This window comes from Kluyvera ascorbata (assembly GCF_023195735.1).
Taxonomy (GTDB): domain Bacteria; phylum Pseudomonadota; class Gammaproteobacteria; order Enterobacterales; family Enterobacteriaceae; genus Kluyvera; species Kluyvera ascorbata.
The window spans coordinates 1,898,690-1,956,360 of the sequence record NZ_CP096201.1; the positions used below are offsets into that span (position 1 = coordinate 1,898,690).

At 53.5% G+C, this 57,671-nt stretch carries 53 protein-coding genes and 3 tRNA genes (1 of these 56 cut by a window edge); 22 read left to right on the forward strand and 34 right to left on the reverse strand.

Translation table 11 applies throughout. The features are described from left to right. Window positions 1-4 precede the first annotated feature (4 nt). Window positions 5-80, reverse strand: a tRNA-Asn gene (locus MY052_RS08895). Between the two features lie 307 nt (window positions 81-387). Between MY052_RS08895 and nac the strand changes: the two genes are divergently transcribed. From nac to MY052_RS08910, 3 genes are all read left to right on the forward strand, one after another. After that, window positions 388-1,305: a nitrogen assimilation transcriptional regulator NAC gene (nac, locus tag MY052_RS08900; protein ID WP_035897643.1), complete on the forward strand. Its 918-nt coding sequence runs from the start codon at window positions 388-390 to the stop codon at window positions 1,303-1,305. A 102-nt stretch (window positions 1,306-1,407) separates the two neighbouring features. Then, complete coding sequence (cbl, locus tag MY052_RS08905) at window positions 1,408-2,358, forward strand: HTH-type transcriptional regulator Cbl (protein ID WP_123652772.1); 951 nt, start codon at window positions 1,408-1,410, stop codon at window positions 2,356-2,358. Window positions 2,359-2,543: 185 nt separating this feature from the next. Further along, a complete protein-coding gene (locus MY052_RS08910) occupies window positions 2,544-4,070 on the forward strand; it encodes an alpha/beta hydrolase (RefSeq protein WP_420828633.1) in 1,527 nt (508 codons plus the stop codon). Here the strand turns inward: MY052_RS08910 and MY052_RS08915 are convergent. The 4 genes from MY052_RS08915 to MY052_RS08930 all read right to left on the reverse strand — a co-directional run bounded on the left by MY052_RS08915 (window position 4,062) and on the right by MY052_RS08930 (window position 10,236). Further along, window positions 4,062-4,994, reverse strand: a complete 933-nt coding sequence (locus MY052_RS08915) for a nucleoside recognition domain-containing protein (RefSeq protein ID WP_115073910.1) — start codon at window positions 4,992-4,994, stop codon at window positions 4,062-4,064. The genes MY052_RS08910 and MY052_RS08915 overlap by 9 nt on opposite strands. Window positions 4,995-5,126: 132 nt before the next feature. Then, complete coding sequence (locus MY052_RS08920) at window positions 5,127-6,050, reverse strand: acyltransferase (protein ID WP_248538622.1); 924 nt, start codon at window positions 6,048-6,050, stop codon at window positions 5,127-5,129. 38 nt (window positions 6,051-6,088) lie between these two features. After that, window positions 6,089-9,151 (reverse strand): efflux RND transporter permease subunit, encoded by a 3,063-nt coding sequence (locus tag MY052_RS08925; protein ID WP_248538624.1) that lies wholly within the window; start codon window positions 9,149-9,151, stop codon window positions 6,089-6,091. Then, on the reverse strand, window positions 9,151-10,236 hold the full coding sequence (locus MY052_RS08930) for an efflux RND transporter periplasmic adaptor subunit (protein WP_248538626.1): 1,086 nt from the start codon (window positions 10,234-10,236) through the stop codon (window positions 9,151-9,153). The genes MY052_RS08925 and MY052_RS08930 overlap by 1 nt, the downstream gene beginning before the upstream one ends. Before the next feature lie 521 nt (window positions 10,237-10,757). Between MY052_RS08930 and MY052_RS08935 the strand changes: the two genes are divergently transcribed. Both MY052_RS08935 and MY052_RS08940 read left to right on the forward strand, forming a co-directional pair. Next, window positions 10,758-11,189 carry a universal stress protein gene (locus MY052_RS08935; protein WP_035895065.1) on the forward strand — a complete coding sequence of 144 codons (432 nt, stop codon included), beginning with the start codon at window positions 10,758-10,760 and terminating at the stop codon, window positions 11,187-11,189. Between the two features lie 50 nt (window positions 11,190-11,239). Next, entirely contained in the window at window positions 11,240-13,927 is a 2,688-nt protein-coding gene (locus MY052_RS08940) for a cation-transporting P-type ATPase (protein WP_248538628.1), read from the forward strand. Between the two features lie 67 nt (window positions 13,928-13,994). Here MY052_RS08940 and MY052_RS08945 read toward each other — a convergent pair. Beyond that, window positions 13,995-14,070: transfer RNA gene (locus MY052_RS08945), tRNA-Asn, on the reverse strand. A 100-nt stretch (window positions 14,071-14,170) separates the two neighbouring features. Continuing rightward, the gene (mtfA, locus tag MY052_RS08950) at window positions 14,171-14,965 is read right to left on the reverse strand and encodes a DgsA anti-repressor MtfA (protein ID WP_248538630.1); all 795 of its coding nucleotides are present in this window, start codon (window positions 14,963-14,965) and stop codon (window positions 14,171-14,173) included. Between the two features lie 93 nt (window positions 14,966-15,058). Here mtfA and MY052_RS08955 point away from each other — a divergent pair. After that, a tRNA-Ser gene (locus MY052_RS08955) sits at window positions 15,059-15,148 on the forward strand. 145 nt (window positions 15,149-15,293) lie between these two features. Here MY052_RS08955 and MY052_RS08960 read toward each other — a convergent pair. The 5 genes from MY052_RS08960 to MY052_RS08980 all read right to left on the reverse strand — a co-directional run bounded on the left by MY052_RS08960 (window position 15,294) and on the right by MY052_RS08980 (window position 21,739). Further along, a complete protein-coding gene (locus tag MY052_RS08960; RefSeq protein ID WP_248538921.1) occupies window positions 15,294-16,037 on the reverse strand; it encodes a molybdate ABC transporter permease subunit in 744 nt (247 codons plus the stop codon). A 14-nt stretch (window positions 16,038-16,051) separates the two neighbouring features. Continuing rightward, the gene (locus MY052_RS08965) at window positions 16,052-16,960 is read right to left on the reverse strand and encodes an extracellular solute-binding protein (RefSeq protein ID WP_248538632.1); all 909 of its coding nucleotides are present in this window, start codon (window positions 16,958-16,960) and stop codon (window positions 16,052-16,054) included. A 334-nt stretch (window positions 16,961-17,294) separates the two neighbouring features. Further along, entirely contained in the window at window positions 17,295-17,855 is a 561-nt protein-coding gene (locus MY052_RS08970) for an Ail/Lom family outer membrane beta-barrel protein (RefSeq protein WP_035895060.1), read from the reverse strand. A 663-nt stretch (window positions 17,856-18,518) separates the two neighbouring features. After that, entirely contained in the window at window positions 18,519-20,168 is a 1,650-nt protein-coding gene (fumA, locus tag MY052_RS08975) for a class I fumarate hydratase FumA (RefSeq protein ID WP_248538634.1), read from the reverse strand. Between the two features lie 56 nt (window positions 20,169-20,224). Further along, entirely contained in the window at window positions 20,225-21,739 is a 1,515-nt protein-coding gene (locus tag MY052_RS08980; RefSeq protein ID WP_202209216.1) for a DASS family sodium-coupled anion symporter, read from the reverse strand. Between the two features lie 632 nt (window positions 21,740-22,371). Here MY052_RS08980 and MY052_RS08985 point away from each other — a divergent pair. Both MY052_RS08985 and MY052_RS08990 read left to right on the forward strand, forming a co-directional pair. Continuing rightward, window positions 22,372-25,176 (forward strand): flavocytochrome c, encoded by a 2,805-nt coding sequence (locus MY052_RS08985; RefSeq protein WP_202217695.1) that lies wholly within the window; start codon window positions 22,372-22,374, stop codon window positions 25,174-25,176. A 116-nt stretch (window positions 25,177-25,292) separates the two neighbouring features. Beyond that, window positions 25,293-26,258 carry an FAD:protein FMN transferase gene (locus tag MY052_RS08990; RefSeq protein ID WP_202217696.1) on the forward strand — a complete coding sequence of 322 codons (966 nt, stop codon included), beginning with the start codon at window positions 25,293-25,295 and terminating at the stop codon, window positions 26,256-26,258. Here MY052_RS08990 and dcuR read toward each other — a convergent pair. After that, window positions 26,239-26,958, reverse strand: a complete 720-nt coding sequence (gene dcuR, locus MY052_RS08995; protein ID WP_035895057.1) for a two-component system response regulator DcuR — start codon at window positions 26,956-26,958, stop codon at window positions 26,239-26,241. The genes MY052_RS08990 and dcuR overlap by 20 nt on opposite strands. Further along, window positions 26,955-28,565: a sensor histidine kinase gene (locus MY052_RS09000; protein WP_248538635.1), complete on the reverse strand. Its 1,611-nt coding sequence runs from the start codon at window positions 28,563-28,565 to the stop codon at window positions 26,955-26,957. The genes dcuR and MY052_RS09000 overlap by 4 nt, the downstream gene beginning before the upstream one ends. A gap of 176 nt (window positions 28,566-28,741) precedes the next feature. On the opposite strand from MY052_RS09000, the gene MY052_RS09005 reads away from it, so the two are divergent. Continuing rightward, complete coding sequence (locus tag MY052_RS09005) at window positions 28,742-29,638, forward strand: N-acetylmuramic acid 6-phosphate etherase (RefSeq protein ID WP_123652178.1); 897 nt, start codon at window positions 28,742-28,744, stop codon at window positions 29,636-29,638. Window positions 29,639-29,690: 52 nt separating this feature from the next. Here MY052_RS09005 and ompC read toward each other — a convergent pair whose 3' ends face one another. Continuing rightward, complete coding sequence (gene ompC / locus MY052_RS09010) at window positions 29,691-30,875, reverse strand: porin OmpC (RefSeq protein WP_248538636.1); 1,185 nt, start codon at window positions 30,873-30,875, stop codon at window positions 29,691-29,693. Between the two features lie 706 nt (window positions 30,876-31,581). Between ompC and drpB the strand changes: the two genes are divergently transcribed. The 4 genes from drpB to MY052_RS09030 are packed head-to-tail and all read left to right on the forward strand — an operon-like array spanning window position 31,582 to window position 34,550. Continuing rightward, the gene (gene drpB, locus MY052_RS09015; protein ID WP_202217700.1) at window positions 31,582-31,863 is read left to right on the forward strand and encodes a cell division protein DrpB; all 282 of its coding nucleotides are present in this window, start codon (window positions 31,582-31,584) and stop codon (window positions 31,861-31,863) included. A gap of 45 nt (window positions 31,864-31,908) precedes the next feature. After that, window positions 31,909-32,619, forward strand: coding sequence for a phosphohydrolase (locus MY052_RS09020; protein ID WP_248538637.1), 711 nt, complete (start codon window positions 31,909-31,911; stop codon window positions 32,617-32,619). A 34-nt stretch (window positions 32,620-32,653) separates the two neighbouring features. After that, window positions 32,654-34,075 carry a DNA cytosine methyltransferase gene (locus tag MY052_RS09025; protein ID WP_248538638.1) on the forward strand — a complete coding sequence of 474 codons (1,422 nt, stop codon included), beginning with the start codon at window positions 32,654-32,656 and terminating at the stop codon, window positions 34,073-34,075. Next, entirely contained in the window at window positions 34,056-34,550 is a 495-nt protein-coding gene (locus MY052_RS09030) for a very short patch repair endonuclease (protein ID WP_248538922.1), read from the forward strand. The genes MY052_RS09025 and MY052_RS09030 overlap by 20 nt, the downstream gene beginning before the upstream one ends. Here the strand turns inward: MY052_RS09030 and yedA are convergent. After that, the gene (yedA, locus tag MY052_RS09035) at window positions 34,525-35,436 is read right to left on the reverse strand and encodes a drug/metabolite exporter YedA (RefSeq protein ID WP_202217703.1); all 912 of its coding nucleotides are present in this window, start codon (window positions 35,434-35,436) and stop codon (window positions 34,525-34,527) included. The genes MY052_RS09030 and yedA overlap by 26 nt on opposite strands. Before the next feature lie 176 nt (window positions 35,437-35,612). On the opposite strand from yedA, the gene MY052_RS09040 reads away from it, so the two are divergent. From MY052_RS09040 to dgcQ, 3 genes are all read left to right on the forward strand, one after another. Next, window positions 35,613-36,524 (forward strand): DUF808 family protein, encoded by a 912-nt coding sequence (locus MY052_RS09040; protein WP_035897001.1) that lies wholly within the window; start codon window positions 35,613-35,615, stop codon window positions 36,522-36,524. Window positions 36,525-36,601: 77 nt separating this feature from the next. After that, window positions 36,602-36,781, forward strand: coding sequence for a YodC family protein (locus MY052_RS09045; protein WP_035896999.1), 180 nt, complete (start codon window positions 36,602-36,604; stop codon window positions 36,779-36,781). A 159-nt stretch (window positions 36,782-36,940) separates the two neighbouring features. Continuing rightward, window positions 36,941-38,662 carry a cellulose biosynthesis regulator diguanylate cyclase DgcQ gene (gene dgcQ / locus MY052_RS09050; RefSeq protein ID WP_248538639.1) on the forward strand — a complete coding sequence of 574 codons (1,722 nt, stop codon included), beginning with the start codon at window positions 36,941-36,943 and terminating at the stop codon, window positions 38,660-38,662. 303 nt (window positions 38,663-38,965) lie between these two features. Here dgcQ and MY052_RS09055 read toward each other — a convergent pair whose 3' ends face one another. After that, window positions 38,966-39,172 carry a DUF2525 domain-containing protein gene (locus tag MY052_RS09055; protein WP_035896996.1) on the reverse strand — a complete coding sequence of 69 codons (207 nt, stop codon included), beginning with the start codon at window positions 39,170-39,172 and terminating at the stop codon, window positions 38,966-38,968. Between the two features lie 173 nt (window positions 39,173-39,345). Between MY052_RS09055 and dsrB the strand changes: the two genes are divergently transcribed. Further along, on the forward strand, window positions 39,346-39,537 hold the full coding sequence (gene dsrB / locus MY052_RS09060; protein ID WP_035896994.1) for a protein DsrB: 192 nt from the start codon (window positions 39,346-39,348) through the stop codon (window positions 39,535-39,537). Between the two features lie 50 nt (window positions 39,538-39,587). On the opposite strand, the gene rcsA is transcribed toward dsrB, so the two are convergent. The 14 genes from rcsA to fliF form a co-directional block, all read right to left on the reverse strand. Next, window positions 39,588-40,211 carry a transcriptional regulator RcsA gene (rcsA, locus tag MY052_RS09065; protein WP_035896993.1) on the reverse strand — a complete coding sequence of 208 codons (624 nt, stop codon included), beginning with the start codon at window positions 40,209-40,211 and terminating at the stop codon, window positions 39,588-39,590. A 277-nt stretch (window positions 40,212-40,488) separates the two neighbouring features. Continuing rightward, a complete protein-coding gene (fliR, locus tag MY052_RS09070) occupies window positions 40,489-41,283 on the reverse strand; it encodes a flagellar biosynthetic protein FliR (RefSeq protein ID WP_035896990.1) in 795 nt (264 codons plus the stop codon). 5 nt (window positions 41,284-41,288) lie between these two features. After that, a complete protein-coding gene (gene fliQ, locus MY052_RS09075; RefSeq protein WP_035896987.1) occupies window positions 41,289-41,558 on the reverse strand; it encodes a flagellar biosynthesis protein FliQ in 270 nt (89 codons plus the stop codon). Between the two features lie 9 nt (window positions 41,559-41,567). Further along, on the reverse strand, window positions 41,568-42,305 hold the full coding sequence (fliP, locus tag MY052_RS09080) for a flagellar type III secretion system pore protein FliP (RefSeq protein WP_115073920.1): 738 nt from the start codon (window positions 42,303-42,305) through the stop codon (window positions 41,568-41,570). Then, on the reverse strand, window positions 42,305-42,670 hold the full coding sequence (gene fliO / locus MY052_RS09085; RefSeq protein WP_035894155.1) for a flagellar biosynthetic protein FliO: 366 nt from the start codon (window positions 42,668-42,670) through the stop codon (window positions 42,305-42,307). The genes fliP and fliO overlap by 1 nt, the downstream gene beginning before the upstream one ends. Before the next feature lie 115 nt (window positions 42,671-42,785). Next, a complete protein-coding gene (gene fliN / locus MY052_RS09090; RefSeq protein WP_035894148.1) occupies window positions 42,786-43,199 on the reverse strand; it encodes a flagellar motor switch protein FliN in 414 nt (137 codons plus the stop codon). Next, window positions 43,196-44,200: a flagellar motor switch protein FliM gene (gene fliM / locus MY052_RS09095; protein WP_035894146.1), complete on the reverse strand. Its 1,005-nt coding sequence runs from the start codon at window positions 44,198-44,200 to the stop codon at window positions 43,196-43,198. Before fliM ends, fliN begins: the two co-directional genes overlap by 4 nt. A 4-nt stretch (window positions 44,201-44,204) precedes the next feature. After that, window positions 44,205-44,672: a flagellar basal body-associated protein FliL gene (gene fliL, locus MY052_RS09100; protein WP_035894143.1), complete on the reverse strand. Its 468-nt coding sequence runs from the start codon at window positions 44,670-44,672 to the stop codon at window positions 44,205-44,207. A 100-nt stretch (window positions 44,673-44,772) separates the two neighbouring features. Then, the gene (locus MY052_RS09105) at window positions 44,773-45,984 is read right to left on the reverse strand and encodes a flagellar hook-length control protein FliK (RefSeq protein WP_248538640.1); all 1,212 of its coding nucleotides are present in this window, start codon (window positions 45,982-45,984) and stop codon (window positions 44,773-44,775) included. Continuing rightward, window positions 45,981-46,424: a flagellar export protein FliJ gene (fliJ, locus tag MY052_RS09110; RefSeq protein WP_035894139.1), complete on the reverse strand. Its 444-nt coding sequence runs from the start codon at window positions 46,422-46,424 to the stop codon at window positions 45,981-45,983. Before fliJ ends, MY052_RS09105 begins: the two co-directional genes overlap by 4 nt. A gap of 21 nt (window positions 46,425-46,445) precedes the next feature. Then, window positions 46,446-47,816, reverse strand: a complete 1,371-nt coding sequence (fliI, locus tag MY052_RS09115) for a flagellar protein export ATPase FliI (RefSeq protein ID WP_035894154.1) — start codon at window positions 47,814-47,816, stop codon at window positions 46,446-46,448. Beyond that, window positions 47,816-48,514, reverse strand: coding sequence for a flagellar assembly protein FliH (gene fliH / locus MY052_RS09120; protein ID WP_035894137.1), 699 nt, complete (start codon window positions 48,512-48,514; stop codon window positions 47,816-47,818). Before fliH ends, fliI begins: the two co-directional genes overlap by 1 nt. After that, complete coding sequence (gene fliG / locus MY052_RS09125) at window positions 48,507-49,502, reverse strand: flagellar motor switch protein FliG (RefSeq protein ID WP_035894135.1); 996 nt, start codon at window positions 49,500-49,502, stop codon at window positions 48,507-48,509. The genes fliH and fliG overlap by 8 nt, the downstream gene beginning before the upstream one ends. Then, complete coding sequence (gene fliF, locus MY052_RS09130; RefSeq protein ID WP_202217708.1) at window positions 49,495-51,168, reverse strand: flagellar basal-body MS-ring/collar protein FliF; 1,674 nt, start codon at window positions 51,166-51,168, stop codon at window positions 49,495-49,497. The genes fliG and fliF overlap by 8 nt, the downstream gene beginning before the upstream one ends. Window positions 51,169-51,383: 215 nt before the next feature. Between fliF and fliE the strand changes: the two genes are divergently transcribed. Next, window positions 51,384-51,695, forward strand: coding sequence for a flagellar hook-basal body complex protein FliE (gene fliE / locus MY052_RS09135; protein ID WP_123652190.1), 312 nt, complete (start codon window positions 51,384-51,386; stop codon window positions 51,693-51,695). 246 nt (window positions 51,696-51,941) lie between these two features. Next, on the forward strand, window positions 51,942-52,355 hold the full coding sequence (yedD, locus tag MY052_RS09140; RefSeq protein ID WP_035894129.1) for a lipoprotein YedD: 414 nt from the start codon (window positions 51,942-51,944) through the stop codon (window positions 52,353-52,355). Between the two features lie 42 nt (window positions 52,356-52,397). On the opposite strand, the gene fliT is transcribed toward yedD, so the two are convergent. Genes fliT through fliD form a run of 3 tightly spaced genes read right to left on the reverse strand, consistent with a single transcriptional unit; the run spans window position 52,398 to window position 54,619 of the window. After that, window positions 52,398-52,772: a flagella biosynthesis regulatory protein FliT gene (gene fliT / locus MY052_RS09145; protein ID WP_035894127.1), complete on the reverse strand. Its 375-nt coding sequence runs from the start codon at window positions 52,770-52,772 to the stop codon at window positions 52,398-52,400. Beyond that, on the reverse strand, window positions 52,772-53,182 hold the full coding sequence (gene fliS, locus MY052_RS09150) for a flagellar export chaperone FliS (protein WP_248538641.1): 411 nt from the start codon (window positions 53,180-53,182) through the stop codon (window positions 52,772-52,774). Before fliS ends, fliT begins: the two co-directional genes overlap by 1 nt. Window positions 53,183-53,206: 24 nt before the next feature. After that, complete coding sequence (gene fliD / locus MY052_RS09155) at window positions 53,207-54,619, reverse strand: flagellar filament capping protein FliD (RefSeq protein WP_202217711.1); 1,413 nt, start codon at window positions 54,617-54,619, stop codon at window positions 53,207-53,209. A gap of 264 nt (window positions 54,620-54,883) precedes the next feature. Between fliD and MY052_RS09160 the strand changes: the two genes are divergently transcribed. The 3 genes from MY052_RS09160 to fliZ form a co-directional block, all read left to right on the forward strand. Next, window positions 54,884-56,215 (forward strand): FliC/FljB family flagellin, encoded by a 1,332-nt coding sequence (locus MY052_RS09160; protein ID WP_202217712.1) that lies wholly within the window; start codon window positions 54,884-54,886, stop codon window positions 56,213-56,215. Window positions 56,216-56,379: 164 nt separating this feature from the next. Further along, entirely contained in the window at window positions 56,380-57,099 is a 720-nt protein-coding gene (locus MY052_RS09165) for an RNA polymerase sigma factor FliA (RefSeq protein WP_035894153.1), read from the forward strand. 59 nt (window positions 57,100-57,158) lie between these two features. After that, window positions 57,159-57,671, forward strand: the 5' portion of a protein-coding gene (fliZ, locus tag MY052_RS09170; RefSeq protein WP_202218097.1) for a flagella biosynthesis regulatory protein FliZ. It continues 39 nt past the right edge of the window; only the first 513 of its 552 coding nucleotides appear in the window; its start codon is at window positions 57,159-57,161; its stop codon lies off the right edge, out of view.

Sequence of the window (57,671 nt, forward strand, 5' to 3'; positions counted from 1 at the left end):
AATTTGGCTCCTCTGACTGGACTCGAACCAGTGACATACGGATTAACAGTCCGCCGTTCTACCGACTGAACTACAGAGGAATCGTGTGAACGGGGCGCATATTATCGATGTCACCCCGGCTTGTCAAAGGGTGAAAAGCGCTAATAAGTTCGTTTGCTGACAATTTCAGCAATCAAGCCTCATTTGCTGTTTTTTTGACTGATTTGCACCGTGAAAGTGCAGAAGTACCCCTTATGGGGCAGATCGCAATCTTCTGATAGCCGCTAGAAAACGCCTGAACCATAGGTTTCCACGGATTTATTGGCAATTTTAAAATTGGCAAGCATTTTGCACCTCCTCCGATTACTTAATGCCAGCGTGGCAGTGGATGTTGAACCGGAGGCAAAAATGAACTTAAGACGGCTGAAGTATTTTGTGAAAATCGTCGATATCGGCAGTCTGACTCAGGCCGCTGAAGTGTTACATATCGCCCAGCCCGCTTTGAGCCAGCAGGTCGCGACGCTGGAGGGGGAGCTGGATCAGCAGCTGCTGATTCGGACTAAGCGCGGTGTGACGCCAACGGAAGCCGGCAAAGTGCTATATACCCATGCGCGTACCATCTTGCGCCAGTGCGAACAGGCACAGTTGGCGGTGAATAACGTTGGGCAGACGCTCAGCGGCACGGTATCCATCGGCCTTGCGCCGGGAACGGCGGCGTCATCGATTACCATGCCGTTGCTACAGGCGGTACGTAATGAGCTGCCGGAAGTGCTGGTTTATCTGCACGAAAACAGTGGCACCGTACTTAACGACAAGCTGCTGAACGGCCAACTGGATATGGCGGTGCTTTACGATCGCGCACCGCTTGCCGGGATCGTCAGCCAGCCGCTGCTGAAAGAAGACCTTTACCTGGTCGGAACACGCGATTGCCCGGGGCAGAGCGTTGATCTTACCGCGGTAGCGGAAATGAATCTTTTCCTGCCGCGTGATTACAGCGCCGTGCGGGCCCGTGTGGACGAAGCCTTCTCGCTGCGTCGCTTAACCGCCAAAATTATTGGCGAGATTGAGTCTATCTCAACGCTGACGGCGGCTATTGCCAGCGGTATGGGCGTGACGGTACTGCCGGAATCGGCAGCGCGTTCACTGTGTAGCGCCGCAAATGGCTGGATGGCGCGGATCACCACGCCATCGATGAGCCTGCCGCTGTCGTTAAACGTGTCGGCACGCGGTCAACTGACCCCGCAGGCGCAGGCGGTGAAAGAAATACTGATGTCACTGGTCAGTCGCCCTATGTTGGATAATCGTGAATTACTGTTGGTGAGCTAAGCTTATATTCCATTCAGATATAACTTGCTGGTTTTTATTATTTGTTCACGAGGGCATCAGACTTTAACAATAGCTGAACGTCTGATTGACCCGGAGAGAAGCGTGAACTTCCAGCAGCTCAAAATTATTCGTGAAGCGGCGCGGCAGGATTACAACCTGACCGAAGTTGCCAATATGCTTTATACATCACAGTCCGGCGTAAGCCGGCATATCCGTGAGCTTGAAGAAGAGCTGGGGATTGAGATTTTTATCCGTCGCGGTAAACGCCTGTTAGGGATGACGGAGCCGGGCAAAGCCCTGCTGGTGATTGCCGAACGTATACTGAATGAGGCCAGTAACGTCCGACGTCTGGCCGATCTCTTTACCAACGATGCGTCCGGCGTGCTGACCATTGCCACGACGCATACTCAAGCCCGCTATAGTCTGCCGCCGGTTATCAAAGCGTTCCGGGAAATTTTTGAAGACGTGCGCCTGGAGTTAATTCAGGGCACGCCGCAGGAGATAGACGCGCTGCTGCATAACGGCGGAGCGGATATCGGTATTGCCAGTGAACGCTTAAGCAATGACGCGACGCTGGTGGCCTTCCCCTGGTTCCGCTGGCACCACAGCCTGCTGGTACCAAAGGATCACCCCCTCACGCATACCACCCCGCTGACGCTGGAAGCTATCGCCCGCTGGCCGCTGATTACCTATCGCCAGGGAATTACCGGGCGCTCACGCATTGACGAGGCATTCAACCGCAAGGGCCTTACGCCGGATATTGTGCTAAGCGCGCAGGACTCCGACGTGATTAAAACTTACGTTGATCTGGGGCTGGGGATTGGTCTGGTAGCCGAACAGTCTGGAGATGCGCAAGAGTCCGGGAACCTGGTGCGGCTGGATACGCATCATCTGTTTGATGCCAATACGGTCTGGCTGGGGCTTAAGCGCGGTCAGCTTCAGCGCAACTACGTATGGCGCTTTATCGAGCTCTGTAACGCCGGGTTGTCGCTCGAGGAGATCAAGCGCCAGGCCATGGAACTGGAAGAGACCGTACTGGATTACCAGATTTAACGCCGCGCCCCAGCCTGGGGCGCGCGGGTTTTTATCCCACCATGTCATTGCTTCTCTTTAACTCATTATATTCTGGGCCCACAAACTGGAGCCTGGTTTAGTCTATGTTTAAAAGGCACATCGCAGGATCGCTTTTGATTTTGTGATAACCCCTTTGCGAACAGAGAGATGATTCGGATAGCACTATGGCAATGATGCGTTTAACACGACTGCTGGATACGTCTGGCAAGACCATTATCTCGTGGGGGAAAAGGGCGTTTATCGGCCTGATGGTGGTCGTCATTGTCTTTTTCATTGGTCGTGTATACGAATCGCAACGTGGCCCGGCGCTGCACCGCTGGCATACCTGGACGGCGGATGAAATGACCGCCAGTGAGATAGACCATGCGACGTTTGCCGATTATCAAGCGCGGGAAACGACAATTTTTCGCGATCTGAAAAGCAAAGTGACGGATACGCTGAATGATGATGAAAAGACGCCGATTAACCGTTTTTACAGCCAAAGCCTGGTTTATCCGGGTAAGTTTCAGCCTGACTGGAATCGCTCTTTTGTCTTGCTGCCGCAGGGGAAACCTCGCGGCGTGGCGGTGTTGCTCCATGGCCTGACCGATTCCCCCTACAGCGTGCATTATCTGGCACAACGTTATCAGCAACAGGGGTTTGTTGCCGTCGTCCCGAGACTGCCAGGGCACGGCACGGCGCCGGGGGCGTTAACCGGAGTCGACCGTGAGCAGTGGATAGCGACAACCCGTATGGCCGTGCGTGAAGCAACTCGGCTGGCGGGAAATGATGTGCCGCTGCATATTGTCGGCTACTCCAACGGCGGGGCGCTGGCGATGAAATACGCCCTTGATAGCCTTGAGGATAGTTCGCTGCGTCGGCCACAACAGATAATTTTGCTATCGCCGATGATCGGTGTGACCGCTTTCGCGCGTTTTGCCGGGCTGGCTGGATTACCGGCGATTTTCCCCGCCTTTGCCCGCGCGGCGTGGCTCAACGTTGTACCGGAGTTTAATCCGTATAAATACAACTCTTTCCCGGTCAAGGCTGCGCGCCAGTCGTGGCTGCTGTCTCAGGCGTTGCAGCAGCAAATTGTGCAGGAGGCGCAGAGCAAGCGGCTGGCGGCGCTGGCGCCGGTATTAACGTTCCAGTCCATTATGGATTCGACGGTGAGTACCCGAGCGGTGGTGGATTCGCTGTATCGCTATCTGCCGGATAACGGCAGTGAACTGGTGATTTTTGATATTAACCAGGCAGCCAATTTACGCGCGTTGTTCCGACCAACATTATATTCCGCCGTGAATACGTTACTGCCACCTGCGCCACGTCCTTACCGGACCACCGTCATTACCAATACCGACTCTGGCACCAACGAAACGGTGGCTCGCACGACGCCAGCTGGGGCACAAGACGAAACCGTAACGCCATCGCATATCGCCTGGCCGCAGGATATGTATTCGCTGTCTCATATAGCGGTGCCGTTCCCATTGACCGACTCGCTCTATGGCCGCGAGCCAGCGGAGAAAAATCGCTATGGCATCAGCATAGGCACTATTTCGCTACGCGGAGAGACCGCTACGTTGAGCGTTGGCCTGGACACGCTGATGCGCGTGACCTCCAATCCATTTTTCCCCTGGATGATGACGCGCATTCAACAGCATATTGATTGTAGTCACCAGACCAATGTGGCGGCCTGCCTCCGGTCAGAATAGCGTGACGTGCAAAAGGGTGCGGATGATGATTCCAGCAAGGGCACCCGTCGCCGCAAAGCGGAACAGGCGGACGAAGCGTGAGCTGACGCCTAAAAAGATGCCGATGCCGGGAAGATCAAAGGTCTGAATTAACAGTCCGGCAGAGGCGTTAATCTGGCTGACGGTGACTTTGCCCTGCTGGACCATCTCAGAGACGACGCCAAAGTAAGCGGTGCCACCAGCCACGCATTTAACCAGCGCAGGCAGCACGAAGTTAACCGGAATATTCAGCCACAGCAGCAGCGGCATCAGCAGTTGCTGGAGCATTTCAATCAGGCCCGCTTTCTGCATTACTCCGACGATAGCCAGTGAAAGAATAAGCATCGGGACGGCACCGAGCGCCAGGCGAATGGCATCGGAGCCCGCGCTGTTAATAACCGAAATGATCCCCTGATTATTTTTCTCGGCGTCGGGCAGCGCCTCGGCGCGGGCACTCTCAACCATCGAGAGCCGGCGACCGGTAACGTGCCAGGTAACGGCGGCCGCGCACAGTCCCCCGACAATGGAAATGACGATAGAGGCCAGCCAATGCAGGCCAAAAGGGGTCAGCGGATAGAAGACGTTTCCCTGGCCCATCGCAAAGAGCATCGCCAGCGTAGCGGCCATCTGCCGGTCAGAAACGCCGCGTTTGTCCATAATGGCGAGGGTAGCCAGCGGCGCGGCGAAGCTCACAAAGTTCATCTGTATCAGCGCAAAGGCGCTCATTCCGGTCAGGCCAAACGGTTTGAGAAGTGGGGCAAGCCAGCGCACGATAACGTCCAGTACACCGCGCACTTCCAGATATTTCATGACAATGAGCATAACCACCATAATCGGCAGCAGCGTATAAAGCGCTACGTCGACGGAGGTCTTCCCTGCCGACATAATAATGCTGATGAAGTCCATCTAATTCTCAATCACTGCGGGAAGTAAGGATAGTTAGCGCCATCATAATACCAGCAGCAAGGAAGTGAAATCACCGTGGCGTATTTCTCTGTCCTGGAATTGGGGGCTAACTGTACTGCTCATCCCGCGCATTCAAAGCGTAATGACTTTTTTCATCACCGAATGGGATAGCACCAGCATTGAAATGGCGACGGAAAGAATAAATGTCAGCACTATCAGCATTAATTTCGTGCCTAACGAGCTAATGGGGATAAGCGCCGTCAGCAGGTGGAATACCGAATAGTGAAGGATATAGACGCCGGTCATTGTTTTACTGATGGTGGCCAGAATGGTCTCTTTAAGCTCGCTGTTTTTGCGAAATTGCACGCCGTTCGCGGCAATAACCAGCGCTAAGACCAATATATAGATTTGTGAGCCGGTAAGAATGAACGCATTTCTGTCGGCCTTAAACAGCGCGAAAAAGAAATGACGCTCATAAAACCAGGTGAAGAGGTAAATAAACGGTATGGCGATCATCGCGGCCCTGACGACTTTTTTACTGGTGAGCCATTGGGTCACCATTGGATCGCTGAACAGCTGGCCGGTCAGGTAAAAAAGTAACCAGGTCCACAAACGGTACTGCGGTGCCAGGCTCAGCGCGTGAACGTTAGGGTAGAGTGCAGCCAACAGGTCGTAGGCGTAAGAGAACAGCAGCAGCAAAAATACCGTGATGAAGAACAGCTTGCGTCGTTGACTGAGCCACTCAATTAACGGGTGAAAGGTGTAAATCACAATAAAAGAAAATACAAACCACGGCTGAATGAGATAGCCGCGCTGGTAGGGTTCCCAAAGGTAGTAAATTGTCACCCAGAACAGGAAGACGATGACCACGCTTTTAATTTTTCCCATTTGCCACTGTGCATTATGCCGGGATTGAGAATCCAGATACCCGGCGACCACAAAAAACAGCGGTGTGGCAATGGTTGAAATAAACGTCAGAAAGCCGAGGATCCAGTGATAGTCATAATCATAATGATCCCAGGTGTTATAGATAGTAAAAAACGTTACTGCCGTCATGCATCCCAGCGTTTTTATGATGTTCAACCCAGTCGTATTCATTGTTGTGGCTTTATATCCTTATGATGGAAACAGGCGTAAATCACTGGCAGCACCAGTAACGTCAGGATTGTCGCAAATCCGAGTCCAAACATAATAACCACAGCCATGCTCTGGAAGAAAACATCCAGCAGCAAAGGTGCGAGGCCGAGCACGGTGGTAAACGCGGTTAGCAGAATAGGGCGCAGGCGCGACGTTGCGGCATAGATAATGGCTTCCTGCTGCGCTTTTTCCTGCTTTTGCTGCTCAATTTCTTCAACCAGGACGATGCCGTTACGAATTAACATGCCGCTCAGGCTGAGCAGGCCTATCAGCGCCATAAAGCCGAAAGGGATCCCGGTAATTAAAAAGCCCGGCGTGACGCCAATCAGTGCCAGCGGCACGGTAAGCCAAATGGCAATCGCATTCTTCAGCGAGCTGAACATCAGCACGGTGATGACAAACATGACCAGATAGCCCAACGGTAGCGTCGTGAACAGCCCCTGTTGCGCTTCGCTGGAACTCTCGGCGTCACCGCCCCATTCAATGCTGTAACCGTGGGGAAGGGCAAGCGCATCAATCTTTGGCTTCACGCGGGCCAGGATATCGCCCGAGGTTTGGTTACTGAGCGGGTCTGGATCGGTCTGAACCGTCAACACGCGGCTACGGTCGCGGCGCAGAATGAGCGGATCTTCCCATTCAAGGTTAAAGCCGCTCACCACGTTGCTGAGTGGAATGTATTGCTGACGGCTTTGGCTCCAGACCAGGACATTGTTCAGATGGTTGGCATCCTGACGTTCAGCGGCGGGTGGGCGCACAATGACCGGTAGCAGATCGGCCCCTTCACGATAAAGTCCAGCGCGGCTACCGGAGAAGTTCATCTCCAGCGCGTTATCGATATCCTGTTTATCCACGCCCAGCTCGCGGCCTAATGCGGCAGAATATTGCGGGCGTATCACTTTGCTGCGGTTTTGCCAGTCGTTACGCACGCCGTCAGTGGCCGGGTCCGCGGATAAAATATCGCTCACCTGACTGGCAAGCAGGCGAAGCCGGTCGGGGTCAGGGCCTTTAATACGAACTTCAATCGCGCTATCACCGGAAGGGCCGAACATCACCCGTTTGGTACTGGCGTTAACCTGTGGGTAGTTGCGCGCAATATAGCTATCAACGTGCTGCGTCAGGGCGGAAATTTTGCGCTGATCGTCCATCCGCACCATGATCTGCGCGTAGTTGCTGTATTGCCGTTGGCCGCTGTAGGTGAGGATGAAACGCATGCTGCCCTGACCGACGGTAGCAATCGTGGTGACGACACCCGGCTGACCGTTAATTGAGGTTTCAATATCGCTGGCCATCTGCTCGGTTGCAGCAATATCGGTGCCGTAGGGCAGCCAGAGATCAACGAAGAAAATGGGCGTATTAGAGGAGGGGAAAAAGTTCTGCCGAACTGAACCAAACCCCCATATTGAAGCAGCCAATAGCACAACCATCACCGCCAGAGTTATGGCTTTACGCATCAACAGCGTGCGCAGAATTTGCTGATAAAGGCGATAAAAGCGGCCCGCGTACGGGTCGGTATCCGTTTGCTCTGTGGGCTGAGGTTGACCTTTTGATTGCCACCATTTAATCAACACCGGCGTAATGGTCAGCGCGGAGAACCAGCTCAGCATGAGTGAAATCAGCAGAACCTGGAACAGGGATTTACAGTATTCACCAGTGGAGTCCTGCGACAGGCCAATGGGCGCAAAAGCAAGAATGGCAATGACGGTGGCCCCGAGCAGCGGCAGCGCCGAGCGGCGAATGACGTAGTTAATGGCCGCGAGCTGCGTCGAACCCTGCTGGCGGGCAATCATCACCCCTTCGACGATAACGATAGCGTTATCGACCAGCATACTCAGCGCGATGATGAGCGCTCCCAGAGAAATACGCTGTAGTTCAATGCCCCAGAGATACATGATAAGCAGTGTGCCCAGCACGTTGAGCGCCAGCGACAGGGCGATGATAATACCGCTGCGGATGCCCATGAAAATGAGCAGCACGCCAACGACAATCGCCAGCGCCATCAGGAAGTTAGTAATAAAGCCGTTCACCGAGTGGGCCACTTCTGCCGCCTGGTCGTAGAACAGGTCAATCTTAATGCCTGCCGGTTTTTCCGCCGACATCTGCTCAAGTTTCTGCTCGAGCGCGCGGCCAACATCCACCACGTTAACACCGGGAATAAACGAGACCCCCATGGTGACGGCCTGTCGCCCATTGGCGTGGTAAATGCTTGATGGTGACTCACTGAGCCCGCGCGACAGCGTGGCAATATCGCGTAGCCGCGTTGCGGCACCGGAGCCATGCGGGCTGATGAGCAAATCGCTAAGCTCATCAATATTTTCAAACTCGCCCGTAGGATGCAGACGAATGGACTCGCTGCCGGATTTTATCTCCCCGGCGTTGGATACGACGTTCAAACGGCTAAGGGTGGCGGCTAACTGGTTTAGCGTAATACCGCGGGCAGCCATTTTCGCCAGCGAAATATCAATATTGATTTGTTGGGGAATGGCGCCGCCGATAGCGACTTTGCCTACTCCGGGAACCAGCACCAGTTCGCGTCTGAGCTGCTCGGCGTAGCGAACCAGCTCTGGATTGCTGTAGCTATCTCCCGAGAGAGCAAAGAAAAAACCGAAGACATCACCGAAATCATCGTTCACAAAGGGAGACGCCACGCCGGGAGGGAAGAGGCGCGCGGCGTCGCCGACTCTACGGCGCAGTTCATCCCAGATTTGCGGCAGTTCGCTGGAGTGATAGTTCGATGCGATATTGACGGTGATTTGCGATAGCCCATTGGAGGAAATTGAACTGACGTTATCCAGATAAGGCAACTGCTGCAGCGCATTTTCCAGCGGTAACGTCACCTCCTCTTCAACCTGTTGCGCCGATGCGCCCGGATAGTGGGTGACGACCACGGCAGTTTTAATGGTAAACGCCGGGTCTTCAAGGCGACCAATGTTCAGCAGGGCGAAAATGCCCCCGATGCCCAGCAGTAAGATAGTGAGCCAGACGCGCACGGGGTTGTTAATAAACTGGCGAGAGATATCCATTACAAACCTCGTTCACGCGTCCAGATTCTCACCGGCTGCTGCGCACGCAATTCGCTGACGCCTGCCGCCACGACACGATCGCCGACGCTCAGCCCATCGGTAATCACTACGCCCTGTGAGGTCACCTGGCCTACGCTAACTTTTCTGTCTTCGAGATGGAGCGCCTCGCCTTCACCTTTGACCAGCCAGACGTGCGGCTCATTACGCTGGCGGTTATCGGGATTAAAAACGGCTTCAACCGGCACCACCACGGCGTGTTCGCCCTCGCTTGCGGGAAGATTTGCCAGGTTCACCGTGACGGTACCGCTGACGCCGCCGACGGAGGGGAAATCATCCGGGCGCGGCATGGTCAGGATAATTTGCCAGGTCAGGGTGCTGGCGTCGCTGCTGCCAGTGTGCTCTTTATATTCGGCGGTGAACTGCCTGTCCGGCAGGGTGTTGATCCTGACGACCGGCCGGTATTGCGCATTACGGATATCAATGGCGGTAAACAGATTTTCCGGGACGCTGAAAACAACGTCCAGCAGATCGGTTCGCGTCAGGGTGACGATAGGCTGCCCGGCGGCCACCACCTGGTGGTTTCGCACTGGTACACTGGCAGCCACTCCGCTGAACGGCGCGGTCAGCGTCATCTGAGAGAGTTCTTCCTGGGCAATTTTTAGGGCGGCGTTGGCGGAGTCACGGCTCGCTCGCTGGATATCCATTTCTGCTTTTGAAATGGCCTGACGGCCAGCCAGCGTCTGGAAGCGGTCAAACTGCCGCTGGGCGAGCGTTGCGGCGGTCTGCCGTTCGTTTAACCGTTGCTGTGCCTCTCGGGCATTCAGGCGGGCGAGTGTCTGCCCCTGAGTAATGTTGGCTCCCTGGCGCACGTCGAGCGCTTCTATCTGACCGCCCCGCTTGAACGACAGGTCGGTAGAGTCGCCAGACTCAATGCGGGCAGGGAAAATACGCTGCTGTGAAGCGCCAATGGCAACCACTTCCACGACTTTCACCATCTTCGGTTGCGGTGTAACTTGTGGCGCTTTCTGGTCGCAAGCCGTTGTTATTAAAATAACAATGGGAATGAGAGAAAAATAACGGTTCACAGTATTCCCCTCGGAATTTAAGGACGTATTTTACATATTGTTCACAATCTTTGGTTTTAATTAGCCAACGCAGATACTACGAAATAGGTGAATAGGCCTGAAGCAGTGCAGGCAATTATTGCTAGTGCAATAAACAAGGCCAGGCGAAATAAACTGTAGCCGAACATTATCCCTCCTTCAGCACCAATCATTTGATGATTACATTCTTATCTACATAATTATTGGATGATTTTCGCAAGACGCAGTGACGCCTGTTAATGAGCATAGTCGCAGAAAATCGAAAATGTTAAAAAGAGTAAAATTTGCGGCAATGTCGACGATTTGGCGGGTTTTATAGTTGAATTGACTGGCGCGTGCTGCCGCCATGATATTTTTCAATATATTAATTGGTGTCTTAATTGTATCGCACGCCGTGTGCTACGTTTAGTTATGCCCTCATACCTCAATTCGAGATGTCTTTATCAGCGCCTTTCGTGGGCCATTTTTACTACCTGACATATTGGTTTATAAAAGGATTCTCTATGTATAAAAATATTCTTGTGCCGGTTGATGTGTTTGAAACTGGCCTCGCAGATAAAGCTTTATCCCACGCGCATTTTCTCGCACACAGTTCCTCCGGGAAAATTCATCTGCTGAACGTTATCCCTCCTTTTTCACCCGCACTGACGCGTGGGTTTATCGCCGATGCGAGAAAGATGGAAGAGTATCTAATTAAAAATTCGAAAGAAAAACTTGCCGAGCTCATTAACAAACTCTCGATTAAAGAAGACGAGGTGCAGATACATGTCCGCAGCGGCAACGTCCGCGATGAGGTGACAAAACTGGCCGATGAACTGAAGGCCGATGTCGTCATCGTAGGTTCTCGTAACCCCAATATTCAGACTCATCTTCTGGGATCAGAGGCCTCCGGTATCGTGCGTTATGCTCATGTGCCGGTATTTGTGGTGCGTTAAGAGCAGCCAATAGCTGTCCTGATTTCCGTTACAGGAGTGAGGAGATACGAATGAACACAGACAAACCGGGCAGCCCGTATTACCAGCTCTCCGTGGATGAAACCCTGACCAGCACCAACAGTGCGCCGGAAGGGATTAGCAGCGCAGAGGCCGCCGCACGATTGCAGCAATACGGCGAAAATGCGCTGCCGCAAAAAGCGGGTAAACCGGCGTGGCTGCGCTTTCTTGCCCACTTTAATGATGTGCTGATCTACGTTCTGCTGGCGGCGGCGTTGCTGACCGCCGTAATGGGGCATTGGGTCGATACGCTGGTTATTCTTGGCGTGGCGGTCATCAACGCCCTGATTGGTCATATTCAGGAGAGCAATGCGGAGAAATCACTGCAGAGCATCCGCAATATGCTTTCCAGCGAGGCGGTGGTGATTCGCCAGGGGAATCATGAAACCATTCCCACCACGGCGTTAGTGCCTGGCGATATTGTGGTTATCCGCGCCGGTGACCGTATCCCGGCTGACCTGCGGGTAATTGAGGCGCACAATCTACGGGTGGAGGAGGCGATCCTCACCGGTGAGTCGACGGTGGTGGAGAAAAACACCGACGCGCTCAGCGGAGAACTCCCGCTGGGTGACCGTACTAATCTGCTGTTTTCGGGGACGACGGTGAGCTCCGGCGGCGGTAAAGGTCTGGTGGTGGCCACCGGTGGTGATACCGAGCTTGGCCATATTAACCAGATGATGGCGGATATCGAGAAGCACCGAACCCCGCTGCTGGTGCAGATGGATAAGCTTGGTAAAGCGATATTTATCATCATTCTGGTGATGATGGCGGCGCTGTTTGTCTTTAGCCTGCTGTTCCGCGATATGCCGGTTTCCGAGCTGATGCTGTCGCTGATTAGCCTGGCGGTGGCTTCGGTACCGGAAGGGCTGCCGGCAATTATTTCGATTATTCTCTCGCTCGGCGTACAAACCATGGCGCGGCAGCAGGCGATTATTCGCAAACTGCCAACGGTGGAAACGCTGGGGGCCATGACGGTGATTTGCTCGGATAAAACCGGGACCCTGACCATGAACGAAATGACCGTTAAAGCCGTTATCACGGCGGACACGGTATATCGGGTTGAGGGGGACAGCTACGAACCGGTGGGGAATATTCATCCGGTTGATAGTGAAGAGCCTATTACCGTGGCGCCCGATACGCTGCTGGCTCGTTATCTACGGACTATCGACCTCTGTAATGACAGCCAGCTTATCAAGGATGAAAGCGGGCTATGGAAAATAACCGGTGGCCCAACGGAAGGGGCGCTGAAGGTGCTAGCGGCGAAAGTGACGTTGCCGGCCGTCTCGACTGAACTGCGCAGTAAAATTCCTTTCGACTCGCAGTACAAATACATGTCGACGCTCTACCGCATCGGCGATGAGGAGTCGATTCTCATCACCGGCGCGCCAGATGTATTGTTCCGTCTGTGCCAGCATCAGCAAACCGACCATGGGCTGGAGCCGCTCAACCAACCGTACTGGGAAGCGAAAATTGAGGAGTACGCGCGGGAAGGGCTGCGTATGGTCGCAGCGGCATGGAAACCGGCAGCGGAGGGGCAAACGGAGCTCACCCATCAGGATCTGCAGCAGGGCGTTATTTTGCTGGGGATTGCCGGGATGATGGATCCGCCACGGCCTGAAGCTATTACCGCGATCGGCGACTGTCTGCAGGCGGGGATCCGCGTGAAGATGATAACCGGCGACCACCCGCAAACGGCGATGAGTATTGGCAAAATGCTGGGGATCGGCAACGCGGGCAACGCCATTACCGGGCGCGAACTGGAAGTGATGGACGATATCCAGTTGAGCGAAGCGGCGCAGAAATTTGATATTTTTGCCCGTACCAGTCCGGAAGATAAATTCCGCCTGGTCCAGGCGCTGCAAAGTAAAAAAGAGGTGGTCGGGATGACCGGTGACGGGGTGAACGATGCCCCAGCGCTGAAGCAGGCCGATGTTGGTATCGCCATGGGGATTAAAGGCACTGAAGTGACCAAAGAGGCCGCTGATATGGTGCTTACCGACGATAACTTCGCCACGATTGCCAGCGCGGTCAGGGAAGGGCGCCGGGTTTACGATAACCTGAAGAAAACCATCCTTTTCATTATGCCGACGAACCTCGCGCAGGGGTTGCTTATCATTATCGCGCTGCTGGCAGGTAACTTAATCCCGCTCACGCCGGTGTTGATTCTGTGGATGAATATGGCCACCTCCGCCACGCTGTCGTTTGGCCTGGCGTTTGAAGCGGGTGAAAAGAACATCATGCGGCGTCCACCGCGCGATCCTAAGCTGCACGTCATGGACGGATTTGCTATCTGGCGCGTGATTTTTGTGGGCTCAATGATTGCCGTGAGCGCCTTTGTGCTGGAGGCCTGGCTACAGCCGCGTGGCTATTCACCTGAGTTTATTCGTACCGTGTTGCTGCAAACATTGGTGACCGCGCAGTGGTTCTATATGCTCAACTGTCGAGTCGCGGATGGTTTCTCGCTGAGTAAAGGCCTGCTGGCCAACCGCGGGATCTGGATAGTGAGTGGCGTACTGCTGGTGCTGCAATTGCTGATTATCTACGCGCCATTTATGCAGGTGTTGTTCGGTACCACAGGGCTGCCGTTCCGCTATTGGGTCATCACCTATATTATCGGGTTTGTCATGTTCCTGATAGTCGAAGTGGAGAAACCGCTGACCAGGAAATGGCGTACGACCTGATAGGTCGATTTCTGAAGCGTAGAAAAGCAAAAAGCCTGCTTAGTTTCCTAAGCAGGCTTTTTAAATTTGGCTCCTCTGACTGGACTCGAACCAGTGACATACGGATTAACAGTCCGCCGTTCTACCGACTGAACTACAGAGGAATCGTGTGAACGAGGCGCATAGTACTGGCACCCGATATTTGTGTCAACACTAAATTTAACTTGCTGATTCAAATGAATGAATTTAGCGCAAGATGCCGTTTTAGTGAACTACTGGTGAGTTTTTACCCAGTTCGCTGTTATCACGCAACCGCTGTAGAGGATCCTGGCGGTAGAAGCCGCAGAAACGTTGCCACAGGGCAGGGAAGCGTGGGGCGAAAAGTTCTGGCGCGCTGAAAAAATACTCAGATAAGACGGCAAAACATTCTGCGGGGTCGGTCGCCGCGTAGGCATCAATACTGGCAGCGTTTTCGCCAACTAAATCAATCTCATCCTGAATATTATTCATGGCTGCATGGAGGTCGTGTTCCCATCCTGCGACCTCGCGAAGCGGGATAAACGGCACGCCGCTGGCGCGGTCGCCATTACGGGCATCGAGCTTATGCGCCACTTCATGAATAATCAGATTAAAACCGGAGGCATCGAAAGAATCCTGAATATCGAGCCAGTTCAGCACGATGGGCCCCTGTTGCCAGCTCTGACCGGACTGCACCACGCGTTGGCTGTGGACCAGGCCAATATCGTCTTCCCACTCATCGTCCACGATAAAGGGAGCAGGGTAGATGAGAATTTCATGGAATCCATCCAGCCATTCAAGCCCAAGTTCGAGTACGGGCAGACAGAAAAGCAGGGCAATACGCGCCTCAATAATCGGCTCAGCCGTCAAACCTTGCAGAAACACCAGCCGTTTTTGTTGTAAAAAACGGTCGGCGAGCTGCACCAGCTTGAGTTGCTCGTCGTCAGAGAGATTGGCTAACAGCGGAATAGCCAGAGCCTGCGCCCATGGCATATTGCTTATTTCGACGGTATCACTTGCTTTCCAGGGCCATTTAATCATCGTTTTGCTCGCAAACTCGTCACTTGAACGCAATTGAGGAGACTGGGTCTGTTAAAATGCCAAATAACCTGGCATGATGGCAACCATCAAAACGGAGAGATGCCAGAGCGGCTGAATGGACCGGTCTCGAAAACCGGAGTAGGGGTAACTCTACCGGGGGTTCAAATCCCCCTCTCTCCGCCAATTTTCAACAAGTTATACTCCTCTCGTGCCCGTCAGACTTCCCTTTTTTTAAACGTCCACAGGATATTTTCGTAACCGCCTAGCGTCACTTCATTATGTCTGCAATTGTGACATTGAACACAGGAATATCGGATTCGCGACCGATTTACCGTACCTGGCGTCGGCCCAAGGCAAAGCACATCATCGGCAGCGGTAGCGTGACAATCAGCAGCATCCACAGCAGCGTATAGACGGCATCTACACCATCATTTTGCAGGTTAGTGTATAGCTTGACGGGGATACCCTGGGGGAAATAGGCGAAGATCATGACGATGCCAAACTCGCCAACGGCACGAACCCAGGCGAGCGTGACGGCGGAAGCCAGGCCGGGGAGGGCGATGGGCAGCGTCAGATAGCGAAAGCGATTCCATCCTGAGGCGCCAAGCGTCTGGCCAGCTTCAAGAATGTCTTTTGGCACGGTAGAAAACGCCGAACGCGCCACCACGATGAAATAGGGTAGTGAACCGTAAATCTGCGCCAGCACAAATGCCGCCGGGTTGTTGACCAGAGTTATCCCTATTTTTGAGACCCAGGAACCGACCAGCCCATAGGGCCCCAGCGCGGAAACCAGCAGGATCCCCATCGCCAGCGGTGGGGTTAGCAGGGGGATCATCACCAGCATCTCGGCAATTAACCGCCGTCGCCCCGTTGCCTGCGACAACCACCAGGCTGCGGGCAAGCCAATCGCGACCGTGATGCACAGCGCAAACCCACCCAGACCCATTGATACGGCAATCGCATTATCGTCACGCCATGCCAGCTGTAAATGTTGCCAGGGTGTGACGCTGAGCAGCGTCACAAACGGAATGCTGAGCAGGAGAATAGCGGGCAGCGAAAGCCAACCCGCTATTTTGCCAGGACGGCTTAGCGAGCGTATAGCGCATCCCCTTTCGGTTCCGCGTAGCCATACTGTTTAAACAGCGCCTGACCTTGTGGGCTTTGCATAAATTTGACGAACTTTTTGCCTTGTTCAACGCCGTTAGGTGCATTTTTCAGCACGGCAGCGTAAAACACCATTGGCTGAGTATGCAGAACCTGGTCTTTGCCCTTGCTGTCTTTAATGGTGAAGCTGACGGTGTCATACCACTGCTTTTCCATCGCTGGGTTACTCAGGTTAATTTCATCCGGCAGCGCAACATATGGCAGGTGCGCGGAGCGAATTTCGCTCTCATACGCTGCGGCGGCATCGACCTGACCACTTTCGAGACGGGTTAACAGACCGCCTTCCTGGTTCGTTTGCTGCGGGTTCTGGAGGCTACCGAGGATCTTCATCGCGATACCCGGTTGCTGATAATATTTTTCAGCCAGCATCAGGGTGAAGACGATATTCTGGCCTTTCGGATCGACATACGGGTCGGTGCGGCCAAAACTAATATCTTTTTTTGCCAGCAGATTGAGCCATGAGCCATCGTTCTTTTTGCTGGCTTCGGCAAACTGCTCGCCATATTTACCTTTTGGGTTGTACGCCAGCACCATGCTGGTGCTGGCCACAGGCACAGCATCGTCAATCAGCCCTGCATCCTTCAGGATCTGCATTGGACCTGGGTTGATAGAGACGAAGACATCGGCCTCAATCTTGTGGCTAGCGAGCAGACGAGCCATCCCGTAGGCCCCTTGTCCTTGCCCCTGATATTCACCGTTGTCTGCTTTGCTGAACGCCGGGCCCAGGCCCTGATCCATCACTTTGCCCATTGAACCGGCATAGGTGACACGGATGTCTTTGGCGAAAACCGTCGGGGTACATACCATCAGCGCTAAAATCCCGTACTTCATTTTTCCTGAAACCATTGCCCTGCCTCGTTATGTATTTTTTTACATATCGATTTTTCACGAAAAGGAGAGGAGGGGCAATGATGATGAAACGGTCGTTGAGCTTAAATTGAAAAAATACTCACTCTGGGGTAAATCTTGTATGTATCTGTTTCTGAATATGAAGGATTTATGCTCAGAACCGTTTAACGATAATATTGACGGCGAAAACCGTAGCCTGCGCGAGGCGTTCACGCCGCACCCGGGGATCTGGCGCCAGAGGTACAGAATAAGCGGGAAGGGAATGTGCTGGCGGCTTCTCAATCCGCAAAGATAAGAAGCCGCGCGTCGGAAAGTATCAGAAACGATAGCCTACGCCGATGTTAAAACCGTTGATGCTGTACTTGTCTTCGATATCGGCGGTGGTCCCTTCGTAACCGACGTTCACGGTCAGATTTTCGATTGGGTTAATGATGATGCCTGCGCCGTAAGCGAAAGAGGTTGAATCACGGGATTCGCTTTCACGATAGACTTCGTTGTTGCTCGATTCCAGCCATTTGACATCGATATCGGCTTTGGTACGCGCCGCACCGCCCAGCGCATACAGGGAGACATATTCGTTGATGCGGTAGGCTGGGCCGACTAACAGCGAGTAATACTTGACGTCGATATTGGTGTTGACGGAATCAGAGTCGACATAATAGTTCTGGTCCTGACTGCCGCTCATATAAGTAAATGAACCTACGACGCTGAACGGAGAATCAAATTCATAGCGATATTGCAGGTTAACACCGCGGATATTTTTGAAGTCCTGTACGTCAGCTTGAGCATAACCAATGGAAACGCTTTGGCTATCCGCAATGGCCATTCCACTTGCCAGACTCCCCAGGACCAATACTGCCAGAGATAGTTTTTTCAATTTATAAAACCCTTTAAAATTATTGTGTTGTGTTAATCAATGAGTTTGAAAAGCGCGGGGATTATATCGGGAATGTTTTTTCTGATGAACTACCTGAATTTATGGGATGAAACGGGAATAACGTTCTGGAGATGTTTCTGCAAGGGGGCGGGGTAATTAATTGCTTTATTGGGATGTTTCTTAAAATAGAATTAACCTCTATTGTGGCGTGGTCTCTTATACATGAATTTCAGGGGGGGCTGATATTTTTCAGTGAGGTGCGTGGTTCCGTTCACTTTGCATCAGGCGGAATATGAAGGCTCTTCACCGGTGAACGTGTTAAGGGGGATAACCGCATCCCCCTTAACAATCCCCGCGGCCCCGCGGGGAAATCGGTGCTTCGCACTACGCTCGCCTACGACTCCAGCCTGCGGCACGGCGAAACTCGACGTCGTGTCTCGGTTCGCCTCAGTCCGCCATCCATGGCGTCCTGACCTTGTCCTTCGTGCTACGGCTCGCCGATTTCCAGCGGGGGCTCATCGGTTTCAGTGACATTTGTGTTGGTTTTTGCTGTTAACTAAAAGACCGCAATGGAGCGATAAACCCAAATGCGTCTCCCCTTACCAGATAATTGTCCTCAACATTTACGTGCAAGAGACAGACCATAGCAGGGGGAGAACAAACTTATCGCTGAGAACACCCTGCACACTGCTTGTTCTGAATCTGCTGGAAGAAATCATTCCCTTTATCATCCACCAGAACAAATGCCGGGAAATTCTCCACTTCAATTTTCCAGATAGCTTCCATACCCAGCTCAGGATAGGCCACACACTCCAGGCTCTTAATGCTGGTTTGCGCCAGCACCGCCGCCGGGCCGCCGATACTGCCGAGATAGAAACCGCCGTGTTTATGACAGGCGTCGGTCACCTGCTGGCTGCGGTTTCCTTTTGCCAGCATCACCATACTGGCGCCGTGAGACTGCAACAGGTCAACGTAAGAGTCCATACGTCCTGCGGTGGTTGGGCCTAAGGAACCGGACGCGTAGCCTTCCGGCGTCTTGGCTGGGCCTGCGTAGTAGATTGGGTGATCTTTCACGTATTGCGGCAGTTCCTCCCCGTTATCCAACAGCTCTTTCAGCTTAGCGTGCGCAATATCGCGGGCAACGATAATGGTGCCGTTCAGCGAAAGGCGAGTGGATACCGGGTGAGCAGCAAGCTGCGCTAAGATCTCGCTCATCGGCTGGTTGAGATTGATGCTGACCGCAGCGCCTTCACCCTGCTGACGCAGTGCTTCAGGAATGTACTGCGCCGGGTTGTGCTCCAGTTTCTCAATCCAGATACCGTCGCGGTTGATTTTGGCTTTAATGTTACGGTCAGCAGAGCAGGAAACGCCCATGCCGATCGGACAGGATGCGCCGTGACGTGGCAGACGGACGACGCGGATATCGTGAGCGAAGTATTTACCGCCAAACTGTGCGCCGAGGCCGAGATTCTGCGCCTCGATCATCAGTTCTTTCTCCAGATTCACGTCTCGGAATGCCTGGCCGTGTTCGTTCCCTTCGGTTGGCAGACCGTCGTAATAACGGGTTGAAGCCAGTTTGACCGTTTTCAGCGTCACTTCAGCAGAAGTACCGCCAATCACGAACGCGATATGGTACGGCGGGCAGGCCGCGGTACCCAGGGTACGCATTTTTTCCACCAGGTAGTTTTTCAGCTTCGCTGGGGTAATCAGCGCTTTGGTTTCCTGATAGAGATAGGTTTTGTTCGCCGAGCCGCCGCCTTTGGCGATGCACAGGAATTTATACTCGTCTCCGTCGACGCTGTAGAGGTCAATCTGGGCGGGCAGGTTAGTCCCGGTATTCACCTCTTTATACATATCCAGCGCCGCGTTCTGCGAATAGCGCAGGTTGTCGGAGATATAGGTGTTGTACACGCCCTGAGACAGCGCGGCTTCATCGCCACCGCCGGTCCAGACGCGCTGGCCTTTTTTACCCATAATGATGGCGGTGCCGGTATCCTGACAGGTTGGCAGCACGCCTTTGGCGGCGATTTCGGAGTTACGCAGGAACTGCAGGGCGACGTATTTATCGTTTTCGCTGGCTTCCGGGTCATTCAGAATGGCGGCAACCTGTTTCTGATGAGAAGGACGCAGCATAAAGGCGGCATCGTGGAAGGCCTGCTGGGCAAGCAGCGTCAGCGCTTCAGGTTCAACTTTTAAGACGTCCTGACCGTCAAACTGGGCCACGGAAACGTGCTCACGACTGAGCAGATAGTATTCAGTGTCATCGTGAGACAGTGGGAAGGGGTTCTGGTAATAAAATGATTTATTCGACATAGCGCTTCACTCCATAAAAATAAAACCGCCGGAGGTTGCCCGCCGACGGTTATGAATCAGAACATCATAGACATCCATGGGTAGCCGATGACCAGCAGTGCTACCAGGAAGATGCCCCCAAAGATGGTGCCGAGGCGCCAGTAGTCTTTGGTCGGCAGATAGCCACTGCCGTAGTAAATTGGGCTTGGGCCAGTACCGTATGGGGTGATGATCCCCATGATACCCAGCGAGGTCACCATCAGCAGCACGAAGACGTTCATGTTCATGCCCGGAATGGTTGACGCGATGGTCAGCATCGCTGGCAGCAGCGCAGTGGTGTGCGCGGTGGTGCTGGCAAACAGGTAGTGCAGCAGGTAGAACGCCAGCAGCAGAACGATGGTCGCCACGCCCGGGGAGATACCGCTCATCAGCATGCCGCCTTCTTTACCCAACCAGCCGATAAAACCGGTAGAGGAGAGGCCGTCGGCCAGAGCCACCAGAGTGGCAAACCACACGAAGGTGTTCCACGCGGCTTTATTACCGGTGATGTCGCTCCACTCCAGTACGCCGGTCCACAGCATCAGGCCGATAATCAGCAGAGCGGCCATGGCGGGTTCAATCCACGCGGCGGCGAAGATCCACATCATCAGCGCACAGCACACGAACACCAGCAGCAGAATTTCGTTACGAGACAGTTTGCCGAGTTTTTCCAGCTCACGTGCGGCCCACAGCGGCACTTCGTCGTTCACCTTCACTTCCGGCGGGTAGAACCAGTAAGCCAGCAGCGGCATGGTCAGAATCAACAGCAGACCCAGCGGCAGGAAGGCGATAAACCAGGTACCCCAGGAGATGTTGATACCAACGATGCTTTTCACCAGCGCCAGCGCCAGCAGGTTAGGTGCCAGTGCGGAAAGGAACATGGAGCTGGTAATACAGGCGGCGGTAATCGCCACCCACATCAGGTATGAACCAATTTTACGCGCGCTTGGGTCATTAGGTTTTGAACCGTACAGCGGCGGCAGGTTAGCGATAATCGGGTAGATGGTCCCGCCGCTACGCGCGGTGTTGGACGGGGTAAACGGTGCCAGCAGCAGGTCTGCCAGAGTAATGGCATAGCCAAGCGTCAGGCTGCGGCGACCGAGGTATTTCACCAGGATCAGCGCCAGGCGGCGACCGAAGCGGGTTTTATCGTAACCGGCCGCGAACATAAACGCGCCGAAGATAAGCCAGACGGTGGAGTTGCCGAAGCCGCTGACCGCCCATTTAAAGGAGGCACCCGCCAGCTGGAACTTCGGTGCCGCCATCTGTTCAGGGCTGAACAGCACCCACTGGCTGCACAACGCGATGGCAACCACCCCGGTCAGGCCGATAACGGCACCTGGAAGCGGTTCAAAGATAAGGCCAACAATTACGCCGACAAAGATAGCGAAGTAGTGCCAGGCATACGGTGGAAGCCCGTCAGGAACCGGGACGAAGAGGAGAAGCACCGCCACAATAATAGGCAGCGCCATCATCACAAGACGGTTTTTCTTACCATCCTTTGGTTTACTCACCGGGGTCGGTGAGTGCGATGTCGCAGATTTCTCGTTCATATTACGCTTCTATAAGTAGTTAATAATTCGATTGACTAAAATTGCCGCTTTGCTTTTTTTAGTTTTTTTACTTTCTTTATATTTCAAAAGCACGGCTGGCAATTTCAAAAGTTAGGTGCTTAACGCTATTTTATTTAGCGCTAAGTTTTAAAAATCTTATATTCATATAATGCGCTTTTGGATGCTATTACAATTGATCGGGATCAAAAAATCACAATCGCCGTATTAATTTTACGCATTGATAAATAACCCTATTGGCTTATTGGGTATTATGGAGGTTAGGTTAAATTAATTTTTATATTAGATGGTGTTTTGCTTGTTTTTAATTGTCACAAGTTGTTGTTTTTATTGGTTTTAACTTTGGCTTTGCACTGGTTTGACCACTGTTAACAAAGTTGCATTTGTATCGATATTTATTAAATTATTGTGAATAAAAAAGAATTAAATTAGTAACTCCATGGGGGTATGTGTGTTATTTAGGGGATTAAATAGTTTTATAACTAACGTAATTGCTTTAGTAACTAAAATTATCGTTATATTAATACCATGATATCGGCATAACAAATAACTCAAATACAGCCCGATCCCGAATTCTTAAATTTTAATTTTTTAAAAGTTTGGAGTTAACCCTTATGAACAATCAACATCGCGTACTGAGCTCTTGTACATTACCGAATGGTACCGAGCTTAAAAACCGTCTCTTTATGGCACCGATGACAACCTGTTCAGGTTATTACGATGGTTCCGTCAGCAGCGAGCTGGTGGAGTACTATCGTGCTCGCGCCGGTCTTATCGGTACTATCATCGTAGAATGCTGTTTTGTTGACGATTTAGGTCTGGCTTTCCCGGGCGCACTCGGCATTGACAGCGATGACAAAATTGCCGGGCTGGCAAAAATCGCTGAAGCCATTAAATCGAAAGGCTCTAAAGCACTGCTGCAAATCTACCACGGCGGCCGCATGGTCGATCCGAAACTGATTGGTGGCCGTACGCCGGTTGGCCCAAGCGCCGTAGCGGCCCCGCGTGATGGCGCGGCAACACCGGTAGCTCTGACCACTGAAGAAGTGGAAGGGATGGTCGGTAAGTTCGGCGATGCCGTACGTCGTGCTATTCAGGCCGGTTTTGATGGCGTCGAAATCCACGGCGCAAATACCTATCTTATCCAACAGTTCTACTCGCCAAACTCCAACCAGCGTGACGACGAGTGGGGCGGCAGCCGCGATAACCGCGCGAAATTCCCGCTAGCGGTGTTAGATATCACCCATAAAATGGTGCGCCAGTATGCGGACGACGCCTTCATCATCGGCTATCGTTTCTCGCCTGAAGAGATGGAAATTCCAGGGATTCGCTTTGACGACACGATGTATCTGCTGGAAAAACTGGCTGCTCGTGGGCTGGACTATCTGCACTTCTCCGTTGGTGCGACGTTGCGTCCGTCTATCGTCGATACGACCGACCCGACCCCGCTGATTGAAAAATACGTTGCGATGCGTTCTGAAACGCTGGCACAAGTGCCGGTAATGGGCGTGGGCGGCGTGGTGAACGACAGCGATATCGAAAGCGCTATGGACCACGGTTACGACCTGATTGCGGTTGGCCGCGCCTGTATCGCTTATCCTGACTGGGCTGAACGCATTGCCGACGGCCAGACGCTGGATCTGTTTATCGACAGCACCCAGCGCGAAGCGCTGAATATCCCTGAACCGCTGTGGCGTTTCTCGCTGGTGGAAGCGATGATCCGCGATATGAGCGTGTCGGTGTCTAAATTCAAGCCGGGCGTGTTCGTTGAAACAGTGCAGGATGAAGCCGGTGAACTGGTTATCAACGTTAGCCTCGAAACCGACAGAATCGCCGACATTGAACTGACCGGCGGCGTGGATCAGGACGTGGAGTTCGTCACCAGCTTTGAAGAAATTCGCTCACGTATTCTGGATGCGAACACCCCACATGTGGATGCCATCTCCGGGGCAACCAGCCAGAGCGAAGCGGTGAAAAAAGCGGTCTCCAAAGCGATGGTGAAATCCAGTAAAGCGCTGGTGGCTGAAGAGGGCGGCGATACCGCGGCACCAAAATCTTACGATGTGGTGGTAGTCGGGAGCGGCGGTGCAGGTCTGGCGGCGGCTATTCAGGCGCACGATGACGGTGCCCGCGTGCTGATCGTTGAGAAAATGCCGACCATTGGTGGGAACACCATTAAGGCATCCGCTGGGATGAACGCTGCAGAAACGCGCTTCCAGCGGGTGAAAGGGATTCAGGACAGCAAAGAGCTGTTCTATGAAGAAACCCTGAAAGGCGGCAAAAACAAAAATAATCCTGCGCTGCTGCGCCGCTTTGTTGAAACGGCACCGCAGGCCATTGAATGGCTGGCGGATCGCGGCATCATGCTGAACGACATCACCACTACCGGTGGGATGAGCATTGATCGTACGCACCGTCCAAAAGATGGTTCTGCAGTGGGAGGCTACCTGATAAGCGGTCTCGTGCGTAACGTCACAAAACGCCAGATTGATGTCATGCTCGACACCTCCGTGGTCGATATTGTAATGGAAGGGGGCGAAGTTGCCGCCGTACGTCTGCTGACCGATGAGCAGGAAACGGTCACCATTCAGACCCGCAGCATCATTGTGGCGACAGGTGGTTTCAGCGCTAACAGCGAAATGGTGGTGAAATACCGTCCTGACCTGGCGGGCTTTGTCACCACTAACCACAAAGGGGCGACCGGCGGCGGTATCGCGCTGCTTGAACGCATCGGTGCTGGTACGGTAGATATGGGCGAAATTCAGATTCACCCAACCGTTGAGCAGAAAACCTCTTATCTGGTCTCTGAATCTATTCGCGGCGGCGGGGCTATTCTGGTGAATCAGAAGGGTAACCGATTCTTCAACGAGATGGAGACCCGTGACAAAGTGTCCGCGGCGATTATCGCGCTGCCGGAGCACTATGCTTACATCGTGTTTGATGAACATGTTCGCGTCAAAAACAAAGCGGCGGATGAGTATATCGCGAAAGGGCTGGTCACCAGCGCCAGCACGCCTGCGGAACTGGCGGCAAAACTGGGGCTGGACGCTGAAGCCTTCCAGGCAACCTTGACGCGCTATAACGGTTTTGTGGAAAAACAGGACGACGAAGAGTTCGGTCGTAAAACTGCACTGCGCGCACCGTTGAATGAAGGGCCGTTCCACGCAATTCAGATTGCGCCGGGCGTACACCACACGATGGGCGGCGTAACCATCAACACTGATACCTGCGTGCTCAACGCCAACAAACAGGCAATTCCTGGCGCTTATGCCGCCGGTGAAGTGGTCGGTGGCATCCACGGCGGTAACCGTATTGGCGGGAACGCGGTGGCAGATATTATTATCTTTGGTACGCTTGCCGGTCGTCAGGCCGCGCAGCGCGCGCAGCAGGTACCCTGGGCGATGCTTGAATCCGCATAATTAACCGGCATCGAATTGCCTGATGGCGCTGCGCTTATCAGGCCTTCAAAACCCAACCCGTAGCCCGGCCGAGCGTAGCGACGACGGGTTGTTACCATCAGCAAAGGGGGATATCGATGTCAGACAGCACAAGGGTTTATAGCTATTCTGCCGTACTGATGGGCTCACCCATCCTGCTTAAGCTTTTCGCGCATAACGAACCGCTCGCCTCACGCGTTTTCCGCCTTATCAAACACTATGAAGACCTGCTCACCGTTAACCGCGCCCAGTCGCAGGTGATGGATATCAACCATGCGGCGGGTCAGCATCCGGTTGTTGTCAGCGCCCCCGTTTACACCCTCATCAAATGCGCGAAAGCGGCGAGCCTGCTGCCACAAAGCACCTTTAACTTTGCCATTGGTCCGCTGGTTAAGCGCTGGCGCATCGGTTTTAAAGGCGACAGCGTGCCACCGGCTGATGAAATTACCCAACTGTTGACGCTGACCAATCCGGAACAGGTCGTGCTGAACGACGACGATATGAGCGTGTTTCTGGCACAGCCCGGTATGGAAATCGATCTCGGCGCGATTGCCAAAGGCTTTATTGCCGACCGCGTGCGTGACTATCTGCGCCAGGAAGGGGTGGAGCAGGGGTTAATTAATCTCGGCGGTAACGTTCAAACGCTGGGGACGCCGGAAGGGGGCTGGTCAATTGGTTTAAAAAAACCGTTCTCAACCTCTGGCGCGATGATTGGTACCCTGGAAATTGAGAATAAATCGGTGGTGACTTCAGGCGTGTACGAGCGTTTTTTCGAACAAAACGGCCATCTTTATCATCATATCCTCGACCCACGCACGGGATATCCGCTGGATAATGAACTTGATAGCGTCACCATCATCAGCGCGGATTCAATCGACGGCGATATCTGGACTACGCTGATGTACGGCATGGGGGTCGAAAAAGGGTGCATGGCGCTGCGGTCGCGGCCGGACATTGAAGCTATTTTTGTCACCAAAAACAAAGAGGTGGTGCTTTCATCGTCCCACCTCTATCGTTTCACGCTGCTGGACAGCGATTACCGGCTTACTGGCAGTACTGTTTGAGCAAGCCGTATTGCTCGGCCTGTAGGCGGTAGCGATAAACCGGGCGGCCGGTAGCACCATAGTGAATGCTGGTAAACAGAATATTAATTTGTGCCAGCCAGATCAGATATTTACGGCAAGACACACGTGAAATATTCACCGCCTGCGCCAGGTCGTCGGTGGAGAATTCGGTCTCCGGGTGAGCATCAATCCACTGGCACAGCGTGCGCAGCGTCTGCGGCGTTAAGCCCTTCGGCAAGCGTTTGGTATCCGCCAGTTCCGGCGTACCGCCGTGCAGCAGACGGTCAACGTCGGCCTGCTCGTAGTAGGCGTGGCTGCCCATCAGCTGTTTTTTCTCACGCCAGCTCAGCAGCGCCTCTTCAAAACGCGGGAACTGGAACGGTTTAATGAGGTAGTCCACCACGCCGTAGCGCAGCGATGTCTGGACGGTGGCGGCATCTGAAGCGGATGAGATCATAATGACGTCGATCGCGCGGCCAGAATCGCGCACGATGGGCAGCAGATCCAGACCGTTATCTTGCTGCATATAGACATCCAGCAAAATAAGATCGATAGAGAGCGTGGCATCCTGCACTTTCTCTTTTGCCTGTTGGAGCGTAGAGGCAATGCCGCAGCAGACGAACCCGTCGACCCGCTCGATATAGCAGCGGTTAAGGTCGGCCACCATGGCATCATCATCGACTATCAATACATTCATCACGCGCTGTTCCTCTCGCTATCCCAGGGAATTTGTACAAAAAATTGCGTAAACACGCCAGGCTCAGACTCGACGGAAAGGGTGCCGCCGAGGTTTTCCGTTTGCTGGCGGGCCAGAAATAGCCCGACGCCCCGGTTCTCGCCTTTGGTTGAAAATCCTTTATTAAAGATGGCATCGATACGATCGGCCGCGATGCCGGGACCATCGTCGCTAACCTCGCCGCTGAGCCAGCCATTCTGGTAGTGCAGCAGCAAACCAATCTCGCCTTCGCCCTGATCTGCCATCGCATCCAGCGCGTTTTCTATCAGGTTACCGAGCACCGTCACCAACACCGCAACCTGCTCTTCATTAGGGTTATCCGGGATCAGACTTTCTTCGGCCAACGTCAGGGTAACGCCTGCGTCGCTCGCACGGTTAATTTTACCCAACAGGAACCCGGCAATGATCGGTGATTTAATTTTATGCTGCAACGTGCCGATATCCGTCTGATAGTTCTGCGCGGTCTGGAGGATGTAGCCTTCCAGCTTGTCGTAGCGCTTCATGTGCAGCAGCCCCAGAATCACGTGTAGTTTGTTCATAAACTCGTGGGAGTGGCTGCGAAGCGCATCAACGTAGTTCACTAGCCCGTCCATGCGCTGCATCAGTTGACTGATTTCCGTTTTGTCGCGGAAAGTACTAATGGCGCCAATAACCCGTTTATTGTTGAGCACCGGGACGGTGCTGCACAGCAGCAGACGCCCGTTACAGCCAATCTCACGATCCTCAATAGGCGTGCCGCTGACCAACACTTCTTTCAGGCTATCCAGCAGCGGCGCGTGCTGCACGGCACCGAGGGCTGGTGCATCGACGGAAAACAGTATTTGGCGAGCCGCCTGATTAATTAGCGTCACCCGACCTTGACCATCAACTGCAATCACCCCTTCGCGAATTGATTGCAGCATGGCCTGACGTTGCTCAAATAAGCTGGAGATTTCGTGAGGCTCGAGACCGAACAGGATATTTTTGAGCACCCGCACCAATCCCCAGACCCCGAGCAGGCCGACAATCGCGCTGAACAGGACAAACCAGACTGCGTTCCAGCGTGCGGCGCTGATTTGCTGATCGACCTTTTGTAGAGAAATGCCGACGATCACGACGCCAATCTGTTGATGCTGGCTGTTATAAATCGGGGTGAAAACGCGCATCGCTTCAGCCAGCACGCCGTGGTTGATGGAGAGGTTCTCTTTTCCTTGCAATGCGGGCTTAAGATCCGCGCCGATAAAGTGCTGACCAATCAAATGCGCATTGGGGTGTGAGTAGCGGACCGCGTCCATATTAGTGACGACGGCATAGAGCAGGTCGTTTTGCTGCTGCACCGCGCTGGCGATAGGCTGAATGATGTTGCTGTCAGGCGATTGCGCCAGCCCGCGCTTTATCTCGGGCGAGTTGGCAAGCGTGCGGGCGATGGCAAACGCCGTATCTTCCACGCCTGCGCGTGTTGCTTTGGTTATCTGTACAAAGTAGAAGGCGTAGACCACCAGTAACACGGAGGCAATGACGCTGCAAACCATCAGCGTCACCAGCGTACTGAGCTTCATGGGGCGCTTGGGGTGGGGCTGATTGTGCGGCATGCGTACGTTAATACCTTTTATTATCGGAGGTCAAAAAACCATTATCGCCGATGTGCCTGATTTCATAAAGCTATCCTCCCTTACAAAACCAAACCTCTCTTTGTGACCGTTCTCGCAGAGCAATCCATACAAAACACTTTAGTATTGCTTAAGAACCCATAATAAGGAGTCCGTTTATGAGCATTAAGCTTACCGGTTCAGTCATGGAACGACGCAATTCAACGACGGCTGAGATTGATAGACTGTCTACTCGCGATATGTTGAGCGTTATTAATCAAGAAGATAAACGCATTGCTGATGCGATAACCCCTTGTCTCGACAACATCACCCAACTGATTGATAACGCGGTGGCGACGTTAAGCCACGGCGGGCGCGTGGTAATAGTGGGGGCCGGTGCCTCTGGGCGTAACGCGGTGATCGCGGCGAATGAGTTTTCCCCGGACGAAAAGCACCCGGTAATGGGACTGATTGCCGGCGGGGCGTTGGCCATGCTGCATGAGATGAGCGGTGCAGGGCAGGATTACGATCGCGGGGTACTTGATCTTCAGGCTATCGGGTTCACCCAAAAAGACATGCTGGTGGCGCTTACGGTGAGTGGGAAAACACCATGGTTGTGGGGGGCGTTACGCCACGCATGGTCTTTGGGGGCGATGCGGGCCGTGATTACCCGCAATCTGCACAGCGAAGCGACCGATCTTGCCGAGATCGTGATTGCGCCGCAAACGGGGGCTGAAGTGGTGGCTGGCTACGGCGAGCCTAAGGCGATGGCCGCACAGAAAATGGTGCTCTCTATGCTGACAACCGGGCTGGCTATTCGCAGTGGCCGGGTTTATAGCAATATGCGCGTGGATATCCGTGACACGGATACGCGTATGGCTGAGCGGCAAATTGCGATAGTGATGGAAGCGGGTGGGTGCAGCCGCGCGGTGGCGAAAGCGGCGCTGGAAAGCTGCGATCACCAGTGTAAGACGGCTGTGCTGATGGTACTTACCGGCCTGGACGCCTGGAAAGCGCACGAGCTGCTGGCGCAGAACAATGGTTTTGTGCGGGTGGCGTTGCAGGAAGCGCCGTAATTCAGCTAAGGAAGAATAAAGCCCGTTTAGCGGGCTTTATTCTAGCTACAGATTAGAACTGATAGGTTAAACCAATGCCGAAGATATCATCGGTAGAGATGTTGTTAGCGCGGTAGAAGTTGTCGTCGTCCAGCATGTTGATTTTGTAATCAACATAGGTGGAGAAATTCTTGTTGAAATAGTAATAAGCACCAACGTCAATGTAGTTCACCAGATCTTGATCGGTCAGGTGAGAACCGTGATTGTCGTAATGAACACCGACGTCGACGCCTTTAGAATAGACCCACGCCAGCGATGGGCGCAGACCGAAATCGAATTGGTATTGTGCCGTAATTTCAAAGTTTTGTGTTTTGTTGGCAATACCATCGTCGCCAAATGGGGTCATGTTGCGAGTTTCCGCATACATCATCGCCAGATAGAAGTCGTTGGCATCATATTTCGCACCAATGGTCCACACATCGGCTTTATCTCCGCTAGCGCTCACGCTGCCGTTCTTGCCGCTACCATAAGCATTGTACACGCCGCGGTAAGCCACCTGATCGTTAGTGCGATCGGATGAAGCATAAGCTGCACCCACGCTCAGACCTTGAAGTTCGGGAACGGCATCGCTGAAATCAAAAGTGGTTGACATGCTGTAGCCGTCACCGTTCTGGAAGCGAACATCGTTATGGCCGTTTTTGGTCCCTTCCTGGTTGTTTGAACCAGATTCGTTAGCTCCCTGATACTGCAGCGCGAAGTTCCAGCCATCAACCAAGCCGAAGAAGTCACTGTTACGGTAGGTGGCGACGCCGTTAGTACGACCAACCATGAAGTTGTCGGTCCAGGTATAGGAGTCCCCCCCCTGAACTGGCAGCATATCTGTCCAGCCTTCAATGTCGTATACCGCACCGTAGTTACGGCCGTAATCGAAAGAGCCCAGGGTGGCGAACTTCAGACCGGCGAACGCCAGACGGTTGAAGGATTTATCACCAGCGCCTTCGGTATCGTTCGCGTAGGTTTTGTATTCCCACTGGCCATAGCCAATCAGATCGTTAGAAATCTGAGTTTCGCCCTTGAAACCAATCTGCACGTAGGTTTCATCGCCGTCATCGCCAGCGTGGTCGGAGAAGGTATGACGCGCGTCAACCTTTCCGTACAGATCTACTTTATTACCGTTTTTATTATACATTTCTGCCGCATTTACCGTGCCAGCCACGAGTAAAGCAGGGACTAACAGTGCCAGAGCTTTCATTTTCATTATATTTTCCTTTGCATTATTGCGCATGTGAATATAAGTAACGCCATCCGGCGTTACTGCGCTGGATAATATAGTGAGAGTTCAATTTATTTTAAAATATAAATGTAATTAAATTATATTAAATATTTCATAATGTTTCATCTATATTCAATTTAATATGAATAAAAACGTTTTATTTGTTTTTATCATTGTTTTTACTGGATTTATTTGTCGCGATGATGTTAATTTTATCGATATCAATCATCTGAATGATTATGTATAAGATAAAAAAATCCCGATCGCACTGGCATACGATCGGGAAGATCAAAAAACAACAAATTGATTGATGCATAACAAAAGGCTAATAACGGTAAGGATAATGGCATGATCGCCATAAAAAATAAAGATGCAGAAAAATACTTTATTGTTATTTATTTTATGAATTTAAAATGGCAACTGTTATAAAATTTTTATCATTAGAATATCGTGATTGAGTACTCTCCTGGAGAATGGGGCGAAAGAACCTAACGCGAATCAGCAGTACTTCCATTGATGTAGATGTCATCTGACAAAATTGCCGAAGATCAAGCTAACGGTAGTTTGTTACCGGTAACGTTGAGTGAGACTACCTCACATCAATTTAATCGTTATAATGTGACCGATATCACATCTATTGCCAGCGTGATGTCGTGGCAGTGAACATGAATAGCGTAATGAGAGTATTTTTATGGAAGAGCAAATAGAGCGTGGCCCTGGTGGCAAGCTGGCACTGTGGGTATTTTACGCATTTTGCGGTTACTTTGTCTGGGCGATGGCGCGTTACCTGTGGGTCATCAGCGATGTGCAGACTATCCCCGGCGCGACGATCGACGGTGAAATAGGTTCGTCCGTGGGGAAATGGATTGGCGCGCTGCTCGGTTTCCTGGTGCTGAGTATTGTCGGTGCGTTGCTTGGCGGGATAGCCTGGTATACCCGACCTCGCCGGCTTGAACAGGAAGAACAGCGCTAATATTGCTATGCTGGGGGCCAATATACACTCATCCGCGGTGAAGGAATGGAACTAACAGCATGGCAGCAGGACGTTGAACGTTGGTTTGAAACTCATTATGTTGGTAGCGATGCGGCGCATGATATCGCCCATTTTCGTCGAGTCTGGCGTACTGCCAGGCGCATCGCTGCCGACGATCCCGTCGACCTCACGGTGATATTATTGGCAAGTTATTTTCACGACCTCGTTAGCTTGCCGAAAAACCATCCCGATCGCGCCCGTTCCTCTCAGTTATCGGCTCAGCAAACGCTGCTGATTCTACAGCGCGATTTCCCGCAGTTTCCCGCTGAGCGCTATGGCGCCGTTGCTCACGCCATCGAAGCGCACAGCTTCAGCGCGCGCATTACGCCGAACACACCCGAGGCCAAAATCATTCAGGATGCTGACCGGTTAGAAGCGCTGGGTGCTATTGGTTTAGCGCGGGAATTTGCCGTTTCCGGGGCGATGAATGCGGCGCTGTTTGACGCTGACGATCCCTTCGCTGATAACCGTGAACTGGATGATAAAACCTACGCCCTCGACCATTTCCAGACCAAGCTGTTGCGGTTACCTGAAACCATGCAAACCGCAAAAGGGCGCGAGTTGGCACAGCATAACGCCGATTTCCTTGTGCACTTTATGGCGAAGTTGAGCGCCGAGCTGGCGGGCGATCCGCTCTCGGTGGACGCGCAGGTGCTGCGGAGATTCGCAACGCCAGACTCAAGCAACTTATGGTAACCTCAGGTTTATTTTTCTGTATCTGGTCAAACTTATGCAACAACGAGTCTTATCACATGAGAGTGCGTCGTTAGACGCACCGGATGCTCAGACGCTGCTTGAGCATATTCTGGAGATTTACGATTTAAAGACCGTTGTCGCTGAGCTTAGCGCTGTGGGGGAACAGCACTGGAGCCCGGCTATCGTAAAGCGCGTCGTAACCCTGGCGCGCGCCAACACACGTCTGAGTGAAAATGAGTGTGCCCATCTGGCCTCTTTGTTACCGAGGCCGTCTAAGCATCATCCGAATTATGCCTTTCGCTTTGTCGATCTTTTTGCCGGCATCGGCGGCATTCGCCACGGCTTTGAGGCGATTGGCGGCCAATGCGTGTTTACCAGCGAGTGGAACAAACACACGGTGCGCACCTATAAAGCCAACTGGTACTGCGACCCTGTAGAGCATCGGTTTAATACGGATATTCGCGATGTGACGCTGAGCAATCAGCCTGACGTCAGCGACCGTAAGGCTCAGGAACATATTCGGGCGTCGATTCCTCAGCACGACGTGCTACTGGCAGGCTTCCCGTGCCAGCCTTTCTCTTTAGCAGGCGTCTCCAAAAAGAATGCGATGGGTCGCGCGCACGGCTTTGCCTGCGATACTCAGGGCACGCTATTTTTCGACGTGGTGCGGATTATTGATGCTAGACGGCCACCTATCTTCGTGCTGGAAAACGTCAAAAACCTGAAGAGCCACGATAGCGGCAAAACCTTCCGAATTATTATGCAGACGCTAGATGAACTGGGATATGAAGTTTCCGATGCCGCGGATATGGGCGCCAATGACCCGAAAATAATCGATGGTCAGTACTTCCTGCCGCAGCACCGCGAACGCATTGTGTTAGTCGGTTTCCGCCGTGACTTAGGGCTACATGAAGGCTTTACTCTGCGTGATATTCCGTCGCTCTATCCGGCTCAGCGCCCGACCTTTGGTGAACTGCTGGAGCCAAACGTTAACCCCAAATTTATCCTCACCCCGGTGCTGTGGAAATATCTCTACCGCTATGCGCGTAAGCATCAGGAGAAAGGCAACGGTTTTGGCTACGGACTGGTTGACCCGACAAAAGCCAGCAGCGTGGCGCGAACGCTGTCGGCGCGCTATTACAAAGATGGCGCCGAAATCCTGATCGACCGGGGCTGGGATCTGGCGCTGGGGGAAAAGCACTTTGATGACCCGCAAAATCAGCTGCATCGCCCGCGTCGCCTGACGCCGCGAGAGTGCGCTCGCTTGATGGGTTTTGAATCACCGCAGGGATACCGTTTCCGTATTCCGGTGTCGGATACCCAGGCGTACCGGCAGTTTGGTAACTCGGTGATTGTACCGGTGTTTGCCGCCGTGGCGCGCCTTTTACAGTCGCGTATTTTGCAGGCGGTTGCGTTGCGTGATTCGGAAACCGGCGATGGCGGACGTTCACGATAAGGCCACCCGCAGTAAAAATATGCGCGCCATCGGCGCGCAGAATACCGCGATTGAAAAACGGATGGCGGTACTGCTGGACGGCCTGGGCTTGCAATGGCTCGCGCAGGACTCGCGCCTGCCGGGCCGTCCCGATTTTACCCTCGACGACTACCGTTGCGTGATATTCACGCATGGCTGCTTCTGGCATCACCACGATTGCTATCTGTTTAAGGTGCCCGCGACGCGCACCGACTTCTGGCTGAATAAAATTGGCGCTAATGTCGTACGCGATGAGCGGGATATACGCCAGCTTATTGCTTCAGGCTGGCGCGTGCTGGTGGTGTGGGAGTGCGCGCTACGCGGGCGGGAGAAGCTCACAGATCTTGCATTGAGCGAGCGGCTGGAAGAGTGGATCTGCGGCGGCGAGGGCAGCGCGCAGATCGGTATTCAAGGGATCTCAAGCCTGAGGTTTATTTCTCAGTCTGACAAGGAATAGCGCTGGCTTTTGCCGGGAAAAGATATTTCCCGAGCGTCACCAGCACGACGGCGGCGATGATAATCGCCAGCGCGAGCCATTCGGTTCCAGAGAGGTGCTCCCCGTTAAAGCCAGTACCTAACAGCACGGCAACGACCGGGTTCACATAGGCGTAGCTGGTGGCTACAGCAGGCGTGACGTTGCGAATCAAATACATGTAGGCGTTGATGGCGATAATTGAGCCAAAGATGGCGAGATAACCTACCGCCAGGAAACCGTGCAGGCTGGGCAGGGCAGTCAAACGCTCGCCGCTGAACAGCGACGCCACCATCAGGATAATTCCGGCTGCCAGCATTTCGACGGCACCGGCCATCATGCCGGTGGGCAGCTCAATACGTGAACCATACACCGAGCCAAACGCCCAGCTCAGCGAACCAATCAGGATCATCAGCGCGCCCCACGGATTGCCGCTCAGGTTGCCGCCGCTGTTGAGCAGCACAATGCCCGCGAGACCAATCGCAATCCCCAGCCACTCCAGTTTACGCGTTGCGATACCAAAGAAGCGGCTGAAGCAGAGCGTAAATAGGGGAACGGTTGCCACCATAACGGCGGCAATACCGGAAGGCACGTTCTGGTGTTCGGCGACGGTTACCATGCCATTACCAACGGCCAGCAGCAATACGCCAATGATAGCCGCATTAATCAGCGGTTTTCGCGCCGGCAGACGGTGACCGGTTGCTAGCAAAAATACCATCAGCACCACGCCCGCCGAAAGAAAGCGAATGCCTGCCATCATTAAAGGGGGCCAGCTGGCGACGCCGATGCTAATGGCAAAATAGGTTGAACCCCAAATGATATACAGCGCGAACAGCGCGCCAATCAAGGGTAACAGTTGTTTAATACGCATACTTCCTCACGGCAAAATAGCAAGCAGGCAGATAGTAAACGCCAAAACTACCGTGCTGGCGAGTGCTTTAATTCAGGGGTTGATGTTGTTTTTATGTTATAAATATGTATCTCTTACGCCCCGCGTCATTTTGCTTCATACTTTGTTATCAATACAAAAAATAAAGGATGTGGTTTGTGGCAGGAAGTAGCTTATTAACCTTGTTAGATGATATCGCCACTTTACTCGATGATATCTCGATGATGGGCAAACTGGCGGCGAAAAAAACGGCTGGCGTGCTGGGGGATGATTTATCGTTGAACGCTCAGCAGGTTTCTGGCGTGCGTGCGAATCGCGAGCTGCCGGTGGTGTGGAGCGTGGCGAAAGGGTCGCTGCTTAATAAAGTCATTCTGGTACCGCTGGCGCTGTTAATCAGTGCTTTTATCCCGTGGGCGGTAACGCCGCTTTTGATGATTGGCGGCGCGTACCTCTGTTTTGAGGGCGTGGAGAAAGTGCTGCATACGCTGCATGAGCGTAAACATAAAGGCGACGACGACGCGCGCCAGCAGCGTCTGGAGGCTATTGCGCAGCAGGACCCTGGCAGCTATGAGCGAGATAAAGTGAAGGGCGCTATCCGCACCGATTTTATTCTCTCTGCAGAAATTGTTGCCATTACCTTAGGCATCGTCGCTGAAGCGCCGTTGTTGAATCAGGTGCTGATTTTATCCGGCATCGCCGTGCTGGTGACCATTGGCGTCTACGGCCTCGTGGGCGTGATTGTGAAGCTGGATGATATGGGCTACTGGCTGGTCGAAAAACGCAACGCCCTGGCGCAAGGTGTCGGTAAAGGGCTGCTGGTGGTAGCACCGTGGCTGATGAAAACGCTGTCGGTCGTTGGGACGCTGGCCATGTTCCTGGTGGGTGGCGGTATCGTGGTTCACGGCGTTGCGCCGGTGCATCACGCCATTGAAACCTTTGCCACGCAGCAGGCATCCTGGCTTGCCACGCTGGTGCCGGTGTTCGCCAATCTGGTGCTCGGTTTTGTGATTGGCGCCGTCGTGCTGGCGGGGGTGAATGTCATCTCACGCTGGCGCCAGTCTCGTGCATAAAAAATGCGGTTCCGGTACGCAAACCGTTCGTGGATCGGCTAAGGTGAAACAGTTTCACCCTGATACCGGAGGCAACAATGGTCTTTTTGGTCAGTGATGAAGTCCGGCCCAAAAATGGTGGGCCGCGAATGGTCGTAACGGGATACGCCAGCGGGATGGTGGAGTGCCGCTGGTACGATGGTTTTGGCGTTAAGCGGGAGGCATTCCGTGAAGATGAGCTGATTCCAGGCAATCTATCCCCACAAGAGCAAACGTAATCTTTGCCTTTGCGCCCGGCGAATGCCGGGCGGTTTAGGGCCGTTATCCCGGCCCTTTGTCGTAGCATTGTCGTCGTGGAGCAGCATGAATTATCAGCAGCAATCAATTCTGGAACTGTCGCGGGTTGTTAATTCAAACAGCCGTTTAGGAGCGCTACCGTGCATCCCTTGAAGGCGACGACACCAACGCCCACAGGATGGTGGTCTAAGCTGGCGCGCCGGGTTAAGCCTGAGCGGGTCGTCAATATTTGTTTTGTCGTGGTTCTCTTTTTTTCAACGCTGCTGACATGGCGCGAAACCATCGTGCTGGAAGATGCCTACATCTCAAGTCAGCGTAATAATCTGAAGAACGTGGCCAATGATATGGATGCGCAGCTTCAGTTTAACACTGACCGCCTGCTGTTTTTCCGCAATGGTATGCAGTCCGCTCTCCAGGTGCCGCTGGCGTTTGAAGTGCTGCGCGCCGCCGAACAGCAGTTTGAACGCCAACGTGCGCAGTCTGACTGGCAGATCTCTTTGAACAACAACCGAACGCTGCCGCTACACGGCGTATCCGACGCGTTCGTTGAGCATACTAATCTGCTGTCACGCGACAATCCGCTGCTGGGCAACGAGTTCATGGCGACCATTGAACTGGGCTACCTGCTGCGTTTATCCGCGATGACCCGTCAACACCTTGCGCGTTTTGAAACCCATATGCTGTATGTCTCGCGTGCCGGTTTTTACCTCAGCACAGATGCTACCCAGCAGGACAGCATAACCGAATATTACTATCGTCTGGCAACCAGCCCCTGGTTTACCCAGCAGTCGCAGCGCGACAACCCCAATCGTGGGGTGAAGTGGCAGACGACCTTCAGTCGGGATAAAACGCCTGCTGCGCAAACCGTGACTGCCGCCGTTCCGCTGGACTATGAACAGTATTGGTTCGGCGTGCTGGCTATCCAGCTCTCTGTCAATGAAATGACGCAGTTTCTGACGCAATCCGTTGAAGGAGAGGAAGAAGGAGAATACCAGCTATACGACCGCCGAATGAACCTGATTGCCTCTTCTGAGTCGGATGCGTCAAAGCGCACTCAGCTCTCGCAGGAGGTTCAGGCCCAACTGGCTCATGCCTATGAACAACAAAACGAAGGCAGTGTGCGCCAGTTATCGCGTTATATCAGTTGGGAGAAGCTGCGAAATTTTGATGGCGTGCTGCTGCGCATTCATAGCCTGGAAGAGGGCGTTCGCGGAGACTTCGGTAGTATCAGTATTGCGCTGACGCTACTTTGGGTACTGTTTACCACGATGCTGATTATCTCCTGGATAGTCATCCGCCGCATGGTGCGCAATATGTCAACGCTTCAGGACTCGCTGGCGTGGCGTGCGTGGCACGATATGCTGACTCGCCTCTATAACCGCGGCGCGTTGTTTGAAAGAGCGAGTAAATCCCTTGCCGACTGCCAGAAGGCGGGTGAGTCGTTGGCGGTCATTCAGCTCGACCTCGACCATTTTAAAAGCATTAACGATCGCTTTGGTCACCAGGCGGGTGACCGGGTGCTTATTCATATTGGCAGGGTGATCCTTAATAAGATCCGTAAAGAAGATATCGCTGGCCGGGTAGGTGGTGAAGAATTTTGTCTGGTGCTGCCGGACACCTCGCTGGCTCAGGCAACGGTCATTGCCGAACGTATCCGCGAAAGCATTAACAGCCGGGAAATCCTTATTTCCCGCAACCAGACCATTCGGGTTAGCGCCTCGCTGGGCGTTTGTAGCAGCGATGAACTGGCGCAGTATGATTTCCAGGTTCTGCAATCTATTGCGGATAAAAGGCTCTATCTGGCGAAAACGAGTGGGCGAAATCGTGTGTGTGCGGAAGACGGAGAGGACAGGAATAAATAGCGTCATAAAACATAAATTTAACTTATGTTGAAAGCGTATATTGAGAAAAATCTTAAAGATGTGATGGCGAAATTCTGAAAATAAAACTGTCATCTTGTTGATTTATCATTAGGTTAGCGAAGTGTCTGCGTAAGCAGGACTACGCTGTCATATTTATTTCTTAGGTGAATAATTCTTGTCATTTTAAATAAACGACGATAATGTTTCACCCACGTCAGGTTTCCTGATGTAACGAATATTTCAATGCTTCTTGCTTCGGCAAGGTTGATCCCGACGCTTGCGTGTCGGGATTTTTTTACCCCGCTAGCGCGTCACTTCCGTGATGCTGAAATCATGAATGTCCAACTCGAAGGCTTCTGCTAACTCGTGCCAGGTATGGTATTCGCGGCCATCTACGCTCACGTGATGTGGGTCCTCCGTCGCGCGGTGGATTTCACTTTCGCTGATTTCGTTAATCGCTGCTAGCAGCGCATCAATGTTAACCCCTCGGGGGTCGCTTGCTATCTTCATCACAGACACCCTTTGTTTCGGTCCCTGTATAAGTATACATCTAATTGATGGATATGCTTAAAAAATGAGCAATTTCGCGATAATGATGGATAATTAAGCACTTATGCAACGGAGCGCTGTCAGCGCGGCAATTTTGTTCTAAACTGGGCTAAACCACTCAGGAGATGACGTTTATGCAAGTTAACGATCGTGTGACGGTCAAGACAGATGGGGGGCCGCGTCGCTCCGGCGTCGTGCTGGCAATTGAGCAATTCAATGAAGGGACGATGTATCTGGTATCGCTGGAGGATTATCCTATGGGGATCTGGTTCTTCAATGAGTTGGGCCACGCAGACGGTATTTTCGTTGAAAAAAGCGAATCGTGATTTAGTCATCTGGCGGTAGCGATACCGCCAGTTTCCCTGCTGTCGTTATCCTAACGCATATTGACGAAAATGCCTGATGTGACATTCTCAGCCAGACGAACAACATGATAGATAACCTGTTTGTTATGCGTTTTTATTTTCTTTTTAATATTACCCTTATGTGACGATACGGTTTTAGCTTTAATATTCATCTGATCGGATATTTGTATCGTTCCCTGACCCGACATCCACATTTTCAACATGCTGGATTCTGTACGACTTAATGACAAGGTAGAGATATTAGTTTGCTTTACTTCTGCTGTTTCTTTTTTCAGATAATTACCCAAAATGATATCGAGCGTTTCAGGTTTTATCGATTTAGAGCTAATTAGCAGATTACTCCTAACCATCAGATATTCGTCAAAATGAATATTGGCAATCGCCATAAAAACAATGAACAGCGTCCTGGGGTGTTGATTAATGATCTGCTTAATATGCAGACTACTCTGCACATCATGAATGAAGCAGTCCTCATTAATAAACACGACAGCTGGACGGCGAACGGCGCATATCTCAGCGAGCCCGTCAACGTTGTCTACATTGTCAATATCACGTTTTTTTACCCCACGACTGGCCAGGTATCCGGTTAACCCTAGCCGCGTATAACTGCATAGATCCATAATAATCGTTGACATGGCATACCCTCACTCAATGCGTAACGATAATTAACCCACTGCCTTCGAACTTCATCGCCGCAACGAACCTGGTGAAAATAAAAAACAAGAGGATGAAGACGAACAGGCGGCATCAACTATCCCGTAAAGTTACGTATAATTTGCCAGGAATCATCTCAAAGTAAAGTAAATGTTATGTAGTGTGAATCACCTAAAAACAAATAACCCGCGCCAGCGATATGCTGGTAGATGTTTTTGCAATTTTACTTTAGGAATTTCCTCATAATAACCGGGTGGCTTATGGAGAATTTATACGTGGTAACTCACTGATAATATCTGCTAATAGATCAAATATCTCACTAAATAAGTGTTCGCAAAACGGTGCGATCAGCGGCATTAATGCTGCCATTAATAGAATGCCGACGGTGAGAGTAATCGGAAATCCGATGACGAATACGGAGAGCTGCGGTGTCATACGGTTGAGCATACCCAGCGCCAGGTTGACCGTCAGCAGCAGCGTGATAATAGGCAGAGCCAGCATGACGCCGTTGAGAAAAATCATTCCTCCCGCGCGCGTCAGCGCTAAAAACGCGTTGCTGTTAATGGGTTCGCCGCCGATGGGCAGGGTGTGAAAAGTATCGACCAGCAGCGAAATAAGCCATAAATGGCCGTTAAAAACCAGGAACAGCAGCATCGCGAGCATGTCCATGATTCGTGCCAGCACCGGCATATTGAGGTTGCTTCCTGGGTCAACAAAGGTGGCAAATGAGAGCCCCATCTGCAGGCCAATGACCTCGCCGGAGTAGCGAACGGCCGCAAAGGCGAACTGCATGGTGTACCCTAGCGCAATGCCGATAAGAATCTGCTGTAGCGCTAGCCAGAGCGCATTTGCCGAGAAGATAGGGACTTCAACGACCGGCAGAGAAGGGGCGATAACGACGGTGATAATAATCCCCAGCCCCACCTTCACGCGTTTCGGTATGGTGCGTTCATTCAGAATCGGCGCGGTCGTTATCAGCGCCAGTACCCTCAGCATGGGCCAGAAATAGAGGCTGAGCCAGGAGAGCCACTGGTCGCTGGTGAAATGGATCATCGTGCTTAGCCGATGATATAGGGCAAGTTGTTGAACAGCGTTCGCACGTAGTCCAGCAGGAGATTCAGCATCCACGGTCCGGCAACGATAATCGCGATAAACACAGCGATGATTTTTGGAATGAACGACAGCGTCATTTCGTTAATCTGCGTCGCGGCCTGCAGGATACTGATAATCAGGCCGGTCACCAAAGAAACCAGCAGCAGCGGGGCGGCCAGCGCCAGCGCCACTTTCATCGCTTCGGTGCCCATCATCATGACGGATTCAGGGGTCATGGGTACTCCTTAACTGTAAAAACTCTGCGCCAGCGAGCCGACCAGCAGTTGCCAGCCATCCACCAGTACAAACAACATCAGCTTAAACGGCAGCGCGATGGTGGCAGGCGGCACCATCATCATCCCTAGCGCCATCAGGACGCTGGCGATCACCAGATCGATAATCAGGAATGGAATAAAAATGGTGAAGCCAATCTGGAAGGCGGTTTTCAGTTCGCTGGTGACATAGGCCGGGAGCAGAATACGCATAGGAACGGCCTCTGGACCTTGAATAGGCTGGCTGTTGGCGAGTCTGGCAAACAGCGCCAGATCCGCTTCACGGGTCTGGCGCAGCATAAATTCACGCAGCGGCTGCGCGCCTTTTTCCAGCGCATCCTGCATGGTGATTTTATCTTCGCTAAACGGCTGATAGGCGTCGGTGTAAACTTTGTCAATAACCGGCGACATAATGAAAAAGGTCAGAAACAGCGCCAGTCCCAGCAGGACCTGGTTAGGTGGCGCAGACGGTGTTCCCAGGGCGCTACGCAGCAGGCCGAACACAATGATGATGCGGGTGAAGCTGGTCATCATCAGTAAAATGGCCGGGATAAAGGTCAGCGAGGTAATAAAAACCAGCGTCTGAACCGGCAGCGACCAGCTCTGACCACCGTTGGCTAGCGGCTGGCTGATTAAACCTGGAAGTTCTGCAAAAGCGGAGGGCGACAGCAACAACAGCCCGCTCAGCGCAAGGGAATAAATACGACGCATCAGGATCTCCCGGGACGCTTAAGCATGTTTTTCATCAGTGAAGCAAATTCGGGTGCGGCAGCCTGCGGTGGCTGATTCTCCGCTGAGGCTGGCGGCAGCTTATGCAGCAACGTAACCTGTTGCGCGGTGACGCCGAGCACCAGACGCGCATCTTCAACGTTAACAATCACCACGCGTTCACGGGCACCCAGCGAGGCGCTAGCGCTCACCTTCAACCCGCTTGCTGGCTGATTTCTCATGGCGCCGGGCATGACGCGCTTCACCACCCATGCCGCCGCCAGGATGAGCACGATAATGCCCAGCAGGGCACCGCTAACCTGAATTAATGGCGACGTCGCCGGCTCATTAACATGCGCAACGGTCACCGGTGCGGTGGGGGTTGCGGATGCGGCAGTATGGTTTGTCGTCGCCACGCCGTGTCCAGACGGCGTAGCGCTATGAGAGACCGGTGCCGGTGGCACAGCGTGGTTTGTGCTCATCTTAACGGCTCAGGCGGCGCATACGCTCTGATGGCGTGATGATGTCGGTGATACGTACGCCGTACTTGTCGGCAACCACCACAACTTCACCCTGGGCAATCAGATAGCCGTTGATTAAGATATCCAATGGTTCACCCGCCAGGCCGTCCAGTGCGACCACGGAACCCTGCGTCAGGCGCAGCAGCTCTTTGATGGTCATCCGGGTACGACCCAGTTCAACGGTCAGCTTGACCGGAATATCCATGATCAGGTCGATATCCTGCAGCGTGCCGCTGACGTCGCCGCCGCCAAGTTGCTGGAATACCGCATCGGCAGCACTTTTGCTGCTGGTGGTTTTCTGTTCGTTCAGCGCTTCAGCCCACAGATCGTCCACGGATCCGCTGTTGTCATCGGGTGGAGTATTCATATCACTCATTTGGGCTGTTCCTCGTTCAGCGAATTCAATATCGGGTTGATCAAATGTTCTACGCGCAGCGCATATTGTCCGTTAACCGTGCCGTACTGGCTGGTTAACACCGGCACGCCGTCGACGTGCGCAATAATGCGATCGGGCTTCTCTATCGGCAGGACATCACCGGGTTGAAGTTTGAGTATTTGTGACAGTCGAAGCGAGATATCGGCGAAGTTCGCTATCAGTTCGAGCTCGGAGTGCTGCACCTGACGCACCAGATTTTCACGCCAGTTCTGATCTTCATTGCGTGAGTTTTCCAGCGGCGGGTTAACCAGCAGTTCGCGCAGCGGCTCAATCATGCTGAACGGCAGGCAGATATTAAACTCGCCGGTCAGATTGCCTATTTCTACGTGGAACGGCGTGTTCACCACGATGTCGTTCGGCGAAGTGGTGATGTTGGTGAACTTCACCTGCATCTCCGAACGGACATATTCCACTTCCAGCGGGTTGATGGCTTTCCATGCATCGCTATAGCCTTCCAGAGCCAGCTTCAGCATGCGGTTGATGACCCGCTGCTCGGTATGGGTGAACTCACGACCTTCTACTTTGGTCGGAAAGCGTCCATCTCCGCCGAACAGGTTATCCACGGCGATAAACACCAGGCTTGGGGAAAAGACCACCAGGCCCGTGCCGCGCAGCGGCTTTAGATGGATCAGGTTAAGGTTAGTGGGCACCGGCAGGTTACGAGCAAACTCGTGGTATGGCTGAATACGAATCGCCCCCACTGTAATGTCCGGACTCCGGCGCAATAGGTTGAACAATCCCATACGGAAGTGGCGGGCAAAACGCTCGTTGATGATCTCCAGCGCCTGCAGACGTTCACGTACAACGCGTCGTTGGGTATTGGGGTCATAGGGGCGAATGTCATCTTCGCCCGCAGCGCGTGCCTGCGGCTCGTTAGGATTGTCGCTGTCGCCGTTCAACAGCGCGTCAATTTCGGCCTGAGAAAGAATGCTATCGCCCATAGTCCTACCGCAAAATAAAGGCTGTATACAGCACGTCGGTAATGTTCTGTTTAGGCTGACCAGCAATTAGCGGTGCGCTCAACGTTTCTTTAATCTCGGCAGCGAGCTGCTTTTTGCCGTCATCAGTAGCAAGCTTAGTCGCATCCTGGCGTGACAGCAGCAGGAGCATGCGGCTGCGAACTTCCGGCAGATAGTCATTCAGGCGCGCGCGGTCAGCCTCAGACTTCATGCGCAGCGTCACGCCAACGTACAGCACGCGGTCGGCATCGCCGAGATTGACGGTAAAGGTATCCAGCGGGAAGAAGACCGGCGCAGCTGGCGGCGGCGCTTCTTTTGGCGCGGCGGTCTCTGCTTTGTTGGTTAAACGCCAGTAGCTGTAGCCTGCGGTGGCGCAGGCGGCGAGCGTTACCAGCACCAACAAAGGGATCCAGAGGGAGCGTTTGCTCTTTTTATTGATAGCGGTGTCAGTCATTTGATGCGGTCTTCCTTTTAGAGCCTATCCAATGATTATCCCGCCTCCCGCGCGGGTCAAAGCGTGGAAAAGACGGGAATAATCGTGTTACCTCGGGCGTTTAAGCGAAGATATCTACCGCATTATCCCCGCGAGCCGAAGATTGCAGGGCGGCAGGGACGGCGAGAAGTTCGGTGTCGTCCTGGTTTTCACCGCCGTCGGCGTTATGACGTGCGGCAAACGACTGCTGAGATGAAGGTTGCTGCTGTTGACCTGCAAAGCCATCGCTGCTGATATTGCTTTGTCCCAACTGAATGCCATTGTCTTCAAGCTGAGTGCGTAGTACCGGAAGCGCGGCCTCCAGTGCAGCGCGCACGTGGCTGTGCGGTGAGGCCATCTGGATTTGCGCCAGGTTATCTTCCACCTTCAGCGTAATGTGTACCTGGCCCAGCGATTCCGGGTGCAGGCGCAGCTCGGCGGTCTGCTGGCCCGAACGGGTAAACAGCGTGATGTGCTGGCTCACGTTCTGCTGCCAGTCCGCGGTGCCCAGTTGGGCGCGCACGTTGGCCGTCGCGGTGGCAGGAAGGACCGGCGCGGCGTTGTTCTGGTTGGCGACCGGTGCCAGCGCGGCGGTGGCGGCGGTTGGGCTCGAAACGCTTTCTGATTCCGCTTTCTGGGTTGGGATCACAAAGGCGGAGTCGGCGGGCAGCGCGCGGGTATCAACGCCAGTTTGCGTGGTCGGTGTGCCTTTAACATCCACAAAGCCCTGAGATTTCGCGCCACCACGACCGAGTGCGGTGGTCAGGGAGCTGAGCGTGTCGCTATTTTGCGCAGGCGCAGTAACGGTAGCCGTCTGCTGAATCTGCGGGGTGACCGGCAGCATCGCCATGAGCGCGCTGAGACTTTTCAGATCGTCGTCGCTCAGTTTGCTCTCAGCGGAGTCGTCGTCGCTTTTCGCGTCCGTTTTACCGGTGGTCAGTTCACTTTTCAGATGGGCGGCCAGTGAGCTTAACAGGGTCTGAGCATCACTTGAGGTCGCTAAGTCTACGTCGCTCTCGGCGCTGGCATTGGCCTGGGTAGCCTCCTGTTGAACCAGCCACTTGGTCAGCGACTGACCCTGAACTTTGATATCTTTCAGACCTTTCACATCGGCAAGGCCTTTGACATCAGCGTCGGTGAGCAGCGCGTTTTTTGCGCCAGCGGGGTCGGCGCTCTGGGTCAGTGCGCCTGCCAACAGCGCCAGGAAATCCTCGGGTGACCCCGGGGTTTTTGCCGTCGCGTCTGTGCTTGCAATATTTGCATCGCTGACGGCAAGGTTAGGCAGAGTAATCATTCGGGTTTCCTCAAGGTTGCGCGTTGGGCAAACTCATCCATTTTTTTCTGATCAAGCCGGTTTTCCGCCAGCAGCGCGGCGGATTCTTGCCGGTCCTGTAGCGTTTGCCATGCCTGCAAACGCTGTTTTTTCTCGCGCCAGAAATTCAGCGCCTGCTCCACTTTGTTGTTCCACTGAATCAACTGCTGACGGTGCTGGTCGATAGCTTTCTCCAGCGTTTGAATAAACTGCTGGTAGTTCTGCCATCGCAGACTGGCAATGCCCTGCGTCATGTCGTTATTCAGGCTGTTTTGATATTCCAGTTGATAGTCCATCAACATCTTGAGCTGTTCTTCCGCCTGCTGGCATCCGCGCCGCATTTCACCCAAAACGAGGGCGGCGTTGTCCACATCAGTTTCTGCCAGCTCTTTCAGCGTTGCTAATGCACCGTGCTGCGCCATATTTGTGATCCTCTTGCTTCACTATGACGATGGGAAAATCATTTCCAGGGCCTGGATGGATGATTCCCAGTCTGCTTTTTCAAGAATGCCTTGCTGTAAAAATGCTTCCAGATGCGGCCAAAGCGTGATGGCTTTATCCAGCATCGGGTCGCTGCCCTTGGCGTATGCGCCGACGCTAATCAGGTCGCGGTTACGCTGGAAGCTCGAGAGCAGCTGCTTAAAGTTGCGTACCCGGGCGTAATGCTCTTCGCTGATGAGCGCGGTCATCGCACGGCTGATCGAGGCCTCGATATCAATGGCCGGATAGTGCCCGGCTTCCGCCAGCCGACGGGACAGCACGATGTGACCATCAAGGATGGCGCGCGCGGAGTCGGCTATCGGATCCTGTTGGTCATCGCCTTCGGTCAATACGGTATAAAACGCGGTGATCGAGCCGCCGCCGGTAATGCCGTTACCAGCACGCTCAACCAGCGCGGGCAGTTTGGCGAACACCGAAGGCGGGTAGCCTTTGGTCGCTGGCGGTTCGCCGATGGCGAGCGCGATTTCACGCTGCGCCATGGCGTAGCGGGTCAGGGAGTCCATGATCAGCAACACATGCTGACCGCGGTCGCGGAAATCTTCCGCCACGCGGGTCGCATAGGCGGCACCCTGCATGCGCAGCAGGGGAGAAACGTCGGCCGGAGCCGCAATCACCACCGAACGCGCGCGGCCTTCGGTGCCGAGAATGTTCTCGATAAAGTCTTTAACTTCACGCCCACGTTCACCGATAAGCCCGACGACGATGACGTCGGCGCGGGTATAGCGCGCCATCATGCCGAGCAGCACGCTCTTACCGACGCCGGAACCGGCAAACAGTCCCATACGCTGGCCGCGTCCGACGGTGAGCAGGGCGTTGATTGGGCGTACCCCGGTATCCAGCACGTGTTCAATCGGCGTGCGCTGTAAGGGGTTAAACGGCGCGGTGATAAGCGCACCGGTTTCGGTGGTATCCGGGGCGGGCAATCCGTCAAGCGGTTTGCCGCTGCCGTCCAGTACGCGGCCCAGCAGCGCCGGGCCAAGCGGCAGCTGTTTGCCGCTTTGCAGTCCGTCACCGGCGGTGTTACGCGCATAGACGCGCGCGCCGGGCAGGATGCCTTCAACTTCTTCGAGCGGCATCAAAAATAGGCGGTGACCGTTAAAGCCGACAACCTCGGCTTCTACTTCCTGCATCTCCGCGCCCTGTTGGCGTTCGATAATGCAGGTCGCGCCGAGCGGAAGCTGTAGCCCGGTGGCTTCCAGCACGAGGCCAGTTGCGCGGGTGAGACGTCCGTAGCGGCGCACAGCAGGAAGCTGCGCGATACGCGCCTCGAAATTGTCGAGCGTGTTGAGCCAGCGGGTCAGACGCACGGTCATCAGCAAGCTCCCGGTGCCGCCAGGCGGCACAGTTCCTGCCAGCGCGTGGCGACGCTGGCATCCAGATCGCCTTCATCGGCGGAGACTTTGCAGCCGCCGGGATGCAGCGTTGGGTCGCCTCGCAGCCGCCAGCCGTGCAGGTTCAGCGTTGCGCCGAGCATCTCTTCGACGCGTGGTAAATCTTCCGGGCTAACGCGCAGCTGAGGCTTGCCGGTGAACAGCGGCTCCTGTTGAAGCAGGGATTGAATCTGCTTAATCAGCGCGGTGTTATCCACCACCGGCACCTGCCCGACAATCTGCCGCGCCGCTTCCAGCGCCATCTGCATCAGACGTGAAGCAATGACGCTATCGAGGGTATCCAGCGTATGCTGAAATTCGCTCGCCAGCTGCTGCATACGGGCGTGAATTGGCGCCTGTTCCTGTTTGGCCTGCGCCAGACCCTGTTCGAGCCCTTGCGCCAGACCTTCCTGATAACCCTGCTGTTGACCGGCGGCGTGGCCTTCACGCAGACCGGCCTGGTAGCCCTGTTCATGAGCCTGAATCTGTAGCTGAGCCAGCTGTTGCTGTTGCAGCTGTTCGGCGGAAATCTCTTCTTGCTCCTCGTCCATTTCGTCAACGGAAAGTGGGGTAAACTCCATTTCCATTGGCGGAGAGAGATCGTCAGGCTGCCAGACTTTCCACGGCGTGGTATCAGACATAGGTGTCGTCTCCGCTGCCAATCACCATCTCGCCGGTTTCGGCCAGACGACGCACAATAAGCAGGATGGCTTTCTGTTCGTTCTCGACCTGAGACAGACGTACCGGGCCACGGTTGGCCAGGTCGTCGCGCAGAATGTCGGCCGCACGCTGGGACATATTGCGCAGGAACTTCTCGCGCAACGGCGGCTCGGAGCCTTTGAGGGCAATGAGCAGCGATTCGGAGTCCACTTCCTGCAGCAGGCGCTGGATGCTGCGATCGTCCACGTCGACCAGGTTTTCGAACAGGAACATCTCGTCGATGATTTTCTGCGCCAGATCGCCGTCGAATTCGCGCACTGCGGTAATAACCGCTTCTTCCTGCTGCGTTTTCATCAGGTTGATAATTTCGGCCGCCGTTCTCACGCCGCCCATTTTGCTGCGCTTGAGGTTCTGGCCGTCGAGCAGGTTGTTCAGCACCTCGGTAAGTTCCGCCAGCGCCGCCGGCTGTACGCCGCCGAAGGTGGCAATACGTAGCATCACGTCGTGACGCAGACGTTCGTCGAACAGCGCCAGAATATCGGCTGCCTGACCGCGTTTGAGGTGCACCAGAATGGTCGCGATAATCTGCGGGTGCTCCTCGCGGATAATATCGGCGGCGCTCTGTGGTTCCATAAAGTTGAGCGTTTCGAGGCCGCTGGTGGTTTCGCGGGTTTCGAGAATATCTTCCAGCAGGCTGGCGGCACGCTCTTCACCCAACGCTTTGACCAGCACCGTACGCAGGTAGTCGTTGGCATTGACGCTCAGTGCCGCAAACTGCTCGGCTTCTTGCTCGAACTCCGCCAGCACGTCGGTCAGCTGTTTATTAGAGATCTGCTTTACGCCCGCCATGGCGGTACTGAGCTGCTGTACTTCGCGGGTGCTGAGGTGCTTGAACACCTCGGCCGCGCGGTCTTCGCCAATCGTCATCAGCAAAATGACGCTTTTATCGATTCCAGTCAGGTTACTCATGGTCGTTATTCATCCATTGGCGAATGACCAGCGCTACCACGCGCGGATCGTTATCAGACATTTCGCGAATACGCTGGCTCATCACTTCAGCGCTCAGGCGCTGGTTAGCACGGCGCTGCTGCGTTTGTTCATCTTTGCTGAGGCGAACCTCAACGGCGTCCTGCGCTTCCTGCTGAACTTTCACCTGCTCGGCGGACGCCAGCGCGATGGCTTCACGGCGTTGGAGCTGCGGCTTAATCGCTTTACGCCATAGGAGCCAGGCGACAATCAGCACCAGTAACCAACGACCGGCGGTCATCAGCTGATCGATAAACGACTGCTGCTTCCAGAATGGCAGTTCACCACCGCTTTCATCGGTATCGTTAAACGGTGAATTGACCACGTTCAGGGTATCGCCACGGGTGGTGGAGAAGCCCATCGCTTCGCGGGTCAAGTCTTCAATCTGCTTCATCTGATCGTTCGTAAGCGGCAGCGGTTTGCCATCCGGCAGATTACGGTAGTTGACCACCACGGCCACCGACAGACGTTGAACATCGCCAACGTTTTTCCTGGTGTGCATGATGGTGCGGTCGAGCTCGTAGTTGCTGGTTTCATTACGCTGCGTATTGCGCGGACCGGTCGTGGTGGTGGTGTTGCGGTTCGCGGCGGTCTGACCGTTGGCCTGGTTTGCCGGTGGCGTACTGATAGGTGCCGATGGCGCAGGTGCAGGAGTGTTTGACAGCGCGCCCGGAACGCCGCCTGGATAAGGGCTGCCTACCTGATCGCTCTCGCTCACCTGACGTGAACGCACCGCTGCCTGGCTGGCATCGCCGTTCGGACGATACTGCTCGTCGGTTTGCTCTTTGTTATCAAAGTTGATTTGCGCGGTCACCTGCGCGTGGACGTTACCGTTGCCGACAATCGGCCCGAGTATTGCTTCGATACGGCGCTGAACGCGGCCTTCAACGTCGGCGGCATACTTCAGCTGCGCGTCGTTCAGGTCACGAGCGCTGGTATTCGACTGCGTCAGCAGGTGCCCGCCCTGGTCGACAAGCGTGACGTTGCCCGGCGGTAAACCGGCGACGGCGCTGGAGACCAGATGCACAACTGCAGATATCTGCCCTTCATCGAGCGCACGGCCGGGCTCCAGATTGACGGTTATCGAAGCGGAAGGGGATTTTTGTTCACGGACAAACAGCGATGGTTTCGGCATCGCTAAATGGACGCGCGCGCTTTTGACCGGGCCGAGGGTTTCAATAGTGCGGGCCAGCTCTCCTTCCAGCGCGCGCTGGTAGTTCACCTGCTCGCTGAACTGGCTGATGCCAAATTTTTCCTGGTCGAGCAACTCAAAGCCAACTGAGCCACCTTTCGGCAGGCCAAGCTGAGCCAGGCGCAGACGCAGCTCGTGAACTTTATCCGCAGGAACTTCCAGCGCGCCGCCGTTATCGGCAAAGCGGTAAGGGACGTTCATCTGGGTTAACTGTGTGACGATAGCACCGCCGTCCTGGTCAGACAGGTTGCTGAACAGCGTGCGGTAGTCCGGGGATTTTGCCCACAGCACCATTGCCACAAGAACGGCCACCGCGGCCGCGCTGGCGACCATCAGTGGGATTTTAGGATTCGCGCGCAGGCGGTTGACCCACTCTAAGGTTTTATTTTGTGGTGTAGCCGTAGCACTCGCGCTCATTGCGCACCTCGTCGATCCTGATCAATGGCGTTAAACGTTAACGAAAACAAAGCAGACTCCCAGGTCAGAACTCATAAAGATAGCTATGCCATTATTTGTTTCTTTAGGATTTTTGATGGGCCAAATAACCCATTTTTATGGTGCTATTTAGCGCCTTTATCTTATTGACAAGCTGGTAAGCTCATTCCCAGGTTAAATACAATCCGGGAGTTCATATGGCGATTCAGGGTATTGAAGGTGTTCTGTCACAGCTGCAAGCCACGGCGGCAATGGCACGCAATCAGAGCGTGGATACGCAACCAAGCATCAGCTTTGCCGGGCAGCTTCACGCCGCGTTGGATCGCGTGAGCGATACGCAAAACAGCGCGAAAGCGCAGGCGGAGAAGTTTTCGCTGGGCGAGCCGGGCATTGCGCTAAACGATGTTATGACCGATCTGCAAAAAGCGTCGGTGTCGCTGCAGATGGGGATTCAGGTGCGCAATAAGCTGGTGAGTGCGTATCAGGAAGTGATGGGCATGCAAGTTTAATACTCAGTCCGTAGGCCGGATAAGGCGTTCACGCCGCCATCCGGCAATTTGTTCGGGCGATGCCGGATGGCGCTTTGCTTATCCGGCCTACAACTGATTTGTGTTTTTCCTTCTATTTTCTCTTCCTCGCTCCAACGTCCGCGTTTTTTATCGCGGCACGCCTACCGCAATAGTCAATTACCGTGAAACGGTCATCGGTTTAACGCTATAATGTTTCTGTTTTTTTCTCCCGGAACAGGACGAATAATGAAAAAATTAGCCATTGTGGCGGCGCTGTTAACGCTGGCGGGTTGTGCGCAAATTACCGATTACTCCACCGTTGTAAAAGCACCGGCTCCGGCGGGGCTGGCTGGATACTGGCAGTCGGTTGGGCCGCAGCGTGCGCTGGTGAGCCCGGAGGCGATAGGCAGCCTGATTGTGACTCGTGATGGCGATACGATGGACTGCCGTCAGTGGCAGCGCGTGATTGCGCTTCCGGGGAAACTGATGCTGAAAGATAAAGACGTTTATAACGTGACGAATAAGCTGGACGTGTACGCGGTTGAACGTGACGGTAACACGCTGAAGTATGACGGCATGACGCTGCAACGCGTCGAACGCCCAACGGTGGAATGCGCGGCTGCGCTGGCGAAAACGCCGCTGCCGTCGGTACTGCCATAAAAAACATTCACTCCGGCACGCCGCGTGTCGGAGTGAATATCACTAATGATTAAGGTCGGCATTATCCTGGGGAACCAGCACGTGGCCACCCTGTTTACCGTAGGTCGACATCACCGACTTTTGTATCGACGATTGCCCCACCAGTTTTGCCAGCTCATCCATGCGCGCTTGTAGCAGACGTTTTACGGTGTTTTCATTATCCAGTACCTTGCGCAGCAGGGGACGAAGCTGCTCCTGAACCGGGTCGGACGGTTCACTTAGCTGGGTTAACTGAGCAATCTTTTGCACCGCATTAACGTATTCCATTTCACTGGCAATCAGTTCGTCCCACAATCCTTCCGTGGCAAGTCGCAGCATCCTGTTGCTTTTTTCAACCAGCTGTTGGTACGAGAGATAAAGATGCGGTGCATGGCTCATTAGACGGCGTCCTGAATCAAATTAGGCGTAAGGAGAGATTCCTTCCAGGCATCGGCGATATTGCGCATGAGGTGTTCAACCTCCTCAACGGCGCCAGCGTCATTGCGCAGATTAGCCTGTAAAAGTCGTCTTACCATATAGGCGTAGAGCGCTAACAGATTCTGCGTCAGTTCATCATGACTCTTTTCATCCAGCCCCATTTTCAGGCCGTTTTCGATGATATTAATTGCCTTCGACAGGGAAAGCCCTTTTCCCTGCAGATTGCCGTCCTGCATAAACAGGCGGGCGCGGATAAGCGCGCTCAGCGCGCCGTCAAACAGCATGCTGACTAGCTGCTGCTGACTGGCGCTCATCACTGCGCTTTCTACGTCAATCTGTGCGTAGGCTTTTGTTGCTTGGGCCCCGTACATGATGTTTCTCCCGGTTAAGAATAATTACTTGGAACTGCTGGATGTTGATTCAAACTGCTGCGTTAAATAGCTACTGGTGTTATTTAACGAGGTCATCAGAACGTCCAACTGGGTAAACTGGTCTTTATAACGGGCGACCTTTACATCAATCAGATCGCTGGCGGCGTTATAGTCTTTGGTCAATTTGTTCAGCGTTTTGCTGACCCCATCTTTGGCAGCCTGAATAATCCCGGTGCTGGAAAGCCAGCTGGTCAGGTTGTTACCGATAGTGGTGGTAATGCCGGTTTTTTTACCGTCACCCACAATCAGAGCGCCGACTCCGGATGAATCTTTTTTCAACGCAGCGCTGAGTTTGTCATCATCAACGTTCAACTGGCCGGTGCTTGGGTCAGAAGTGACGCCAATCTGTGCCAGAGTTTTATAAGCCGAGGAGCTCAGCGTATTGCTCAGTGCGCTCTTCAACTGGGTCTGAATGGTGCGTAGCGTGGTGTCACCAATCAATGCACCGTTGCTGGTATCCTGACTATCGGAGCCTACATCAACCGCCGTGTATTTGGTCAGGGAGCTGAAGGTATCCTGCAGGGCGTTGTAGGCTGTTACCCATGCTTTAACCGCAGCTTGCGCTTTTGTCGTATCCTGAGTGATGGTCAGCGTTTGGTTGCCGCTGGTCACGTCATTGAGGTTCAGTGTAATGTCTTCAAGCGCATCACTAATGGTATTGCTGCTGTTTACAATGGCAACGTTGTTTACTGTGAGCTCGGCATTCTGCGCCGTCACACTCTCGGTCATACCATTGCTGGTATCGCCTTTGGTGCCGTTGTAACCCATAAAGTTTTGCAGTGCGCTGTCGCCGCTGACGCTCAGCGTCATGGCGTTATCCAGGCCGGAGTCATTTGAGGTAATCGACAGGCGATAGGCTCCGCCGACGTTAATGATACTGGCGCTGACGCCCGCTTTGGCATTGTTGATAGCGTCGCGCATTCCGGTTAATGAGGAGTTTGCTGCGCTGATGTTAATGGTTACCGGCTCTTTACCTCCACCCTGTTGAATAGTCAGAACGCTGTCACTGGTGGCAATGGCCGTTTTGTTATCAGCCTGCGTTGCTTTGGTGGTCAGCGTTTGCGCCTGTGCCAGCTGTGTGACGTTGATGGTGTATTTACCCGCAATCGCGTTACCGGTAGTGGTTGCGCTGAAGGCGGTAGTAGAGCTGGCCGTTGTGGTCGCCGTAAAAAGATCGGCTTTAGAAAGCGCTGTGTTAGCGGTCTGGAAGGCCTCTAAGGAGCTTTTCAGCGTGCCATAGGCGCTGAGTTTAGCGGTGTAAGAGGTCTGCTGTTTTGTAATAGGTGTTAACGTGGCTTTTTCAGCCGCGGTAAGGCTATCCAGAATGTCGCTCAGCTTCAGGCCCGATCCGATTCCCAATGAAGAAATGCTTGCCATTTTTATTCCTTAATGTGTCGACACGTATAATGAATGTCTGGGTTATCGGCCTGAATGCGTCAAAGTTTACGCTTAATTGTTTTTTTTTAATGGCGAGAATAAGCGCAAGAGAAAAGAGTATTTCGGCGGCTAAAAAAATGCGGGATTGGTGAAAAAAATTCTAAAGGTTGTTTTACAGCAGACGATAACAAGTTTGACGGCGATTGAGCCGACGGGTGAAAACCCATAACGTAATCAACGACTTGAAATATAGGGTAACGAATCATGGCACAAGTCATTAATACCAACAGCCTCTCGCTGATCACTCAGAACAACATCAACAAGAACCAGTCTGCTCTGTCCAGTTCTATCGAGCGTCTGTCTTCTGGCTTGCGTATCAACAGCGCGAAGGATGACGCAGCGGGTCAGGCGATTGCTAACCGTTTCACCTCCAACATTAAAGGCCTGACTCAGGCGGCACGTAACGCTAACGACGGTATCTCTCTGGCGCAGACCACTGAAGGTGCACTGTCTGAAATCAACAACAACTTACAGCGTGTACGTGAACTGACCGTTCAGGCAACGACCGGTACTAACTCCGATTCTGACCTGTCTTCTATCCAGGACGAAATTAAATCCCGCCTGTCTGAAATTGACCGCGTATCCGGTCAGACTCAGTTCAACGGCGTGAACGTACTGGCTAAAAACGGTTCTATGGAGATTCAGGTTGGCGCGAACGATGGTCAGACCATCAGCATCGACCTGCAGAAGATTGACTCTTCTACTCTGGGTCTTAAAGGCTTCTCTGTTGCCGGCGGCAGCGTAAGTGTTGGCGACTCTATCACGCAGATTCCTTCAGCAACAGCAGGTAGTCCGCCTGTTGCTATCAAATATGCTGCGAGTGTAGCTACTGCGCTGAACATCACTGATACTTCTGGCCTCAGCCTGCACAACGTAAAAAATGCTGATGGTTCAGCATCAGGTAATTACGTTGTACAAAGTGGCAGTGATTCTTATGCAGCGTCTATTGCGGCTGACGGAACTGTTTCTCTGAACACCGCAGACGTAACTTATTCTGATGTTGCTAATGGTGTAACTTCAGCAACCCAATCTGGCCAGTTAATTAAAGTTGGCTCGGATTCGAGCGGTGCTGCAGTTGGCTATGTAACTGTTCAAGGCAAAAACTTCTCTGTAGCGGGCTCTCTCGCTAACAGCGGTCTTGCTGCCGCCACTAAAATTACTGTAGATGGGACTGGTACTAACCCGGCGGTAATTAAACTCAGTTCCAGTGCAGATGGTACTACTACTGTAGCTACTAAGGAGTTTGATGGCGCGTCTTCTAACAACCCGCTGGCTCTGCTGGACAAAGCTATCGCATCCGTCGATAAATTCCGTTCTTCTCTGGGCGCGGTACAGAACCGTCTGAGCTCTGCTGTAACCAACCTGAACAACACCACCACCAACCTGTCTGAAGCGCAGTCCCGTATTCAGGACGCCGACTATGCGACCGAAGTGTCCAACATGTCTAAAGCGCAGATCATCCAGCAGGCTGGTAACTCCGTGCTGTCCAAAGCGAACCAGGTTCCACAGCAGGTTCTGTCTCTGCTGCAGGGCTAATCGCTCTCAATCTGACAAACCCCGCCTCGGCGGGGTTTTTTTGTTAAGTAAATTTCACTTACTCCGCAAATAACCCCCACTTTTCCCCATTGTTCCATCGATTAAAATTCCTGTAGAAACGGATAATCGTGCCGATAACTCATATTAATGCAGGGCTGTTTATCGTGAATTCAATGTATACCGCTGAAGGTGTAATGGATAAACACTCGCTATGGCAACGCTATGTGCCGCTGGTGCGACACGAAGCGCTGCGCCTTCAGGTGCGTTTGCCGGCGAGCGTGGAACTGGACGATCTGCTCCAGGCGGGCGGTATCGGCTTATTGAACGCAGTTGAACGCTATGACGCTCTGCAAGGTACGGCATTTACGACTTACGCAGTGCAACGCATCCGTGGGGCGATGCTGGACGAATTACGCAGCCGAGATTGGGTACCGCGTAGTGTCCGGCGGAACGCGCGTGAAGTTGCGCAGACGTTGGGACAGCTGGAGCAGGAACTGGGACGAAACGCGACCGAAACCGAAGTCGCGCAGCGACTTGGGATCGCGATTGAAGAATACCGTCAGGTGCTGTTGGACACCAATAACAGCCAGCTTTTCTCCTACGATGAGTGGCGTGAAGAGTATGGCGACAGCATTGAGCTGGTGACGGAAGAGAATCAACACGAAAACCCACTGCATCAACTACTGGAAGGCGATCTTCGCCATCGCGTGATGGAAGCCATCGAGGCTCTGCCAGAGCGCGAGAAGTTGGTGTTAACCCTCTATTACCAGGAAGAGCTGAACCTCAAAGAGATCGGCGCAGTGCTGGAAGTGGGGGAGTCGCGCGTAAGCCAACTGCACAGCCAGGCCATTAAGCGTCTGCGCATAAAACTGGGTAAGACGTAGGTTGGAGTAACGTTAAGTTTCGCCAAAAATGCCGCATTATGTAATGAGAACCCGGAGTTATCATAATGATGCAGGTAAAAAGACGGCCATTAAGCCGCTATCTCAAAGACTTTAAACACAGCGAAACGCATTGCGCCCAGTGTCACAAACTGCTCGACCGTATCACCTTAGTGCGTCAGGGCGTAATCGTGAATAAAATCGCTATCTCCCGCCTGGATACGCTGATGGATGACAACGCGTGGCAGCAGGAACGTAGCGCCTGGTCAGCGCTATGCCGCTTCTGCGGCGATCTGCACTGTAAAGAGCAGAGTGCCTTCTTCAATATCATCGGCTTCAAACAATATCTCCTCGAACAAACGGATATGAGCGCGGGTACCGTACGTGAGTACGTTGTGCGTCTGCGTCGTCTTGGCAACCATTTTGTCGACCAACAGGTGCCGCAATCGATACTGCTTGAGCGTCATGCGGATGAAAAACTGGAGGCCTGGCTGCCGGACACCAGCACCAACAATTATCGTATTGCCTTGCGGAAATACCTGCGTTTTCAGCGCCACTTGCCGCGTGATAACGAG

Coding starts and splice junctions, on each gene's coding strand:
- drpB (WP_202217700.1), top strand. CDS start 31,582: ATGGAAGAGCAAATAGAGCGTGGCCCTGGTGGCAAGCTGGCACTGTGG.
- rcsA (WP_035896993.1), bottom strand. CDS start 40,211: ATGTCAACGATTATTATGGATCTATGCAGTTATACGCGGCTAGGGTTA.
- MY052_RS08990 (WP_202217696.1), top strand. CDS start 25,293: ATGTCAGACAGCACAAGGGTTTATAGCTATTCTGCCGTACTGATGGGC.
- fliR (WP_035896990.1), bottom strand. CDS start 41,283: ATGATCCATTTCACCAGCGACCAGTGGCTCTCCTGGCTCAGCCTCTAT.
- MY052_RS08925 (WP_248538624.1), bottom strand. CDS start 9,151: ATGGATATCTCTCGCCAGTTTATTAACAACCCCGTGCGCGTCTGGCTC.
- dsrB (WP_035896994.1), top strand. CDS start 39,346: ATGCAAGTTAACGATCGTGTGACGGTCAAGACAGATGGGGGGCCGCGT.
- fliL (WP_035894143.1), bottom strand. CDS start 44,672: ATGACTGACACCGCTATCAATAAAAAGAGCAAACGCTCCCTCTGGATC.
- MY052_RS09020 (WP_248538637.1), top strand. CDS start 31,909: ATGGAACTAACAGCATGGCAGCAGGACGTTGAACGTTGGTTTGAAACT.
- MY052_RS09160 (WP_202217712.1), top strand. CDS start 54,884: ATGGCACAAGTCATTAATACCAACAGCCTCTCGCTGATCACTCAGAAC.
- MY052_RS08910 (WP_420828633.1), top strand. CDS start 2,544: ATGGCAATGATGCGTTTAACACGACTGCTGGATACGTCTGGCAAGACC.
- MY052_RS09105 (WP_248538640.1), bottom strand. CDS start 45,984: ATGATTACTCTGCCTAACCTTGCCGTCAGCGATGCAAATATTGCAAGC.
- MY052_RS08920 (WP_248538622.1), bottom strand. CDS start 6,050: ATGACGGCAGTAACGTTTTTTACTATCTATAACACCTGGGATCATTAT.
- nac (WP_035897643.1), top strand. CDS start 388: ATGAACTTAAGACGGCTGAAGTATTTTGTGAAAATCGTCGATATCGGC.
- MY052_RS08940 (WP_248538628.1), top strand. CDS start 11,240: ATGAACACAGACAAACCGGGCAGCCCGTATTACCAGCTCTCCGTGGAT.
- MY052_RS08980 (WP_202209216.1), bottom strand. CDS start 21,739: ATGAACGAGAAATCTGCGACATCGCACTCACCGACCCCGGTGAGTAAA.
- fliP (WP_115073920.1), bottom strand. CDS start 42,305: ATGCGTCGTATTTATTCCCTTGCGCTGAGCGGGCTGTTGTTGCTGTCG.
- MY052_RS09045 (WP_035896999.1), top strand. CDS start 36,602: ATGGTCTTTTTGGTCAGTGATGAAGTCCGGCCCAAAAATGGTGGGCCG.
- fliJ (WP_035894139.1), bottom strand. CDS start 46,424: ATGGCGCAGCACGGTGCATTAGCAACGCTGAAAGAGCTGGCAGAAACT.
- fliI (WP_035894154.1), bottom strand. CDS start 47,816: ATGACCGTGCGTCTGACCCGCTGGCTCAACACGCTCGACAATTTCGAG.
- MY052_RS08935 (WP_035895065.1), top strand. CDS start 10,758: ATGTATAAAAATATTCTTGTGCCGGTTGATGTGTTTGAAACTGGCCTC.
- fliF (WP_202217708.1), bottom strand. CDS start 51,168: ATGAGCGCGAGTGCTACGGCTACACCACAAAATAAAACCTTAGAGTGG.
- MY052_RS09055 (WP_035896996.1), bottom strand. CDS start 39,172: ATGAAGATAGCAAGCGACCCCCGAGGGGTTAACATTGATGCGCTGCTA.
- fliD (WP_202217711.1), bottom strand. CDS start 54,619: ATGGCAAGCATTTCTTCATTGGGAATCGGATCGGGCCTGAAGCTGAGC.
- fliN (WP_035894148.1), bottom strand. CDS start 43,199: ATGAGTGATATGAATACTCCACCCGATGACAACAGCGGATCCGTGGAC.
- fliQ (WP_035896987.1), bottom strand. CDS start 41,558: ATGACCCCTGAATCCGTCATGATGATGGGCACCGAAGCGATGAAAGTG.
- fliM (WP_035894146.1), bottom strand. CDS start 44,200: ATGGGCGATAGCATTCTTTCTCAGGCCGAAATTGACGCGCTGTTGAAC.
- fliE (WP_123652190.1), top strand. CDS start 51,384: ATGGCGATTCAGGGTATTGAAGGTGTTCTGTCACAGCTGCAAGCCACG.
- fumA (WP_248538634.1), bottom strand. CDS start 20,168: ATGTCGAATAAATCATTTTATTACCAGAACCCCTTCCCACTGTCTCAC.
- MY052_RS08985 (WP_202217695.1), top strand. CDS start 22,372: ATGAACAATCAACATCGCGTACTGAGCTCTTGTACATTACCGAATGGT.
- MY052_RS09030 (WP_248538922.1), top strand. CDS start 34,056: ATGGCGGACGTTCACGATAAGGCCACCCGCAGTAAAAATATGCGCGCC.
- mtfA (WP_248538630.1), bottom strand. CDS start 14,965: ATGATTAAATGGCCCTGGAAAGCAAGTGATACCGTCGAAATAAGCAAT.
- MY052_RS08965 (WP_248538632.1), bottom strand. CDS start 16,960: ATGAAGTACGGGATTTTAGCGCTGATGGTATGTACCCCGACGGTTTTC.
- fliH (WP_035894137.1), bottom strand. CDS start 48,514: ATGTCTGATACCACGCCGTGGAAAGTCTGGCAGCCTGACGATCTCTCT.
- ompC (WP_248538636.1), bottom strand. CDS start 30,875: ATGAAAATGAAAGCTCTGGCACTGTTAGTCCCTGCTTTACTCGTGGCT.
- MY052_RS08915 (WP_115073910.1), bottom strand. CDS start 4,994: ATGGACTTCATCAGCATTATTATGTCGGCAGGGAAGACCTCCGTCGAC.
- MY052_RS09000 (WP_248538635.1), bottom strand. CDS start 28,565: ATGCCGCACAATCAGCCCCACCCCAAGCGCCCCATGAAGCTCAGTACG.
- yedD (WP_035894129.1), top strand. CDS start 51,942: ATGAAAAAATTAGCCATTGTGGCGGCGCTGTTAACGCTGGCGGGTTGT.
- fliS (WP_248538641.1), bottom strand. CDS start 53,182: ATGTACGGGGCCCAAGCAACAAAAGCCTACGCACAGATTGACGTAGAA.
- fliG (WP_035894135.1), bottom strand. CDS start 49,502: ATGAGTAACCTGACTGGAATCGATAAAAGCGTCATTTTGCTGATGACG.
- MY052_RS09005 (WP_123652178.1), top strand. CDS start 28,742: ATGAGCATTAAGCTTACCGGTTCAGTCATGGAACGACGCAATTCAACG.
- MY052_RS09025 (WP_248538638.1), top strand. CDS start 32,654: ATGCAACAACGAGTCTTATCACATGAGAGTGCGTCGTTAGACGCACCG.
- fliT (WP_035894127.1), bottom strand. CDS start 52,772: ATGAGCCATGCACCGCATCTTTATCTCTCGTACCAACAGCTGGTTGAA.
- yedA (WP_202217703.1), bottom strand. CDS start 35,436: ATGCGTATTAAACAACTGTTACCCTTGATTGGCGCGCTGTTCGCGCTG.